General features: G+C 69.0%; 42 protein-coding genes. 25 read left to right on the top strand and 17 right to left on the bottom strand.

Annotated elements, in window-relative coordinates:
* Window positions 1–448: 448 nt before the first annotated feature.
* Window positions 449–2,410: a S9 family peptidase gene (locus ACFWMR_RS03180; protein WP_378376580.1), complete on the bottom strand. Its 1,962-nt coding sequence runs from the start codon at window positions 2,408–2,410 to the stop codon at window positions 449–451.
* A 30-nt stretch (window positions 2,411–2,440) separates the two neighbouring features.
* Window positions 2,441–3,415 carry a TerC family protein gene (locus ACFWMR_RS03175; protein ID WP_378376578.1) on the bottom strand — a complete coding sequence of 325 codons (975 nt, stop codon included), beginning with the start codon at window positions 3,413–3,415 and terminating at the stop codon, window positions 2,441–2,443.
* Window positions 3,416–3,733: 318 nt separating this feature from the next.
* Here ACFWMR_RS03175 and ACFWMR_RS03170 point away from each other — a divergent pair, with 318 nt between their 5' ends.
* From ACFWMR_RS03170 to ACFWMR_RS03150, 5 genes are all read left to right on the top strand, one after another.
* On the top strand, window positions 3,734–6,640 hold the full coding sequence (locus ACFWMR_RS03170) for an alpha/beta fold hydrolase (protein ID WP_378376576.1): 2,907 nt from the start codon (window positions 3,734–3,736) through the stop codon (window positions 6,638–6,640).
* On the top strand, window positions 6,633–7,592 hold the full coding sequence (locus tag ACFWMR_RS03165) for an ABC transporter permease (RefSeq protein WP_052014488.1): 960 nt from the start codon (window positions 6,633–6,635) through the stop codon (window positions 7,590–7,592). Before ACFWMR_RS03170 ends, ACFWMR_RS03165 begins: the two co-directional genes overlap by 8 nt.
* A 257-nt stretch (window positions 7,593–7,849) precedes the next feature.
* Entirely contained in the window at window positions 7,850–8,272 is a 423-nt protein-coding gene (locus tag ACFWMR_RS03160) for a hypothetical protein (RefSeq protein WP_093933464.1), read from the top strand.
* A 43-nt stretch (window positions 8,273–8,315) separates the two neighbouring features.
* Window positions 8,316–9,086, top strand: a complete 771-nt coding sequence (locus tag ACFWMR_RS03155; protein ID WP_378376574.1) for an enoyl-CoA hydratase/isomerase family protein — start codon at window positions 8,316–8,318, stop codon at window positions 9,084–9,086.
* Between the two features lie 103 nt (window positions 9,087–9,189).
* Window positions 9,190–10,599 carry a S28 family serine protease gene (locus tag ACFWMR_RS03150; protein ID WP_378376572.1) on the top strand — a complete coding sequence of 470 codons (1,410 nt, stop codon included), beginning with the start codon at window positions 9,190–9,192 and terminating at the stop codon, window positions 10,597–10,599.
* Between the two features lie 73 nt (window positions 10,600–10,672).
* Here the strand turns inward: ACFWMR_RS03150 and uvrB are convergent, their stop codons facing one another.
* Together uvrB and ACFWMR_RS03140 are read right to left on the bottom strand one after the other, a co-directional pair.
* Entirely contained in the window at window positions 10,673–12,829 is a 2,157-nt protein-coding gene (gene uvrB, locus ACFWMR_RS03145) for an excinuclease ABC subunit UvrB (protein WP_093933461.1), read from the bottom strand.
* 54 nt (window positions 12,830–12,883) lie between these two features.
* Window positions 12,884–14,176 carry a DUF5685 family protein gene (locus tag ACFWMR_RS03140; RefSeq protein WP_378376570.1) on the bottom strand — a complete coding sequence of 431 codons (1,293 nt, stop codon included), beginning with the start codon at window positions 14,174–14,176 and terminating at the stop codon, window positions 12,884–12,886.
* A gap of 142 nt (window positions 14,177–14,318) precedes the next feature.
* On the opposite strand from ACFWMR_RS03140, the gene ACFWMR_RS03135 reads away from it, so the two are divergent.
* The 3 genes from ACFWMR_RS03135 (at window position 14,319) to ACFWMR_RS03125 (ending at window position 18,116) form a co-directional block, all read left to right on the top strand.
* A complete protein-coding gene (locus ACFWMR_RS03135) occupies window positions 14,319–14,834 on the top strand; it encodes a DUF402 domain-containing protein (RefSeq protein WP_378376569.1) in 516 nt (171 codons plus the stop codon).
* Window positions 14,835–14,973: 139 nt separating this feature from the next.
* Window positions 14,974–16,506 (top strand): ArnT family glycosyltransferase, encoded by a 1,533-nt coding sequence (locus ACFWMR_RS03130; RefSeq protein WP_378376567.1) that lies wholly within the window; start codon window positions 14,974–14,976, stop codon window positions 16,504–16,506.
* 89 nt (window positions 16,507–16,595) lie between these two features.
* A complete protein-coding gene (locus ACFWMR_RS03125; protein ID WP_378376565.1) occupies window positions 16,596–18,116 on the top strand; it encodes an ArnT family glycosyltransferase in 1,521 nt (506 codons plus the stop codon).
* 3 nt (window positions 18,117–18,119) lie between these two features.
* On the opposite strand, the gene coaE is transcribed toward ACFWMR_RS03125, so the two are convergent.
* Complete coding sequence (gene coaE / locus ACFWMR_RS03120; protein ID WP_378376563.1) at window positions 18,120–19,304, bottom strand: dephospho-CoA kinase; 1,185 nt, start codon at window positions 19,302–19,304, stop codon at window positions 18,120–18,122.
* A gap of 197 nt (window positions 19,305–19,501) precedes the next feature.
* Between coaE and ACFWMR_RS03115 the strand changes: the two genes are divergently transcribed.
* The gene (locus tag ACFWMR_RS03115; protein ID WP_093933457.1) at window positions 19,502–19,726 is read left to right on the top strand and encodes a hypothetical protein; all 225 of its coding nucleotides are present in this window, start codon (window positions 19,502–19,504) and stop codon (window positions 19,724–19,726) included.
* A gap of 150 nt (window positions 19,727–19,876) precedes the next feature.
* Here ACFWMR_RS03115 and rpsA read toward each other — a convergent pair whose 3' ends face one another.
* The gene (gene rpsA, locus ACFWMR_RS03110; protein WP_093933456.1) at window positions 19,877–21,376 is read right to left on the bottom strand and encodes a 30S ribosomal protein S1; all 1,500 of its coding nucleotides are present in this window, start codon (window positions 21,374–21,376) and stop codon (window positions 19,877–19,879) included.
* Between the two features lie 304 nt (window positions 21,377–21,680).
* Between rpsA and ACFWMR_RS03105 the strand changes: the two genes are divergently transcribed.
* From ACFWMR_RS03105 to ACFWMR_RS03080, 6 genes are all read left to right on the top strand, one after another.
* Window positions 21,681–22,532 carry a class I SAM-dependent methyltransferase gene (locus ACFWMR_RS03105; RefSeq protein WP_093933455.1) on the top strand — a complete coding sequence of 284 codons (852 nt, stop codon included), beginning with the start codon at window positions 21,681–21,683 and terminating at the stop codon, window positions 22,530–22,532.
* A complete protein-coding gene (locus ACFWMR_RS03100) occupies window positions 22,529–23,431 on the top strand; it encodes a GNAT family N-acetyltransferase (RefSeq protein ID WP_378276067.1) in 903 nt (300 codons plus the stop codon). The genes ACFWMR_RS03105 and ACFWMR_RS03100 overlap by 4 nt, the downstream gene beginning before the upstream one ends.
* Window positions 23,432–23,463: 32 nt before the next feature.
* Entirely contained in the window at window positions 23,464–24,393 is a 930-nt protein-coding gene (locus tag ACFWMR_RS03095) for a GNAT family N-acetyltransferase (RefSeq protein ID WP_093933453.1), read from the top strand.
* Window positions 24,394–24,549: 156 nt separating this feature from the next.
* On the top strand, window positions 24,550–25,257 hold the full coding sequence (locus ACFWMR_RS03090; RefSeq protein ID WP_378376561.1) for an ATP-binding cassette domain-containing protein: 708 nt from the start codon (window positions 24,550–24,552) through the stop codon (window positions 25,255–25,257).
* A complete protein-coding gene (locus ACFWMR_RS03085) occupies window positions 25,254–27,149 on the top strand; it encodes a YhgE/Pip family protein (RefSeq protein WP_378376559.1) in 1,896 nt (631 codons plus the stop codon). The genes ACFWMR_RS03090 and ACFWMR_RS03085 overlap by 4 nt, the downstream gene beginning before the upstream one ends.
* The gene (locus ACFWMR_RS03080; RefSeq protein WP_005159342.1) at window positions 27,146–27,724 is read left to right on the top strand and encodes a TetR/AcrR family transcriptional regulator; all 579 of its coding nucleotides are present in this window, start codon (window positions 27,146–27,148) and stop codon (window positions 27,722–27,724) included. The genes ACFWMR_RS03085 and ACFWMR_RS03080 overlap by 4 nt, the downstream gene beginning before the upstream one ends.
* 121 nt (window positions 27,725–27,845) lie before the next feature.
* Here ACFWMR_RS03080 and ACFWMR_RS03075 read toward each other — a convergent pair whose 3' ends face one another.
* From ACFWMR_RS03075 to polA, 7 genes are all read right to left on the bottom strand, one after another.
* Entirely contained in the window at window positions 27,846–28,172 is a 327-nt protein-coding gene (locus ACFWMR_RS03075; protein WP_093933521.1) for a CU044_2847 family protein, read from the bottom strand.
* A 10-nt stretch (window positions 28,173–28,182) separates the two neighbouring features.
* A complete protein-coding gene (locus ACFWMR_RS03070) occupies window positions 28,183–29,472 on the bottom strand; it encodes an ABC transporter substrate-binding protein (protein ID WP_378376558.1) in 1,290 nt (429 codons plus the stop codon).
* Window positions 29,469–30,557, bottom strand: a complete 1,089-nt coding sequence (locus ACFWMR_RS03065; protein WP_378376557.1) for a hypothetical protein — start codon at window positions 30,555–30,557, stop codon at window positions 29,469–29,471. Before ACFWMR_RS03065 ends, ACFWMR_RS03070 begins: the two co-directional genes overlap by 4 nt.
* Complete coding sequence (locus tag ACFWMR_RS03060) at window positions 30,554–31,963, bottom strand: VWA domain-containing protein (RefSeq protein WP_378376556.1); 1,410 nt, start codon at window positions 31,961–31,963, stop codon at window positions 30,554–30,556. Before ACFWMR_RS03060 ends, ACFWMR_RS03065 begins: the two co-directional genes overlap by 4 nt.
* Window positions 31,964–31,973: 10 nt before the next feature.
* The gene (locus tag ACFWMR_RS03055) at window positions 31,974–34,178 is read right to left on the bottom strand and encodes a tetratricopeptide repeat protein (RefSeq protein ID WP_378376554.1); all 2,205 of its coding nucleotides are present in this window, start codon (window positions 34,176–34,178) and stop codon (window positions 31,974–31,976) included.
* Entirely contained in the window at window positions 34,175–35,779 is a 1,605-nt protein-coding gene (locus ACFWMR_RS03050; protein WP_378376552.1) for a trypsin-like peptidase domain-containing protein, read from the bottom strand. The genes ACFWMR_RS03055 and ACFWMR_RS03050 overlap by 4 nt, the downstream gene beginning before the upstream one ends.
* 76 nt (window positions 35,780–35,855) lie before the next feature.
* Window positions 35,856–38,600: a DNA polymerase I gene (polA, locus tag ACFWMR_RS03045; RefSeq protein ID WP_378376550.1), complete on the bottom strand. Its 2,745-nt coding sequence runs from the start codon at window positions 38,598–38,600 to the stop codon at window positions 35,856–35,858.
* Between the two features lie 219 nt (window positions 38,601–38,819).
* On the opposite strand from polA, the gene ACFWMR_RS03040 reads away from it, so the two are divergent.
* Both ACFWMR_RS03040 and ACFWMR_RS03035 read left to right on the top strand, forming a co-directional pair.
* Window positions 38,820–39,248 (top strand): PaaI family thioesterase, encoded by a 429-nt coding sequence (locus tag ACFWMR_RS03040; protein ID WP_093933444.1) that lies wholly within the window; start codon window positions 38,820–38,822, stop codon window positions 39,246–39,248.
* A 172-nt stretch (window positions 39,249–39,420) separates the two neighbouring features.
* Window positions 39,421–40,389 (top strand): LysR family transcriptional regulator, encoded by a 969-nt coding sequence (locus tag ACFWMR_RS03035; RefSeq protein ID WP_093933443.1) that lies wholly within the window; start codon window positions 39,421–39,423, stop codon window positions 40,387–40,389.
* Here ACFWMR_RS03035 and ACFWMR_RS03030 read toward each other — a convergent pair.
* Window positions 40,355–41,176: an alpha/beta fold hydrolase gene (locus ACFWMR_RS03030; RefSeq protein ID WP_378276650.1), complete on the bottom strand. Its 822-nt coding sequence runs from the start codon at window positions 41,174–41,176 to the stop codon at window positions 40,355–40,357. The two genes, ACFWMR_RS03035 and ACFWMR_RS03030, sit on opposite strands and share 35 nt — an antisense overlap.
* 470 nt (window positions 41,177–41,646) lie before the next feature.
* Here ACFWMR_RS03030 and ACFWMR_RS03025 point away from each other — a divergent pair, with 470 nt between their 5' ends.
* The 5 genes from ACFWMR_RS03025 (at window position 41,647) to ACFWMR_RS03005 (ending at window position 46,488) form a co-directional block, all read left to right on the top strand.
* Window positions 41,647–42,798: a branched-chain amino acid ABC transporter substrate-binding protein gene (locus ACFWMR_RS03025; protein ID WP_093933441.1), complete on the top strand. Its 1,152-nt coding sequence runs from the start codon at window positions 41,647–41,649 to the stop codon at window positions 42,796–42,798.
* Window positions 42,799–42,907: 109 nt separating this feature from the next.
* Window positions 42,908–43,879 (top strand): branched-chain amino acid ABC transporter permease, encoded by a 972-nt coding sequence (locus tag ACFWMR_RS03020; RefSeq protein WP_093933440.1) that lies wholly within the window; start codon window positions 42,908–42,910, stop codon window positions 43,877–43,879.
* Window positions 43,876–45,015: a branched-chain amino acid ABC transporter permease gene (locus ACFWMR_RS03015; protein WP_093933439.1), complete on the top strand. Its 1,140-nt coding sequence runs from the start codon at window positions 43,876–43,878 to the stop codon at window positions 45,013–45,015. The genes ACFWMR_RS03020 and ACFWMR_RS03015 overlap by 4 nt, the downstream gene beginning before the upstream one ends.
* The gene (locus ACFWMR_RS03010) at window positions 45,012–45,785 is read left to right on the top strand and encodes an ABC transporter ATP-binding protein (RefSeq protein ID WP_093933438.1); all 774 of its coding nucleotides are present in this window, start codon (window positions 45,012–45,014) and stop codon (window positions 45,783–45,785) included. Before ACFWMR_RS03015 ends, ACFWMR_RS03010 begins: the two co-directional genes overlap by 4 nt.
* Window positions 45,775–46,488 carry an ABC transporter ATP-binding protein gene (locus ACFWMR_RS03005; RefSeq protein WP_093933437.1) on the top strand — a complete coding sequence of 238 codons (714 nt, stop codon included), beginning with the start codon at window positions 45,775–45,777 and terminating at the stop codon, window positions 46,486–46,488. The genes ACFWMR_RS03010 and ACFWMR_RS03005 overlap by 11 nt, the downstream gene beginning before the upstream one ends.
* A gap of 416 nt (window positions 46,489–46,904) precedes the next feature.
* Here the strand turns inward: ACFWMR_RS03005 and ACFWMR_RS03000 are convergent, their stop codons facing one another.
* Window positions 46,905–47,438 carry a hypothetical protein gene (locus ACFWMR_RS03000; RefSeq protein WP_378273869.1) on the bottom strand — a complete coding sequence of 178 codons (534 nt, stop codon included), beginning with the start codon at window positions 47,436–47,438 and terminating at the stop codon, window positions 46,905–46,907.
* A complete protein-coding gene (locus ACFWMR_RS02995) occupies window positions 47,435–48,028 on the bottom strand; it encodes an ATP-binding protein (protein WP_378376547.1) in 594 nt (197 codons plus the stop codon). Before ACFWMR_RS02995 ends, ACFWMR_RS03000 begins: the two co-directional genes overlap by 4 nt.
* A 64-nt stretch (window positions 48,029–48,092) precedes the next feature.
* Between ACFWMR_RS02995 and ACFWMR_RS02990 the strand changes: the two genes are divergently transcribed.
* Entirely contained in the window at window positions 48,093–48,872 is a 780-nt protein-coding gene (locus tag ACFWMR_RS02990) for a LysR family transcriptional regulator (protein WP_378376545.1), read from the top strand.
* A 140-nt stretch (window positions 48,873–49,012) separates the two neighbouring features.
* Entirely contained in the window at window positions 49,013–49,315 is a 303-nt protein-coding gene (locus ACFWMR_RS02985) for a DUF6506 family protein (RefSeq protein WP_378273872.1), read from the top strand.
* Here ACFWMR_RS02985 and ACFWMR_RS02980 read toward each other — a convergent pair.
* Window positions 49,312–49,791, bottom strand: coding sequence for a MarR family winged helix-turn-helix transcriptional regulator (locus ACFWMR_RS02980; RefSeq protein WP_378376543.1), 480 nt, complete (start codon window positions 49,789–49,791; stop codon window positions 49,312–49,314). The genes ACFWMR_RS02985 and ACFWMR_RS02980 overlap by 4 nt on opposite strands.
* An 83-nt stretch (window positions 49,792–49,874) precedes the next feature.
* Between ACFWMR_RS02980 and ACFWMR_RS02975 the strand changes: the two genes are divergently transcribed.
* The gene (locus ACFWMR_RS02975) at window positions 49,875–50,516 is read left to right on the top strand and encodes an FMN-dependent NADH-azoreductase (RefSeq protein ID WP_093933431.1); all 642 of its coding nucleotides are present in this window, start codon (window positions 49,875–49,877) and stop codon (window positions 50,514–50,516) included.
* Window positions 50,517–50,627 lie beyond the last annotated feature (111 nt).

Below are 50,627 nucleotides of genomic sequence, written 5' to 3'. Positions count from 1 at the left end.
GGTGTTGGGCGTCCTCTTCCCGCTGGTGGGGGTTGTTGTGGTCGTGGTGGTGTGGCCACTTGCGTTACAACCCCTTCTGCCCCCCCCACGACCCCTTCGCAAAGTCACACAAAGCACCCAAAACGGGCGTATCGGCTGGAAAAACCGTCTCTTGTGGACGGTCAAGGTCGCGCGGACCAGCTCAGGCCGTGCCCCCAAGGCCCCGCTCGGCAGGAGACTCGATCACGTAAAACTTGACTCGCCTCTCGATAATCGTCCCCACCTCTCACGAGGCTCAAGGATTCGGTCCATGAAGGGCTCATTGCCTACCCTGAAGGTAGTGCAGGAGGCCTTCACTACCTTCGTGATCGCCCCAGGAACACCAGCAGTCACAACCGACCCCTACCCCGGTACCGCATCGGTCCGAGTGGTCGTGAGTGGAGAGACAGGTTCTCACCCTTCGCGAGGGTCAGAGGTGACGGCCCCACCACTCGAGCACAGCGTCGAACCGCTGCACCCGGTGCCGCGGCTGCCCCGAACGCGTGAGTTCGTGCCCCTCGCCGGGGAACAGCAGGAACTCCGCGGCGACGCCGTTCCGCCGCAGTGCCACGTACATCCGCTGCGCCTGCTCCAGCGGGCATCGCCAGTCCTGCTCGGAATGCGCGACCATGAACGGGATGTCGATCTTCCCCGCGTAGGTCAGCGGGCTGCGCTTACGCTGCTCTTCGGGGTCCTCACCGACGTACCCGTCGGCGAAGAACCAGCCGATGTCGGAACTGCCGACGAAGGAGTCCCAGGCGTTGACCGCGCGCTCGCTCCACGCGGCGCGGAACCGGCCGCCGTGGTGCGCGGCGAGCCAGCTGGTCATGAAGCCGCCGTACGAGCCGCCCATCACGCCGACGCGATCACCGTCCAAATCGGACTGTTTCAGCGCTTCGTCCAGCAGTGCCAGCAGATCGTCCGCGTCCACCGTGCCCAGGCCGTGGACGATGCTCCGGCCGTGACTCTCGCCGTAGCCGGCGGAACCGCGCGGATTCCCCAGGATGACGGCGTAGCCCGCGTCGGCGAGCACCTGCGCCTCGTCGAAGACCTTCCATTCGTAGGGCGCGAACGGTCCGCCGTGGATCATCAGGACCACCGGATGCGGTCCCTCGCCCTCGGGCCGGACGATCCAGCCGTGCGCCGGATAGCCGTCGGGCGCGGTCGCGTCCAGCTCCTCCAGCGGCCGGATCCCGGTGTCCCGCAACGCCTTCGAGTAATCGGTGAGCACGCGGGATTCGCCACCCGACAGGAGGACGACGTCACCGGAGCTCTCGGGCGTCCCGATCACCGCGGCGATCCGCGTGCCGTCGACGACGAACGACTTCACCGCGGCGCGTTCGCCCGCCAGGTACCGCAACGACTTCAGCTCGGACAGTTCGCCCTCGAGCGGGACGGCGCGCAACTCGGCGGCGCCGCGGGTGCGGACCACGACGAGCGCTTCGTCGCCGAGGACGACCGGGGGTCCGGCGGCGTTGTCGCAGTCCACCGTTTCGACGTCGGTCAGCCGCCGCGCGGACGAGGGCTCGTCCCCGGCAGGCCACGGCGCGTGCCAGAGCCCGGTGTTGCGGGCGATCTCCTCCGCGCCGGGGAATTCGGTGCCGTAGAACAGGATCGATCCGTCCGGGGCGGAGACCGGTTTGGCCGCGGTGCCCTGGGTCCGGACCAGCAGCCGGGGTTCGCCGCCCCCGGCGGGTACGGCGTAGACGTCCGAGCGGACGGTGTCCTCGACGGCCCAGCCACGGGGCGCGACGATCAGGACGGACTCACCGTCGACCGTCCACGACGGATGCTCGACGTCGGCCCGATCGTCGGTCAGCGGCGCGAGGTCCGCGGGCGCGGCCTCGTCCAGCGCGGCGACGGCGTCCACTACGAACAGCCGCTGCGGACGGTCGTTGAGGAAGCCGGTGTCGTCGACCCGGTAGAAGAGATTCGTGATGTGCCGCGGAGCTTCTTCGCCCGGCTCCGGGGTTTCGCCGTCCGCGTTCTCCGTGCCGTAGCGGCCCTGCTCGGGCACGCGCGCGACGAAGGCGATCCGGCGGGAATCCGGCGCCCAGACCGGGACGCCCGCGCCGAGGGGCAGGTCGGTGATCCGCTTCGCGTCACCCCCGGCCGCGGCGATCACGTGCACCTGCGGCTTGGCCTGGCGACCGGCGCCCTCCCCCGCCCGGAGGAAGGCGACCCACCGGCCGTCCGGGGAGATGGCGGGGGCGGAGTCCTTGGTCCCGTGGGTCCAAGGGCCTTCCCCGCCACCGCCGAGGTCGACCTCGCGCAGGCCACCGCGGTGGCTGTTCGTCTTCAGATCGGGCCTGCTCACCGCGGTGAGCAGCAGGTCGCCGCGCAGCGCGGGGGTGCCGGGGACCGTCAGGGCTTCGATGTCAACGGGACGCACGGCCCCGACGGTACCCGATCCTTAGCAGTTCTAACTACTGATTGAAGACTCCTGCTCGGCGGCTTCGACCTTCTTCGCTTTCGCGAGGCTGGCCAGCGTCGTCACGGTCAGGACCACGACGATGACACCCAGGGACACCCAGTTGTTGATGTCCAGCCAGTCCGGCACGGCGCCGTACTCGTGCAGCGCGTGCAGGAACAGCTTGGCGCCGATGAAGGCGAGGATCACCGCGAGGCCGTAGGACAGGTACACCAGCTTGGTGACCAGGCCACCGAGCAGGAAGTACAGCTGCCGCAGGCCCATCAGCGCGAAAGCGTTGGCGGTGAAGACCAGGAAGGCCTCCTGCGTGATACCGAAGATGGCCGGGATCGAGTCGACGGCGAACAGCAGGTCCGCGCTGCCGATCGCGACGATCACCAGGAACATCGGGGTGATCCAGCGCTTGCCGTCCTTCTTCACGAAGGACTTGTGCCCGTGCCACTCGTTGGTGACCGGGAAGAGTTTGCGCACCCAGCGGGTGAGGGCGTTCTCCTCGTATTCCTCTTCTTCGTCCTTGTTGCGGATCATGCTGATCGCGGTCCAGATGAGGACGGCGCCGAAGAGGAAGAAGACCCAGACGAACTGCGCGATCAGCGCGGCGCCCACGGCGATGAACACGCTGCGCATGGCCAGCGCGAGCAGGATGCCGATCAGCAGCACGCGGTGCTGGTGGATCGCGGGCACCTTGAACGACGTCATGATGATCATGAAGATGAACAGGTTGTCGACGCTCAGCGAGTACTCGGTGATGTACCCGGTGAAGAACTCGACACCCGGGTCGTGTCCCCCGAAGACCCAGACGCCGATGCCGAACGCGATGGCCACGGCGACGTAGAAGATGACCCACCGGGCGGCCTCGCCGGTGGTGACCTCATGCGGCTTGCGATCGACGATGACCAGGTCGAGCGCGATCAACGCGAGCAGACCGCCGATGGTGGCGATCCATAGCCACAGGGGAACAGACATGTAACCAACCCTCCGGATAGTGCACAGCAGCAACTAACCGGAGGTCTCTTCCGCCGGTGCGAAACCGGCCGACGGTGCCGGGGGCCCGCGAAGACCACCGTGCTGACGACACCGCCGCGAAGGAATACTCCCCTCACAGCTGGTCCAGTTTGACCTGTCTGTACGCATGACGCCAGTTAAGGTTGCCCTTGTCACCAAGATGGTCGCGTAACTCCCGTCACACTGACCTCTTTCCGCTCCTTGAGTACCCGTTCTGATGGCGTGACAACCCCACCCTTGTGTGGTCTGTGTGTGCTGGGAAGGCGACTCTCAGGTTCGGTGAAATACGGTCATTCCGTGCCCCGAATCCCGCTCCCTCGCACGCGAGGCGCGAAGCTCACCGCGCTCGCCGCGGTCGTGGTGGTCCTGGCCGCCGCGGCCGTCGTGTGGACGAACAGCGAACCAGCCCCGTCCGCGGTCAAAACCCAGGAAGCGACCCTCGACCTGCCCGAATCCCCGGGCTCGCCCGAGGTCGTCAAGATCGACACGACCACGTACCTCCCCGAGCGGACCCCCGCTCCCGCCATGCTGCTCGCCCACGGTTTCGGCGGTGACAAGAACAGTGTCGCCACCGAGGCCCGCGAGCTCGCCGAGAAGGGTTTCGTCGTACTCGCCTGGTCCGCGCGCGGCTTCGGCCGCAGCACCGGGAAGATCGCGCTGAACGACCCCGACCGCGAAGTCGCCGACGCCCGGAAGCTGATCGACAACCTGGCTTCACGGCCCGAGGTCCTCGGCGAGAACGGAGACCCGAAGGTGGCCGTGTCCGGCGCTTCGTACGGCGGCGCGCTGTCGCTGCTGCTCGCCGGGACCGACAAACGGGTCGACGCGATCGCGCCGGTGATCACCTACAACGACCTCGCGCAGGGACTCGTCCCGAACGCCGCCTCGGCCGCGCCGCCGACGGCGACCACTCCCGCCGCCGGCGCGTACACCGCCGACGGTGTCTTCAAGAGGTCGTGGGCGGGCATCTTCTTCTCCGCCGGTTCCGGCGCGGCGCAGAGCGGTTCCCCCGCCAACGACGCTCCCGAAGCCGGTGACGAGACGAGCGAATCCGGTGCGTCGCAGGGCGCGGGCGCGGCGGGTGCCGCGGCGCAGTCCCTGCCGCTCGGCGGTCCGAACGGGCAGCGGCCGCCGTCCGGCCCGGCCGACCCTTGTGGACGGTTCACCGCCGACGTCTGCCAGGCCTACACCGAACTCGCCACCACCGGAAAGGCGAGCCAGAAGACCGTCGACCTGCTCCGCCGCGTCTCCCCCGCGTCCGTGACGGACAAGATCACCGTGCCGACCCTGCTGGTGCAGGGCGAAAGCGACACGCTGTTCGGATTGGACCAGTCCGACGCGACCGCCCGGCAGATCGCCGCGGCGGGCGGCAAGGTCCGCACGGTCTGGTACACCGGCGGCCACGACGGCGGGAAGCCCGGGCAGAAGCTGCGGGCGCAGATCGCCGACTTCCTCAAGTTCTCCCTCACCGGCCAGGGCACCGATCCCGGCACCGGTTTCAGCTACGACATCCAGGGCACCCTGCGGGCCAACGGCGCCCCTTCGGTCCGGACCGTCACCGCTCCGGCGTACCCGGGAGCCACCGGGGACGCCACCGAACGGCGGCGGTTCACGCTCGAAGGCCCGGCCCAGCCGATCGTCCGGCCCGCGGGCGGCAACCCCGCCGCGGTGAGCGGGATCCCCGGCCTGAACGGGGCGGTGGCGGGTTCGTCCCGGCTGTCCGGACTGTTCAGTGTGGACCCGCCCGGCCAGGCCGCGCAGTTCGCGACGCGACCGCTCGACGCGCAGACGATCGTGGCCGGTTCGTCCACGGTCCGCCTGCGGATCTCGGCGGGGCCCGGGGCCGCCCCGCAGAAGGAAGCCGTCCTCTTCGCGAAGCTCTACGACGTCAACTCGGAAGGTGTCCGCACGCTTCCGGCCAACGCCGTCGCGCCCTTCCGGGTTTCCGGTCTGCCCGCCGACGGCGGCCCGGTCGAGGTGACGGTGACCCTGCCGGGCATCGTGCGGCCTTTGGAAGCCGGGCACACGCTCCGGCTGGTCGTCGGCACGACGGACCAGGCTTTCGCGACGCCGGTCGAACCCGCGGTGTTCCGCGTCGAACTGGCGGACGGCGGACAGCTCGGCGTCCCGGTCGTCCACGGCACTTCGGTCGGCGCGGGCGCGCCCACCGCGCAGCTGCTCGGGATCGCCGGAACCCTGCTCGCGGGTATCGCGATCACGGTGATCGCCGCGTTCCGCCGCCGCCGCGCGCACGACGTCGACGAGAGCCTGGCGAAGACGCCGCTGGTGATCGAAGGACTGCGCAAGGCCTACGCGGGCGGTTTCGTCGCGGTGAAGGACCTGTCGTTCCGGGTCGAACCCGGTCAGGTGCTCGGCCTGCTCGGGCCGAACGGCGCCGGCAAGACGACGACCCTGCGCATGCTGATGGGGCTCATCACCCCGACGGCGGGAACCATCCGCGTGTTCGGCCACCTGATCGCGCCCGGCGCGCCGGTGCTGTCCCGGATCGGGTCCTTTGTGGAGGGTTCGGGTTTCCTGCCGCACTTGTCCGGCAAGGAAAACCTGGAACTGTACTGGGCGAGCACGGGCCGTCCGGCGGACAGGGCGCACTTCGCCGAGGCACTGGAGATCGCCGGTCTCGGTGACGCGGTGAACCGGCGGGTGCGTACCTACAGCCAGGGCATGCGGCAGCGGCTCGCGATCGCGCAGGCGATGCTCGGCCTGCCGGAGCTCATGGTGCTCGACGAGCCGACCAACGGGCTCGACCCGCCACAGATCCACCAGATGCGCGAGGTGCTCCAGCGGTACGCCGCGACCGGACGCACCGTGGTGGTGTCGAGCCACCTGCTGGCCGAGGTCGAGCAGACCTGTACGCACGTGGTCGTGATGCACCGCGGCATGCTGGTCGCCTCGGGCGAGGTCGGCGAACTGGCCGCGTCCAGCGGCGAGGCGACGTTCCGGGTCGACAAGCCCGCCGAAGCGGCCGAAGCGCTGCGGAAGGTCGGCGGCGTCTCCGGCGTCGACGTCGACGGGGAACTGGTCCACGCGGATCTCGACGGTCTCGCCCGCGCCGAGGCGGTCGCCGCCCTCGTGCGGGCCGGGGTCGCGGTCGAGCAGGCCGGGCCGCGGCGCCGTCTGGAAGACGCGTTCCTGCAGCTGGTCGGAGAGGACTCGAAGGGTGAGTAAGACCAATGGTTCCGGCCCGGCGACCCGGGCGGATCACGGCGTGCACACCGATCCGGCGGCACTGCTGGAGCTGACCGAGGTCGCGTCGCACGAACGGACCGAGGTCGGTCCCGACGGGGCGGTGGCGGGCTACCGCGCCGACCGGACGCTGCGGCTCGGCGTCGAACTGAAGCGGCAGCTCAAACGACGGCGGACCCAGCTCATGCTGGGGTTCGTCGCGCTGCTGCCGTTCGTCCTGGTGATCGCCTTCGAGATCGGGCAGGCCAACCCGAACCGCCGCAGCGGCGGGTTCGTCGACCTCGCCACCGCGAGCGCGCCGAACTTCGTGGTGCTCGCGCTGTTCGTGTCCGGCACGTTCCTGCTCCCGATGATCGTGGCGCTGTTCTACGGCGACACGATCGCGAGCGAGGCGTCCTGGTCGAGCCTGAAGTACCTGCTCGCGATGCCGGTCCCCCGGCACCGGGTGCTGCGGCAGAAGGCGATCGTCTCCGGGATCCTGTCCGCGGCCGCGCTGATCCTGTTGCCGCTGGTGTCGCTGGTGGTGGGCGTCATCTGGTACGGCGCGGGAGACGCCATCAGCCCGACCGGGGACGCGGTGTCGTTCAGCGACAGCCTCGTCGCCATGGGTCTGGCGACGATCTACATCATCCTCCAATTGGCGTGGGTGGCCGGTCTGGCGATGCTGCTCTCGGTCGCCACCGACGCCCCGCTGGGCGCCGTCGGCGGCGCGGTCATCGTCGCGATCGTTTCGCAGATCCTCGACCAGATCACCGCGCTGGAAGGGCTTCGGGACTATCTGCCGACGCATTTCGCGTTCTCGTGGATGGATCTCATCTCGACCGACATCGACTGGACGAACATGGCCAACGGGATGTTGTCGGCGGCGTTGTACGGCACGGTGTTCTTCCTCCTGGCAGGCCGCCGGTTCGCGACGAAGGACATCACCAGCTGAGAGCGTTTTCGCGCCGGAAATCACCGGGGTCCACCGGGAAGACGAAATATTCTTCCCTGGTGGGCCCCGGTTTTCACTGGCCGTGGCGACCTTCACCCATTAGCGGCGGTAATCGGTGTTTCATGCGCATGAGACCATTGATTTTTCCGATCATCGACTCATTGGGTGAAAAGTTCGCATTCATCTTCGGCACTCCCTGAGAAATCCTTATCTTCAGGGGAAAGGTGCCGAAGCGAGCAGAAAGCGGGGACGTGACCATGACCCAGTCACTGGAGATCCCGGTTCAGGAATTCTCCCTTGCTTGGACGATGACCGCGGACAAGGGCGGCCGGGTGGGATTCGCCGCCTCCGGTCAGGTGACGTTGCTCGACAACAAGCGGTTCTACAAGATCGACGGGGTCCTCTACATCTCCGAGGGCAGCGCCTACTGCCGCGACATCGGCAACCCGCACCTTTTCGTCCGCCGCAACGGCGTCGAGGAGAGCGGCAGGCAGTGGGGCTGGGAGACCATCTGCAACCGCAAGTCCTGCAGCAGGCTGTGCGCGATGGACGCGTACTTCGTCCGCACCGGCTACTGGGCGCCCGCCGACAAGGCCATCCAGCTGAGCATCGGGGCCGAGTCCGGCTGGAACCGCAAGCGGTCCTTCAGCCCGACGATCACCGTGCGTCTCGACGATTAGCGGTCCACTGTAGATCTCCACCGGCTCGGGTACGGTCGGGCTCATGGCCACCTCCTCGATCCGCGTGGACGACGAAGGCGGGATCGCCGTCGTCACCCTGCAGCACGGCAAAGCGAACACCCTCGACACGGAGTTCTGCCAGGAGCTGATCCTCAGGCTCGAAGACGTCCAGCTGGGCGGCTATCGCGGTGTCGTGCTGACCGGTACCGGCGGCATCTTCTCGGCGGGCGTCGACCTGCGGCGGGTGCACGACGGCGGCGCGGGCTACATCGAGGACTTCCTGCCCGCGCTGTCGGACGCGTTCCTGTCGGTGTTCGGCTTCCCCGGCCCGGTGGTCGCGGCCGTCAACGGTCACGCGATCGCCGGCGGGGCGGTCCTGGCCGCCGCCTGCGACCGCCGCGTCCTCGCCGACGGCCCGAGCCGGATGGGGATCACCGAACTGCTCGTCGGGGTGCCGTTCCCGTTGGCGGCGCTGGAGATCCTGCGTTCCGGGTTCGGCGCCGACATCCTCGCCGAACTCGCGTTCCTCGGCGAGACCCACCTGCCTGGAGACGCGCTCCGGCTCGGCCTGGTGAACGACGTGACCGAGCCCGAAAACGTCGTGGGGCGGGCGGTGGAGGTGGCGAGGAAGCTCGCCGAGATCCCCGCCGCCGCGTACGCACACACGAAGGCGCAACTGCACCGGCCGTTCCACGAGCGGATCGCCGAACACCGCACCGGCGACGACGCTCACGTCCTCGAACTGTGGAGCTCTTCCGAGGCGCTCGCCGCCATCAAGGCCTACGTCGACAGGGTGCTCCGCGGCGCGAAGTGACGGTGTCCCGATCATCGGGACACCGTCCGGATAGGCGATTGCCCACCGGAGGGGACTCTGTGAGTATCCGACCGCTCAACAGGTCCCGATGGGGAGGGCATGGATGCGGAAGCTCACGGCCGCTTGGTCGGTTCTGGCGATCACCGTTCTCGCACTGGCCGGGTTGACCCCGGCCGCGCAGGCGGCACCCGAAGACATCAAGGAAGCGCTGGGCCGGGTCCCCGGCCTGACCGTCGTCTCGGAGAACCCGGCGCCGACCGGGTACCGGTTCTTCAAACTCACCTACACCCAGCCCGTCGACCACCGCAGGCCGGGCGCCGGCACCTTCCAGCAGCGATTCACCTTGCTGCACAAGGAATTCCGCTCGCCGACCGTGGTGTACACGAGCGGGTACAACGTGTCGGAAGCGGCCAACCGCTCGGAGCCGACGCAGATCGTCGACGGCAACCAGCTGTCGATGGAGTACCGCTTCTTCACCCCCTCGCGGCCGGAGCACCCGGACTGGGGCAAGCAGCTGACGATCTGGCAGGCCGCCGCCGACCAGCACCGCGCGGTGGAGGCGTTCAAACGGCTCTACCCGGGCAAGTGGCTCGCGACCGGCGGCAGCAAGGGCGGCATGACGGCGACCTACTTCCGTAGGTTCTTCCCGAACGACGTCGACGCGACGATCCCCTACGTCGCGCCCAACGACGTCATCAATTCGCGCGACCGGTACAACCGGTTCCTGGCGAACGTGGGCAACGACCCGGCGTGTCGTTCGGCGCTCAAGGCGATCCAGCGTGACGTGCTGACCCGGCGCTCGGAGTTCGCGGCGCTGGCCGCCGCCGACGCGGCCAAGAACGGCTACACGTTCAAGACCGTCGGCTCGGCCGACGTGTCGCTGGAGATCTCGGTGATCGACTCGTACTTCGCCTTCTGGCAGTACCAGCGGCAGTCGGACTGCGCGACGATCCCGAAGGCCGGTGCCCCGGCGGCCCAGGTCTACGCCTGGTTCGAACGGGTCGAGAGCCTCAACACCTACTCGGATCAGAACCTCGAGATCTACGTCCCCTACTACTTCCAGGCGGCGTACCAGCTCGGCGCCCCCGAGTCCTACGAAGACTATCTCCGGGATGTGCTGCGCTACCCGGGTCGCAACGTGTCGCGGACGTTCGTGCCGCGGTCGGTCGACATCCCCCGGTTCGACCACCTGGCCATGCCGGACATCGACTTCTGGGTGAAGTCGCAGGGTAAGCGGCTGATGTTCGTCTACGGCGGAAACGACCCGTGGGGTGCCGAGCCGTTCCAGCTCGGCTTCGGCACGAAGGACTCCTACACCTACACGGTGCCGGGCGGGAACCACGGCGCCCGGATCTCGCAGCTTCCCGCGGCCCAGGCCGCCGAAGCGACGAACACCGTGCGGCGCTGGGCCGGTCTGCCTCCGGTCTCACCCGGCGTCAGCACGCGTTCGGTGCCCGCCGGGTTCCCGGACTTCGACGCGGACCTGAGCCTCCTGCACCGCCCGCGCCTCTGACCCCTCACGCGTTTCGTCCTCTGGTTGCGGTACTTGCACACGCAAGGATCGCAACCAGAGGACGAAACGCGGGCTACTTGATGCCGGCCGCGTCCATCCCGCGCAGCTCCTTCTTCAGGTCCGAGACCTCGTCCCGCAGGCGGGCGGCGAGCTCGAACTGAAGGTCGCGGGCGGCCTGCATCATCTGGTCTGTCATCTGCTGGATGAGGTCGGCCAGTTCGGCGCGCGGCATACCGGCGACGTCCTTGTCGGCGAGCATCCCGGAGCTGCGCACGCGGTCGCCCTGCTCGGGCTTCTTGCCGCGGGAGGCGTTCCGGCCCGAACCGCCGACGGCGACGGACTCCGTGTCCTCCGCCTCGCTGTAGACGCGGTCCAGGATATCGGCGATCTTCTTCCGCAGCGGCTGCGGGTCGACACCCCGCTCCTCGTTGTAGGCGACCTGCTTGGCGCGACGGCGATCGGTCTCATCGATGGCGTGCTGCATCGAGTCGGTGATCTTGTCCGCGTACATGTGCACCTCGCCCGACACGTTTCGCGCCGCGCGGCCGATCGTCTGGATCAGCGAGGTACCGCTGCGGAGGAAGCCTTCCTTGTCCGCGTCGAGGATCGCGACCAGCGAGACCTCGGGCAGGTCGAGCCCCTCACGGAGCAGGTTGATGCCGACCAGTACGTCGAAATCGCCCGCGCGCAGCTGCCGCAGCAGCTCGACGCGGCGCAGCGTGTCCACCTCGGAGTGCAGGTACCGCACCCGGATGCCCAGCTCCAGCAGATAGTCGGTGAGGTCCTCGGCCATCTTCTTGGTGAGCGTGGTGACCAGGACGCGCTCGTCCTTCTCGGCCCTGTCGCGGATCTCGTGCACCAGGTCGTCGATCTGGCCCTCGGTGGGCTTCACGACCACCTTCGGGTCGACCAGGCCGGTGGGCCGGATGACCTGCTCGACGAACTCGCCGCCGGCCTGTCCCATCTCGTACGGCCCCGGCGTCGCGGACAGATACACCGTCTGCCCGATCCGATCGCTGAACTCCTCCCAGGTCAGCGGCCGGTTGTCGACCGCGCTGGGCAGCCGGAACCCGAAGTCGACCAGGTTCCGCTTCCGTGACATGTCGCCCTCGAACATGCCGCCGATCTGCGGGACCGTCTGGTGCGACTCGTCGATGACCAGCAGGAAGTCGTCCGGGAAGTAGTCGATCAGGGTGGCGGGCGCGGATCCGGCGGCGCGGCCGTCGATGTGCCGCGAGTAGTTCTCGATGCCGGAGCAGAACCCGACCTGGCGCATCATCTCGATGTCGTACGCGGTCCGCATCCGCAGCCGCTGCGCTTCGAGCAGCTTGCCCTGCTTCTCCAGCTCGGCCAGCCGCTGCTCCAGCTCGGCCTCGATACTGTGGATGGCCTTCTCCATCCGCTCCGGGCCCGCGACGTAGTGCGTGGCCGGGAAGATGCGGACCTCGTCGACCTCTTTCACGATGTCGCCGGTGAGCGGGTGCAGGTAGTACAGCTTCTCGATCTCGTCGCCGAAGAACTCGACGCGGATCGCGAGCTCCTCGTACGCCGGGATGATCTCGACCGTGTCGCCGCGGGCGCGGAAGGTGCCGCGCGCGAAGGCGATGTCGTTGCGGGTGTACTGCACGTCCACCAGCGCGCGGAGGAAGACGTCACGGTCGAGCTGCTCGCCGACCTTCAGCTTCGTCGACCTGTCGAGGTACGACTGCGGCGTGCCCAGACCGTAGATGCACGAGACACTCGCGACCACGATGACGTCACGCCGGGACAGCAGGTTCATCGTCGCGGAGTGCCGCAGCCGCTCGACGTCGTCGTTGATCGACGAGTCCTTCTCGATGTAGGTGTCCGTCTGCGCGATGTACGCCTCAGGCTGGTAGTAGTCGTAGTAGCTGACGAAGTATTCGACCGCGTTGTGCGGGAACAGCTCCTTCAGCTCGTTCGCCAGCTGCGCGGCGAGGGTCTTGTTCGGCGCCATGACCAGCGTCGGCCGCTGGACGCGCTCGATCAGCCAGGCCGTCGTCGCCGACTTGCCGGTACCCGTGGCACCGAGCAGCACGACGTCCTTCTCGCCCGCGTTGACCCGGCGTTCGAGCTCGTCGATGGCCGCCGGCTGGTCACCGGCGGGCTTGTACTCGCTGACCACCTCGAACCGGCCGCCGGTCCGGGGGATGTCCGTGACGGGGCGGAAGTCGGACTGGGCGAGCACGGGGTGTTCGGATGCGAAAGCCACGGGAACCAGAGTAGGCGCTGGGTCCGACAGTTTCCGGTTCGCCTGGTCGACGCCCTACGAACAGTCACAGCAGGAACAACAGTCGCAGCAGTCGCAGCCACTGCAGTCGCCGTTGATACAGGCGTCGTGCGGCTTCCCGCTCCACGGGCCGGGGAACGGGTCACGGCAGCAGAACTGGCAGGAGCAGCACATGTAGGTGGCCACGGCGCAGCCGAAGAAGAAACCCCGCGGCCGAGGCGGCACCCGGAACTTCGGCGTCCAGCAGGCCCCGCCCTGGCCGTCGACCGGACCGCCACCGCCGTGCTTCCCCTTCTTGGGCGGCTCCTGGGGCGGGCCTCCGCCACCGGGAGCGCCCGGCGGCGGAGGCGGCGGCTGGTGACCGCCCTGCGGGTACTGCTGTGGTTGCTGGGGCTGGTGGGGATGCTGTTGCGGCCGCGGGCCGGGGCCGATCCAGCCCGGCGGCGGCTGCTGCGGACCGTGGCCGTGCCCGATGAGCTCGTGTCCGAACGAGCGTCGCACCGCCTGCCGGAGTTCGTGCACCAGCAGCGCGTGGACGAGCTTGGGCTGATCGAACCGCACCTCGCGAAGGGCGAGCTCGACGCCGAGCACGGCGTCGTCGCACAGCCGCCGGGCCTCGGCGAGCCCGGTGCCAGTGGCCGTCAGCGGGTTCCAGGCGCCGGCCGCCTCGTCCTCGGCGAGGTCCTCGACGGCGTCGAGGAGGTGCGCGGCCCTGCCGAACAGGCGTCCGGCCTCGGCCAGCGGCGCGGCGTTCTCCGGGCGGCCCGCCAGCGTGGCGGTGTACGCGAACGCGGCCGACGTCGCCAGCTCGGCGGGTTCGGTGGCGAGCACCGCCGAATCACCGAGGCGGACGGCGCGTTCGATCTCGCCCTGCCGGTCGACGGCCTCGGTCAGGACCGCCGTGTCGAACCCGATCCGGTTGCCCGTGCGGCTCCCCTGATCCGCCCAGCGCGTCGCGACCCGCTTCGCGGCGAGAGAGACGGAGCGCCGCGCGAAGGCGCCGTCGCGGTCCTCGACGTGGTCGGTGATCTTCGCCGAAGCCAACACCAGGGAGACCGCTGCCGCGAGCTGGGCTCCGCCGCCCTTCGCCACCGACGTTCCCTTCATCGCCCTAAGTGGGCACGGGCCTGCGTCGCGACGTCCCTCCGCACGCGGCGACTGGGCTTCGACGAGCGCCGAGATGATCAACCCGTCGTAGTTCGTCACCATTCGGGCGAGATGTCCGTGTTCGTCCCGCAACGCCAGGCAAAGACCGCACAGATGGGCGAGCCAATCCGCGTGCAATCCTGCGGAAAGCCGGTGGCGGCACGGCCTGATGATCCCGAACATACGTCGACTCCCACTGACCCCTCTGGCGGAACCAGCGCACCCTATCCGGCCGGAGGTCCCCGCTTCCCCGGAATCACGAAACCGTGATCGTCCACCCGGTTGGGCGGTGTTCGCGGACGCCGTGGCCTTCCAAGATGGGCGCATGACCGCGCTGCACCCGCCCAAGGTCGAGTACTTCGACCCGGCCGCGAAGACCAACACGGACCCCAAGGGCGTCGTGAGGGACGTCGAGGAATACCGCGAAGAACCCTTCGGCCTCTACATGGCGCGGCCGGCCCCGGGACGGAAACAGTTCCGCTACCTCGAGTCCTGGCTGCTGCCGGATCTCGGCCTGCGGATCACCGACTTCTGGTTCAACCCCGGCCACGAACGCGATCAGGACTTCTACCTCGACGTCGTCGAGGTCCACCGTGAAGGCGGTGTCTGGGTCGCCACCGACCTCTACCTCGACCTCGTCCTGCGGGACAAGAAATCGGTCCAGGTGATCGACACCGACGAACTCCTCGGCGCGGTCACCTCCGGGCTGCTCTCCCTCGCCGACGGCGAACGCGCGCTCGGCGTCAGTCACGCGACCGTCGACGGGCTGGCCACCCACGGGCACGATCTGCGCGGCTGGCTGTCCACAAAGGACATCACGCTCGCCTGGAGACGACATTGAGCCGTCCGCATCAACCGATCGGTTGATGCGGCCTTATCCCTTGGACGAACGGTTACTGACCGGATGATGGATTCCCGGAAAGACGTCCTCACGGGACTCTCGATCACGAGCGAAACCGATCGAGAGGGGGGCGGAATCCATGGTCGTCGAGACCGGGGGACTCCGGGAAAGGATCGGCGAACGAGAACGCGCGGGGATCGCGCCGTTCGCCAGGAAACCGGTGCTGGCCATCGCCGGGGCGATGGGGGCGGTGCTCGCGGCGACGGCGGGCCGCTACGGCTATTTCGGCGACGAACTGTACTTCCTGGCAGCCGGCCGTCATCTGGACTGGGGGTATGCCGACCAGCCGCCACTGTTGCCGCTGCTGGCACGCCTGATGGCCGCGTTCGGCGCCGATTCGCCGTTCGTCCTGCGGATCCCGGCGATGCTCGCGATGGTCGCCGGGGTCGTGCTGACCGCGTTGATCGCTAGGGAACTGGGCGGTGGCCGCCGGGCGCAGACGATCGCGGCGGCGACCTTCGCGGTGTCGGTCCAGATGCTCGGCAGCGGGCACTACCTGGCGACCAGCACCCTCGACCCGTTCCTGTGGACGCTGCTGATCTGGCTGCTCGTCCGGTGGACGCGGACCCGCGTGGACGGACTCCTGCTCTGGAGCGGTGTGGTGACCGGCTTCGCGCTGAACACGAAGTTCCTCATCGGGGCGTTCTGGGTAGTCGCGCTGGCCGCCGCGGCCGTCTTCGGCCCTCGCGACCTGGTCCGCCGTCCGGCGCTCTGGCTCGGCGCGCTGATCGCCGCCGCGATGGTCACGCCCACGCTCGTCTGGCAGGCGGCGAACGGCTGGCCGCAGCTGACCATGGGCGCGGCGATCTCCCGGGAGGTCTCGGAAGGCTGGGGCGGACGGGCCACGTTCGTCCCGACACTGGTGATGAGCGCGGGGGTCCCGGTGGGGATGATCCTCGTCTGCTACGGCCTGTGGCGGCTGCTGCGGTCCGAACGCCTGCGGCCGCACCGGTTCCTGGGGTGGACAGCGCTCGGCGTACTCGTCCTGTTCCTGCTGGCGAACGGGCGCTACTACTACGCGGCGGGGATGTTCGCCCCGCTGTTCGCCGCCGCCGCGGTGGAGATCGAAGCGGGACAGGCGTCGAAGTACTGGCGCTGGATCGCGACCTGGCCGGTGTACCTCGTGGCCGCGGTGATCGCGATCCCGCAGACGCTCCCGGTCCTCCCGCGCGACGAGCTGGCGAACGCCCCCGAGTGGGCGCGGCCGGGCCTGGCTCACGAGGAGATCGGCTGGCGGGAGATCACCGAATCGGTGGCCCAGGCGTATCGCGCCGTTCCGGACCCGGCCCGCACCGGCGTCATCGCGGCGAAGTACTGGCAGGCCGCCGCCATCGACCACTATGGACCGGAACTGGGCCTTCCGTCACCGTCGAGCCCCAACCGCGGCTACGCGACGTTGCCGAGGCCGCCGGAATCGGCCCGGGACATCCTGTTCGTCGGGAACGATCCGTCGATGCTTGTGCCGTACTTCACGCAGGTGCGCGAGGCCGGCGCGCTCGACAACCGGGCCGGAGTCCCGAATTCGAGTCAGGGCATGAAGATCTGGCTGGCCACCGGCCGGACCGGGAGCTGGGACACGGTGTGGCCGGAACTCACGGACTGGGGCTTCTGAACCTCACCGGTCCTCTCACGACCGACGCGCCACGCCGGTGGCACGTAAGGTGCGAGAGGACCGGCACCCGAGGGATCTGTGAGGACTGGATGGAAGCCGCCAGCGCGGCCGAAACACCGACCGCGTCCGGTGTGGCGTTCGCCCGGCTCCCGGTGGCGCTGCTCGCCGCCGCGGCCGCGGCGGCGCTGCTGGCGACGGCGTGGCGGTACGGCTACTTCGGCGACGAACTGTACTTCCTCTCCGCCGGGAAGCGGCTGGCCTGGGGATACGCGGACCAGCCACCGGTACTCCCGTTCCTGGCGCTGCTGATGGACTCCCTCGCGCCGGGCAATGTCTTCGTGTTCCGTCTCCCCGCCGTCCTCGCGACGGCCGCCGGTGTCGTGTTCACCGGGCTCATCGCCTACGAGATGGGCGGAGACCGCCGCGCGCAGACCCGCGCCGCCGCCGCGTACGCGATCTGCGGGCAGTTCCTCGGCAGCGGGCACTACCTGGCCACCTCGACGATCGACCCGGCCCTGTGGGCGCTCATCGCCTGGCTGCTCGTGCGGTGGATGCGGACCCGGGACGACAACCTGTTGCTGTGGCTGGGCGCCGCCACCGCCGTCGCGCTGAACGTCAAGCTCCTCGTCGCGACTTTCTGGGTCGCCGCCGGGGTCGCGATCCTCGTCTTCGGCCCCCGGGATCTCTTGCGCAGGCCCAAACTCTGGATCGGTGCGGCCATCTCCGCGCTCTCGCTCGTGCCCACCCTCTGGTGGCAGGCCGCGAACGGCTGGCCGCAGCTGGAGATGGGCGACGTCATCGCGCACGAGACCACCGGCGGCTGGAGCGGCCGCGCCGGGTTCCTGCCCGCCCTGCTGACCGGCGCCGGTCTCGGCATCGGCGTCGTCGGTGTCCTTTATGGACTCTGGGTCCTGATGTTCTCGGCGAAGCTGCGGGAGTTCCGGTTCCTCGGCTGGGCGACCGTCGGCGTGATCGCGCTGTTCATCCTGTCCAACGGCCGGTACTACTACGCGGCGGGGATGTTCGGCGTCCTGTGGGCGGGCGCGGCTGTCCACTTCGGACAGTCGAAGCCTTCATCGTGGTTCCGCTGGATCCCGACCTGGCCGGTGTTCGTGCTTTCCGCGCTGTACACCCTCCCCTACGCGCTGCCGGTGTGGCCCGTCGCCTGGATCGCCGAGGGCCGGGACGTCCCGCGCCCGGCGTACGCGCTGGAGGAGATCGGCTGGCCGGACCTCGCCCGTTCGGTCGCGGACGCCTATCACCGGCTCCCGCCGGAGCAGCGGGCACGCACCACGCTCGTGACCGCCGGGTACTGGCAGGCCGGAGCGCTGGACCGGTACGGCGCCGACTACGGACTTCCCGCCGCGTACAGCCCCAGCCGGGGCTTCTGGTACTTCGGCCATCCGCCCGAGACCGCGGACAGCGTGCTGTTCGTCGGGCCCGATCCGGCACGGCTGCTGCACTCGTTCACCGACGCCCGGATCGTTTCCCGGGTCGACAACGACCTCGGCGTCCGCAACGTGAGCCGTGAGATGCCGATCTGGCTCGTCACCGGCCGCACGGAATCCTGGGCGTCCTCGTGGCCGGGATTGCGGGAATTCCGGGTGTAGGCCCTACGGGGTCCAGCCCGTCGACGCGGCCCACGCGTCGGCCCGCCCGAAGGCCGCGTCGACCCAGACCTGCTTTTCGTCGGTGTACCGCTCGACGGTCCCGTCGCCGGCGTGCTTCGCGGCCATGGCGTTCTTGACCGCCGCGTAGGCGTCGCGTTCGTCCGGGTTCTGCCGCAGCCACTCCGGGAACAGCAGCGCGAGCCGCCAGGCAGGCGTTTCCTGGGACCGGACGTGCAGGTTGACCGGGCGGCGCGGGTCGCCGCCGAAGTGGAACCGCTTGGGCCAGGTGCCCTCTTCACCGTGCGCGTCGTCGAACCACTCACCCTCCGCGCGCGGGAACCCGGCGTCGGAGAGCACGTCGGCCAGCTCGTCGGCCTTGTCCGTGGTGGACACCGTCAGCTGGAGGTCGAGGATGTCCTTGGCGGGCAGCCCCGGCACGGAGGTGGAACCGATGTGGTCGACGCGCACGGCGTTGTCACCCACCACCACACGGATCCGGGCGAGCGCCCGCTCCGCCTGCACCGGCCACGTCGGGTCGTACTCCGCGATCTTCGGCGACATCGGCGCCCGCGGCTTGCGGAGCCGCACGTTCGCTTCGAACGGGGTCAGCCTGTCCGCCCACAACGCGTCGACGTCGGCGAGCACGATGTCGGGTGCCCCGCTGTTGTCGAACCAGACGTCGGCCACCGCCCGGCGCTGATCAGTCGTGGCCTGCGCCTTGATCCTGGCGCGCGCGTCGGACTCGGCCATCCCCCGCGCCTCGACCAGACGGCGGACCCGGACCTCTTCCGGCGCGTCGACCATGACGACGAGGTGGTACATCGGCGCGAGGCCGCCTTCGACCAGCAGCGGGATGTCGTGGACGACGATCGCGTCCGGCGCCGCGGCCGCCATCAGCTCGGCCGTCCGGGCGCCGACCCTCGGATGGACGATCGAGTTCAGCCGCTTGCGGGAATCTTCGTCCGCGAACGCCTTCGCGGCCAGCGCGGCGCGATCGAGCGAGCCGTCGGCCGCGAGGATGTCTTCCCCGAACGCCTCGACCAGCCCGGCGAGCCCCGGTGTCCCCGGCTCGACGACCTCCCTGGCGATCTTGTCGGAGTCGATGAGGACGGCGCCGTGCTCGGAAAGCCGGTTCGCCACCGTCGATTTTCCGGCGCCGATCCCGCCGGTCAGGCCCACACGCAGCATGTCGATCAGCCTAGTGGCGCAATCCAAGGTGACCGCGCAGGGTCATCGAATGGGCACATCCGGCACAGAAGGATGCAAAAGGCAAGATCATCGTGACGCGCGACTCAACCATTTCGAGTGACACGCCGGGCGGTTACCCGGCTTCGGCGGCTCGATTGCGTACCGTGCGCGGCGAAGGTAGCCCACACGGAGGAAAGATGGCAGACGGCAAGCACGTCGGAAGGCACCGGCTCGGATCGCCGGGCCTGGTGCACTGTGTCCTCCATCGTCCCGTGGCCGAGGCCCTCGCCGAATACCGGCGCACGTGGCTGAGCGCACTCCTGGTCCCCGCCAAGCACAGCTTCGCCGGACTCCGCCGCAAGGCCCGCGCGGCCGCCCTCGAACGCATCTGGGTGCCGGCCGTCCGGCCCGCCACTTCCTGACCCTCTTCGCCAACCCCCGCGTTCAGTCCTCTGGATGCGGTAGTTCGCATGCGCAACTACCGCATCCAGAGGACTGAATGCGAAAGACAGCGGCCCCGGTCCGAGGTGGACCGGGGCCGCTGTCTGTCAGCTACTGGCTGAGCGCCTGGATCACGCGCCGCCCGACAGCTTCTCGCGGAGAGCCGCGAGCTGCTCGTCGCTGGCGAGCGTGCCGCCGCTCTTGGCCTCGGCCGGAGCGGAGGTGTAGCTCTGCTCGCCCGAGTCGCCGGAGGTGACGCCGGTCGCGGCGTCGGCCGCGGCTTCCGCGTCGGCCTCGGCGGCCTTGACGACCTGCTTCATGTGAGCCTCGTAGCGGGTGTGAGCCTCGGCGTACTGACGCTCCCACTCCTCACGCTGCTTGTCGAAGCCTTCCTGCCACTCCTGGGTGTCCGGGTCGAAGCCCTCGGGGTAGATGTAGTTCCCCTCGGTGTCGTACTCGGCGGCCATGCCGTACTGAGTGGGGTCGAACTCGGTCTCCGGCGTGACGCCCTCGTTCGCCTGCTTCAGCGACAGCGAGATGCGACGACGCTCGAGGTCGATGTCGATGACCTTGACCATCACGTCGCCGTTGACCTGGACGACCTGCTCCGGGATCTCCACGTGGCGCTCGGCCAGCTCGGAGATGTGCACCAGGCCCTCGATGCCCTCCTCGACGCGCACGAACGCGCCGAACGGGACGAGCTTGGTGACCTTGCCCGGCACGATCTGGCCGATCGCGTGGGTGCGGGCGAACTGACGCCACGGGTCTTCCTGGGTCGCCTTCAGCGACAGCGAGACGCGCTCGCGGTCCATGTCGACGTCCAGAACCTCGACCGTGACCTCCTGGCCGACCTCGACGACCTCGGACGGGTGGTCGATGTGCTTCCAGGACAGCTCGGAGACGTGCACCAGGCCGTCGACGCCACCCAGGTCCACGAAGGCACCGAAGTTGACGATGGACGACACGACGCCCTTGCGGACCTGGCCCTTGGCGAGCGCGTTGAGGAACTCGCTGCGCACCTCGGACTGGGTCTGCTCCAGGTAGGCGCGGCGGGACAGGACCACGTTGTTGCGGTTCTTGTCCAGCTCGATGATCTTCGCCTCGAGCTCGCGGCCGACGTACGGCTGCAGGTCGCGCACGCGGCGCATCTCGACCAGCGACGCGGGCAGGAAGCCCCGCAGGCCGATGTCCAGGATGAGGCCGCCCTTGACGACCTCGATGACGGTGCCCTTGACGGGCTCGTCCTTCTCCTTGAGCTCCTCGATCGTGCCCCAGGCGCGCTCGTACTGCGCACGCTTCTTGGACAGGATCAGACGGCCTTCCTTGTCCTCCTTCTGGAGAACCAGGGCTTCGACCTCATCGCCGACGGTGACAACCTCAGCCGGGTCGACATCGTGCTTGATGGAGAGCTCACGCGAGGGGATGACACCCTCGGTCTTGTAGCCGATGTCGAGCAGGACCTCGTCACGGTCGACCTTGACGATGGTTCCCTCAACGATGTCGCCGTCGTTGAAGTACTTGATCGTCTTGTCGATCGCAGCGAGGAAGTCTTCCTCCGACCCGATGTCGTTGATAGCGACTTGCTGGGGCCCGGTGGGGGCGGTCGGGGCGGTGGCGGTGTCGGTCGTCATTAGGCGGGTTGCTCCGGTGGATGGGAAGTAGTGGGTTTGCGGTTAGGGCACCATGGGCTCTTCCGGCATGAGGCGACCACATTTGCAAACGTCCACAGGGAACGACCGCGAGCATCACCGCATCCGGTGCGCGACCCCCTGACCCGGACGCTGAGCGAACCGGGGGAAAGAGTAGCGCGAACCCACTGCGCTAACAGATATCCTACGCGGCCCCCTGTACACGGCACAATCAGGGTGCCTACCGCGATCACGGCGGGCGGATAAACTCTCCTCCACAGCCCTGACCTGGGGAAAGGATACCGGTTTGAGTCAGCAGTCCGTCACCGAGCCCGAACGGCACGCCGAGGCCGAGGAGCGGCTCGGCACCGCGGGGGTCGCCTACCGGGCGGTCTCCGCGCCGGAGGCGACGGCCGCGAACCTGGCGTGGTGGGACGCCGACGCCGACGACTACCAAGCGACCCATGGCGGCTTCCTCGGCGACGCGGACTTCGTCTGGTGCCCGGAGGGCGTCCGCGAGGCCGACGTCGCGCTTCTGGGTGAAGTCGGTGGCAAGCGGATCCTCGAAGTCGGGTGTGGACAGGCGGCCTGTTCGCGCTGGCTCGCCGCGCAGGGCGCCGAGGCGGTGGCGACCGATCTGTCGGCGGGGATGCTGCGGCACGCGCGGGAGGGCAACGAGCGCACCGGCACCCCCGTGCCGCTCGTGCAGGCGACGGCGGAATCGCTCCCGTTCGCCGACGCGAGCTTCGACGCGGCGTGCTCGGCCTTCGGCGCGGTCCCGTTCGTGGCGTCGGTGGACGTCGTGTTCGCCGAGGTGCACCGGGTGCTCCGGCCGGGCGCCCGCTGGGTGTTCTCGGTGACGCATCCGATGCGCTGGATCTTCCCCGACGACCCCGGGCCGCAGGGCCTCACCGTCACCCAGCCGTATTTCGATCGCACGCCGTACGTCGAGGTCGACGAAGAGGGTGTCGCGACCTACGTCGAGTACCACCGCACCGTCGGCGACTACGTCCGCGCGCTCGCCGACGCCGGTTTCACGCTGACGGACCTCATCGAGCCGGCCTGGCCGGAAGGTCACTCCCGCACCTGGGGGCAGTGGAGCCCCTTGCGCGGCAAGCTCTTCCCGGGCACCGCGATCTTCTGCACCCAGCGGGGATGAGTTCGGCGGCGGGGGTGCAACGGGCACGGTTCGCCGCGCTCGATCCGTTGCTTCCACCGCCGCCCCCGCTCCCGCCTGGCGAGCCCGTCGAAGCGGGCGGCGCCGCCGGGACGATCGCGCACGTGCGGTTCGCGGCGGGTTCCTGGCAACGACTGTGGAGCCCGGCGCACCTCCAGATCCTTTCCGCGTTCCTCCCGCACGACGCCGGCGCGGGGATGAGCGCGCTGCTGTCGGCCTGGCGCGAGCGGATCGCGCTCGCCGACGCCGAACCCGATTCGTCGTGCACGGTCACCTGGCCCAGCCGCGACGTCGTGGTCGCGCGGGCCCTGCTCGACCACGGGCTCGCGCCGCAACTGGCGCTGGCCGTCCGGGCGCCCGCCGCGGGCGAGGCGTACTCCGTGCCCGGCGTGACCGTCCGGGAGTCCTCCGGCGGTGATCTGGAGGAGATCGTCGCCCTGCGCTTCGAAGAACTTCGCTACACGTCGTTCGTCGGTCACGGCGTCGTCCGGCCCGGGGCCGAAGCCCTGCTCGCGGAAGAGGTCCGGCGCGGCTTGCAGTTCGGCGGCCGCGTCTGGATCGCCGAAGAGGAAGGCGTCACCGTGGGGATGGTGACCAGCGGAAAACGCTCGCCGCTCCCCGGTGACGCGCTCGCCGGACGGCTGCCGCCGGGCGAGTGGGGCTATGTCGGCACGCTCGCGGTCACCGCGGCCGCCCGGGGACGCGGGATCGGGCGCGCGCTGACCGCCGCCGCGCACGACGAGCTGTTCTCGCCGTCGCTGCGCGGTACCTTCGTCTCGTACAATCCGGCCAATCCGCTTTCCCCGGTCTTCTGGCACCGGCAGGGTTATCGTCCTCTGTGGACGACGTGGGCGGCCAGCCCCGCCGCGGCCCTGCGGTAGCGGTGACGGGCGCGGCCGACCCTGGGGACAGAATGGAAATCGAGAAGACGTTGTTCGACGCGCACCGCGCACGGTTCGCGACGATCGACAGGCTGCTGCCCGAAGCGGCGCCGCCCCCGGTCGTCGGCGAGCGCGTGGACGCCGCGACCGCGTCGGGCGTCCAGGTCACCGGCGTGGTCCAGCGACAATTACACGGTCCGGACGACGTGCCCCTGCTCTGGTCGGCCGCCGACGTGCGCCAGCTGTTCCCGTACATCGGGACCACCGGCACCGAGGGTATGGACGTGTTGCTGCGCGCGTGGCGGACGTGGATGGACGCCGAATCACCCGGTGAGGATTCGTCCTGCGTGGTGAACTGGCCGAGCCGGGACGCCGAGGCGATCCGCGCCTTCCTCGACCACGGACTGGTGCCGATGTCGGCGCTCGCCGTGCGCACCGGACGCCACCACGACGAACCGGCCGCCGACGGCGTATGCGTCCGCCGGGCCCGGCGGGACGATTTCGACGACGTGCTCGCGATGGCCGTCTCGACCCACGACTACATCGGCCAGGTCGCCACCAGGCATCGCCCGAACGCCGCCGAACTGCTGGCCCCGGCGCTGGAGCGCGCCCTCGACAAGGACGCACCGCTGCTGTGGCTGGCCGAACGGGACGCCCGCGTCGCCGCGTTCGCGCACGCCGCCTGGATCACCTCGTCACCGGGGTCGGCCGAGGCCGAACTGCTCCCCCACGGCCGCTGGGGCTACGTCAACAACGTCGTCACCGTGCCGGGCCTGCGCGGGAGCGGACTCGGCCGGACCCTGATGTCCGTGGTGCACAAGGAGTTCTCCGCGGACGGCGCGGACGGCACGTATCTCTACTATAACCCGACCAACCCGCTCTCTTCGGTGTTCTGGCACCGGCAGGGCTATCGTCCACTGTGGACGTCCTGGGAGGTCCACCCGGCTTCCGCCCTGCGTTAGCCGAAATGCGCAGTCAGCCGTCCGGTTTGCGGAGGTTTCGTCACTCTTGCGTGTGACGTGGGCCCCCCACGGTTGTGCACCTCCCAGGTCAGGGCTAACTTTTGAACTGACCAGTCAGTTTAAAAGTTCCACGAGTCGCCGACCTGGGAGTTCTTCGTGCGGGTTCAAGCCGACAGGGTGTCCGTGACCGGACCCCACGGCACGTTGCTGTCGCCTACTTCGCTCACCGTTTCGGGTGGTGAGCTGGCGATCGTGCACGGCGAGCCAGGGGTCGGCGTCACGGCCTTCGGGCTGGCGCTGGCCGGCAGATTGAAGCCCGCCACCGGGACGGTGACCGTCGAGGGCGGTGACCCGCGGAAGGTCATCGCCGTCGTCGACTCCCCCGGCGTGAGCGAACCGGACGGCGCGTTGACGCTGCAGGTCGTCGTCGGGGAGGAACTCGAACTGGCGAAACGCCCGGCGAACAAGGCCGCGGTGACGAGCTGGCTGGCCGAGCACGACGCCGCCGCCTTCGCCACCACCCGCTTCGAGAACCTCGAACCGGTGACGCGCACCAGGCTGCTGACCGCGCTCGCCGCGAGCCGCAAGGGAGTCGGCGTCCTCGTGCTCGACACCCCGGACAGGCACACCAGCGACGTCGACAGCTGGGCGCGGCTCGCCCGCGAGTTCGCCGAGCGCGGCCTCGCCGTCATCGTGCTGACCGCCACCACCCCGGTTTCGGCCCTGCCGGAGAAGCCCGCCCTGTGCGGCGCTCTCGACCAGCCCGATCCCGTGCGCTGCGCACCCGTCGAAACCCCGGCGGAGACGACGCTGGAAGCGACCGTGGCGGACGACACCGAGAAGACTTCAGGAGACCAGGAATGAACCCCGTCCGGATCGCCGCCAACGAGCTGCGCCGGCTGAGCAGCGGCACCCTGCCGAAGCTCGCCATGGTCGCGCTCGTCCTGGTGCCGCTGCTCTACGCGTCCTTCTACCTCTACGCGAACTACGACCCGTACTCGCGCCTGGACAAGCTGCCCGCCGCCGTCTTCACCTCCGACGCCGGCGCGAAGGACTCGGCGGGCGCGGAACGCAACGTCGGCCGCGAGGTCACCGACGAACTGGTCAAGTCCGGCACGTTCCAGTGGCACGAGGTGTCGCAGGAGGAAGCCCTCAAGGGCGTCCGCAACGACAATTACTCGTTCGCCATCGGCATCCCGCGCGACTTCTCCACCGCGCTGCTGTCCTCGGGCAACCTCCAGCCCCAGCAGGCGACGATCACGCTGACCACCAACGACGCCAACAACTATCTGTCGGGAACCATCGCGAAACAGGTGGCCGAACAGGTCCGCAAGACGATCGCGGAGAAGGTCGGCAGCGAGGCGGCGGACAAGTTCCTGGTCGGTTTCTCCACGATCTACGGCAAGATCCAGGAGGCCGCGAACGGCGCCTCGCAGCTCGCCGACGGCGCGGGCAAGCTCAAGACGGGCCAGCAGCAGCTGGCCGACGGCGCCAACCAGCTCGCCTCCGGCAGCTCCCAGCTCGCGACCGGGCTCGGCACCCTGAAATCCAGTACCGCCCAGCTCCCCGCCCAGACGCAGAAACTCGCCGACGGCGCCGGTCAGGTCGCCGACGGGAACCAGAAGGTCTCCGACGCGGCTTCGCTCGCCGCGACGGCGTCCGGCGACATCCAGGGCAAACTCGACGGCTACCGCACCCAGCTCGCGCAGGATCTGCGCGCCGCCGAGGTCCCCGAGGCGAAGGTGCAGGAGATCCTGAGCCGCCTCGACACCCTCCGCTCCCCTGTCGACCAGGCGAACACGAAGATCCAGGGCGCGAACAGCCAGCTCGTCCAGCTCGCGTCCGGCGCCCGGCAGGTGTCCGACGGCGCGCACCAGCTGGCCTCGGCCACCCCGCAGCTCACCAGCGGGATCGCGCAGGCCGCCGACGCGTCGACGCAGATCCGTGACGGCGCCTCGAAGCTGAACGACGGCGAGAAGTCCGCCGTCACCGGCACGACCGAGCTCGCCGACGGCGCGGTGAAACTGCGTGACGGGCTCGCCGCCGGGCTCAAGGAGATCCCGAACCCGGACGATCCCACCCGCGCGGCGACGGCCAACACCATCGCCGACCCGGTCGCGGTCAACTCCTCCGGCGTCGCCTCGGCCGGGACCTACGGCGCGGGTCTGGCCCCGTTCTTCATCTCCCTCGCCACCTGGATCGGCGCGTTCGTGCTGTTCCTGTTGCTGCGCCCGCTCTCCACCCGGGCGCTGACCGCCGGCGCGTCGCCGTTCAAGGTCGCGCTCGGCGGCTGGCTCTCCTCGGCGCTGCTGGGGATCGCGCAGGTGATCGTGCTGTTCGGCGCGGTGACCTGGCTGGTCGGGATCGACGTCGCGCATCCGCTCGGCGCGATCGGGTTCGCGGTCCTGGTGTCGCTCACCTTCACCGCCGTGGTGCACGCGCTCAACTCGTTCTTCGGCGCCGTCGGGAAGTTCCTCGGCCTGGTCCTGCTGGTGCTGCAGCTGGTGAGCGCGGGCGGCACGTTCCCCTGGCAGACGATCCCGGACGCGCTGTACCCGCTGCACATCGTGCTGCCGATGGGTTACGCCATCGACGGGTTCCGGCACCTGCTCTACAGTGGCGCCTCGATGGAGATCCTCGGTGACATCGGCGTCCTGGTGGCGTATCTGGTCGGCGGCATCCTGGTCTCGACCCTGGCGGCACGGAAACGGCGCACCTGGACGGTTTCCGCGCTGAAACCCGAGCTCGCGTTGTGAGTCCCCGGGGTGAGGCGACGAAGCAGAAGTTGTTCGAGGCGACCCTGCGGCTGTCCGCCAGCCGCGGCCTCGTCGGGCTGACGGTCGACGACATCGCGGCCGAGGCGAAAGTCGCCAAAGGCACCGTCTACTACAACTTCGGCAGCAAGGACGGTCTTGTCGACGCACTGCTGCGCTACGGCGTCGGCGTGCTCGCGGACCGGCTGCGCGCGGCCACCGGCGACGGCGATCCGATGGACGTCATCTCCGCGCAGGTGGACGGCGCGCTGGAGTTCATCGCCGAATACCCCGGTTTCTCGCAGATCCTGGTGAGCGAGATGTGGCGCACGCCCGGAACGTGGCACGAGACGCTGACGTTGCTGCGCGAGGAGATCATCTCGATCGTGCGCGAACAGCTGCACCGGCTGGACGCCGCCGGACGGCTGCCCGACGGCGTCCAGATCCCGACGGCGGCGGCCGGGTTGTTCGGCACGATGCTGGTGGTCGCCCTCGACTGGCAGGTGTTCCAGCCGAAGCGGACCCGGGCCGACGTGCGGGAATCGGTGATGGTGCTGGTCCGGGGGCTCGGCCGCTGACACGGATCTCGCGTGATCAAGGCCGGAACTCGCGTGATCGAGGCCGTAACTCGCGTGCTTGAAGGCGGAACACAAGGTGCGGCGCGAGTTACGGCTCCAAGCACGCGAGTTACGGCTCTGATCACGCGTCTTCGGTCTCCCGGACCCACTTCAGCTTGACCTCGAAGTTCCCTTCCAGCCCCGTTTTCGCGATCACCGCGCCCGCCTGGGCGGTCAGTTTGACGCCGAACTTGAGCTCGACCTCGTCCGGTCCCTTGGCCATCGACCGGAAGGTGTCGAGCGCCGCCGCGGCCGCGTCCCGCACGTTCGCCAGCGCCGCTTCGAAGGATCCTTTGGTGTCCTCGATCAGGTCGTCCCGCCGGGAGACGCGGGAGGTGCCGGGGACGGGGTCGATCTCGACGATCACCGAACCGCCGCCTTCGAGCGGGAACCGCGCCAGGTCGTTCACCGGATCTCCTTCACTGTCCACATGGGATTTTCAGCCACTCGCCCTGCTGAATGCTCTTCTGCACGTCGTCGAGCTGTTTCAGCAGGATGTCCAGCCGGTCACGGTTGCTCAGATACTCCAGGACGGCACGGTGGAACGCGCCGGTCATCGTCGCGGGCATCAGGTCGGAGGCGTCGAAACACAGGGCCGAGGCCGAGGTGATCGTCTCCGCGACCCGACGGCTCACCTGGTCCGGATAGACGTCGAGGCCGAGCTTCCGATTGGCGGAAAACGCGTTGGCGCGGGGAATCGACGGCCAGATCCGCTGCGCCTTCTCCGAGGCCAGGTACTCGATCAGCTTCCGCGCCCGGGGCGTGTTCCTGAACATGCCCGCCAGGTCGGCGGCGACCTCGGAGACGTCGCGGCCGGGGAAGGAGAGGAAGTCGAAATCGGTGCCGGGCTCGGGGAACGACCCGTCGGGCCGCTTGAAGTTCTGGTAGCGGCTCATGATGAACGACGCCTGATGTTCGAGCGCACAGCCCGGCGGGTCGGTGAACATCCGCTTGCCCGCGTCGCCGAAGTCGGTCAGCAGCGCGGCCGCGGTACCACCGCGGATCGAGGCGGGTTCAAGGACGGAACCCCAGTCCAGCCAAGCCTGTTTCACCTCCGGCGAGGTCCACGCCAGCCCGCCGGACGCCCACTGCCGGTACTTCTCGGGCCCCGCCGAATGCAGCAGGATGTCCTCGATCCAGTCGGTGCCCGGCCAGCCCGAGGTGGGCGGGGCGCCCATCCCGACGCACCAGGGCGTGCCGCCCGCGGCGGTCAGCCCGGCGGACAACGCGCGGAGACCTTCGAACGTCGTCGGGCGGATCCCGGTCAGCCGGGCCGGGTCGTACCAGATCAGGCTCTTGAGATCGGCCTTCACCGCGAGCGCGTACAGCTTCTCGGTGCCGATCTTCTGCAGGCTGACCCACTGCGGGCTGAAGGACCGGTTCACGGCGGCGGAGAGGTCGTCGTCGAGCGGCAGCAGGTCACCCGACTTCTGGTACTTCGCCAGCACACCCGCGTTCGGGAGGACGGCCACGTCCGGCGGCGTGCCGCGCTGGACGTCCGAGGCGAGCACCTGGTCGACGGCCCGGGTGCCCTGATAGAGGTAGCCGATCCCGGTGTCGGCCTTGAACGCCTCCAGCACCTGCCGGAACGCCGTCTCCTCCTCCCCGCTCCAGGACGCGAGGACGACGACCGGCCCGTCCTGCGCCGACACCGAGCAACCGCCCGCGATCAGAGACAGCGCCATCACCATGGCCGGCAGGCGTTTCACCGGCGGTACCGGTATTCGTCGATCCGGGCGTGCAGTCCGAGCAGGATCAGTCCGCCCGCGAGCAGGGTGCCCGCCGGGATCAGGAACTCCCGTCCGCCGGACTCCGCCGCGTCGGAGGCGTCGGCCGCCACCGCCTTCGCGCCCGCTGTGACCACCCGCGTGTTGTCCGTCTCCACCGTGGTGGTCCGCCGGGCCCGCTCCCGGAATTCGTCGGCCGTGAAACCGCATCCCCGCTCCTCGTCGCAGTACTCGGTCAGCAGATCGGCGAGCTGTCGCTGACCGGCGTCGTCGGCCGCCCGGATCTGCGCGCCCCGCGCCGCGGCCACGCCGTCGAGCCGCTCGCCGACCGAGTCCAGCCGGTCACGGCTGATCAAGGTGAGCACCAGGGCGGCCCCGATGGCGGCGACGAGCACGGTCGCCGTGAGCAGCGGAACGTTGGCCACGCGGCGGAAGCGTTTCTTCAGGAACAGCTGGGTGAGCACCAGCAGCACCAGGAGGGCCAGCACCGGCAGGAGCCACAGCGGGAGCAGCGCGAGGCTCATCCCGGTGGACGACACCTGCCGGTCCAGCGCGTCACGTTGCCTGCCCTGCAACGTTTCCAGTTCCTCCAGGACCCCGCCGGGGGCGTGCAGCAGCCGTGAAGCGTGCCAGAGGTCGACAGCGCCCAGCACGGCGGCGTCCGGCTGACGGAAGTGCACATCGGCTTGCCCGATGGAGCCCGAGTAGGCCGCGACCTGGCTTTCCACCACTTGCAGCGCGTTGCCGCCGTCCTCCCCCGCCTGATTGAACTCCGCGACCCGCGCGAGGCTCTGGCTGGCCAGCGCCAGCTGATTCGCGTACTCCTGCCCCGGGCCGGCCAGTTTCGCCTCGCCGGAGGCGAAACTGGCGACCGCGGCGGCGTCGGCGGCCACCAGCGCGGCCCGGGCCGCGGTCACTTCGAGCACCGCCTGCGAAGTCCGGTCGCGGACGGTCTCCGCCGTGTCATGGACATTGTGGAACGCCCACAGCGAGACCACCAGGACCGCGAGGGTGAGCGCCAGCAGCGCGGCGCGGAGCCGGACCAGCCGCACCCGGGTCGGCGTCACGGAACCGCCTCCCCGAACGGTTCCCCGCAGCCGACGCAGAAGTTCGCCCCGGCGGGGGAAAGCGCGGGACAGTGGGCGCAGGCGAGGGGTGGCGCTCCGGGCATCGGCCGATCTTCCTGCGGGAGAGCGATTTCCGAAACCCTCGACGGGATGACGACGTGCAAAGCGTGACTGCGGGTCGCGTCCGGGCGCAGGCGCACGGTCCCCTTCTCCGCGTCGACGATCTCCACGACCCCCGAGAGACGGCCGAGCGTCTCGTCGTCACCCGCGGCGGTAGCCAAGGCGACCGCCCGGCCCCAGTACCGTTCGGCCCCGGCCTGGTCCCCGGCCGCGTAGGCGTCGCCGCCGGCGGTCAACGCCTCACCGAGATCGGCCTGGGCGGCGTACTTCGACACCATCGGGTGCACCAGCGTCGGTGGGATCGGGTCGTGCGTCCACCGTCCCGCGATGGGCAGCGCGCCCTCCTCGGCCGAGGCCCCGGGAACGGGTACGAGCTCCGTCCACGCGAGCTGACGGTCCTGTCCGTGGCTGGGTTCGAGGCCGGGATCGAGATCCAGGATCAGCTGATAGTCCCGCGTCTCGTCGCTCGCGAACGAGCCGAGTGAGAGCTCCAGCTCGCGGACGGCGACCTCCCGGCACCGGTCGGTGAGGACGTACTCGTCCGGGAACACCTGCTTGATCGAGCGCAGCCTGCTGAACGGCATGGTGCCGACGCGCAGCCGGACCTCGGGCAGCACCTTCGTCATCGCGCTTTCCACGAGCCGCCGGAAATCCTCGGTGAGCTGATCGTCGTCGACGACGGAGTCGACGTTCCCGCGCAGCACCCGGCCGATCTGGGTGAGTTCGGCGGGTTCCCAGCCGTCGCCGATCCCCCGGGCGTCGCAGACGAACCGGCCTTCGCAGCTGCTCAGCACGGTCATCAAGGCGGCCCTGGTCTGCGAATCGTTGCGGCCGTCGGTGAGGAGGATCGCGTGCCGGACGGCGTCGGGTTCGTGGTCGAAGAGGTCGCGGGCCTTGGTGAGCCAGGCGCCCATCGCGGTCCCGCCGACCGCCGCGAGCCGCTCGACCGCGGCGCGGGCCTCCGCGCGGGTCCGTTCCGAGGCGGCGACCAGACCGTCCTCGGCCGGATAGATCACCTTCGCGTGCTCGGTGCCCTGGATGACGGCGAAGCGCACGCCGTCGGGAAGGACGTCGATGGCGGCCGAGGCGGCGCGCCGGGCCTCGCCGATCTTGGTGCTGGGGAAGCGCATCGAGCTGGAACAGTCGATCATCAGGACCTCGGCGGCCGTCCTGGCGGCGGCCGCACCGCCGCGCGAGACGACCCGGACGATCGCGGTCATCGTCCGGCCGCCCTCGGCCAGGAACTTGTTCTGGTGCACCTCGAGTCCCAGACTCGGCCGCGTCATCGATCCCCCTTCACACAAACGTCACCGGTCTCACCGAATTCGCGAGATCGATCAGGACGTCGTGCGGTCCCGGCGCGGGCGCGTGATGGGCGAGCCGCCGGTACGACTTGTCCAGCACCGTGCGGGCGCCCGTCTCGTCCGCGCGCAGGATCTCGCCGTCGGTGATCCCGTCCTGCCCGAGGAGCACCCCGGCGAGCCCGGTCTCGCGCACCGCCGTCACCAGTCTGTCGAGGGCGTCTCCGTCGAGGTCCAAGGCGGTCAGCCGGACCACGGCGTCGTCGAGTTCGGCCGAGGCCGGGAGATCACCGGTCCCGGGCATCGGCGCGGACAGCACCCGCACCCCGGCGATCCGCGCGGCCTCGTCGTAACGCGAGAATTCCGGGACCTGGTCGAGGATCGCGACGGCGGCGGCGCGGTCGCCACGCAGCAACCGGACCCGCGCGAGCCCGAACGCCGCGCTGACCTGGGACCTGTCGCGCACCCACAGAGCGTCGTAGTACCGCTCGGCGGCGGCCGCTCCGTTGAGATGCTCCTCGCACAGGCCCAGCGCGAGTTTCGGCGGTTCCTCACCGGGGATGTCCCGGTACACGGCGGTGAACTTCTCCTTGGCCGCGGCGAAATCACCCGCTCCGAGCGCGAGCAGGCCCCGATGCCACGCCACCCGCCAGTCGTGAGCGGCACGGTCGCCGAGGAGCCGTTCGGCCTCCGCCACCGCCAACGCGCCTTCGACGGTCGCCCCGAGTTCCAGCCGCGCCCGGCACCGCCGGAACTCGACCTCGACCGAACCGGACACCCTGTCGAGCTTCTTCAGCAACCGGGCCGCGTCGGGAGCGCGGACGGCGCGGAGGAAGTTCGCCTGCGGATCCTCCGGATCCTCACGCGGCAACGGCAGGCCGACGGCGATCTCCGCGGCGGCCGGGCGCGCTCCGAGCGAGACCGGAGTCCCTCGTGTCCAGTGCTCCAGCGGCGGCGCCTGGCCGAGCCCCGCGTCGAGCAGGACCGCTCCTTCGGTGAACAGCGTCGATCCGGAGGGCCGGGACTGCTTGTCCCGCAAGGAAAGGATCTCGTCGAGCACGCCGTCGAGCTGGACCAGCATCTCGCGCGCGCTCGCGAATCGCTGGTCGAACCCGGCGGTCGCGCGGTCGAGGACACGGAGGAAGGACTCGATGCCGAACCGGACGCCACGCGCGTCGGTGGTGACCGACCAGCCGTCGCTGGCCTGGAAGAGTTCCCGCAACGTCACGCCGACGGTGTGGATGTCGGACCGGACGGTGAGCCCGTGTTTCGCGCGTTCCCGCGGGGACACCTGGTAGTGCTCGGTTCCGACGAGCGGGCTTTCGTCGTCGGCGATCTTGCGGATGGCGCCGAAATCGATGAGTTTGATCCGCTTCTCGCCGCGGATCACGTTGTCCGGCTTCATGTCGCAGTACAGCAGGCCCTCGCCGTGCAGGTAGTCGAGCGCGGTCAGGATCTCGCGCCCGTACGCGACGACGTGCTCGACCAGCAGCCGTCCTTCGCTGGAGTCCAGCCCGGCCCGGCCGCGGTTCTTGATCTCCCGCAGGGAAAGCCCGTCGACGAACTCCATGACGATGTACCGGAATTCCTCGTGCTCGACCACGTCGAAGATCCGGACGACGTTCGGATGCTCCAGCGCGGTGAGCACCTGGCTTTCGGTCTCCGCGATCCGCACGGCGGCGGTGTTGTTCGTGTTGATCAGGCCCTTGAGCGCGACGTGGCGGCCGCCGAGTCCGGAATCCGTCGCCAGGTAGACGAATCCGAGTCCGCCGCGGGCGACGCAGCCGAGTACGTGATAGCGGCCGTCGACCACGTCACCGGCCGCGAGCTTGGGCGTGAACGAGAACGGTGTCCGGCAGACGGGGCAGAATCCTTCGGCGGGCGCGGACCCGCCCCCGACCGAACGGCCGACCGGGGTGGCGCAGCCGTGCTTGCCGCAGAACCGTTCCTCCTCCGGGACGTACGGCTCGGTCAGCAGGCGGCCGGCGACGCCGGGGAGCTCGACGGCAGGCAGCGGGACCCGGTCGTCCGCGATCTGCTGGGACCGGGTGACCACCGTGCCGGTGACCCTGGTCGGCTCGTCCGGGCCGGGGATCACCAGCGTCGGTTCTTCCGGGGTTCCGGGCGGCAGCCCGCAGATCTCGCAGAAGCCGGTCTTGCCGAGCGCGCCGGGGCAGCCGTTCCGTCCGCAGGCCGTCATCCGTCGATCCGTTTCCGTACGGTTTCCGCGTACCGCTCGACGGCGGCCGTCGCGGCCGCGAGGTCGCACGGTCCTTCGAAGAGCATCCGCCAGGCGGGCGCGTAGGCGGCATCCAGTTCGACGTCTTCGACGAGGCCGCTGTTACGGGCCATCTCCCCGTAGGCGTCGAGCCGGGCACGCAGTTCCGCGCGCCGGGCGAGGTTCTCGTCGAGGAGACGGCGCAGGTCCCGGGCACGCTCGACGGTTTTCGCCACGGCTCGTTCGCAGACCGGAAGCTGCCTTTTCACCCATTCGGTTTCGCCGTCCCGCTCCGCCGAACGCACCTGCGTCAAGGCTCCTCGCAACCGCCGCGCCCGGGAATGGACGTGCGGAGCCCCGGAAAAGCGGGGCGCGTCGCCCAGATTGTCCTTCTCCAGCCGGTCGAGTTCGGCCAGCCGGGTTTCCAGCAGGGCGAAACGGCCCTCGACGTCGTCCGCTCCGGCGGGCAGGACATCGGTGTTCGACCGGACCACACTGACCCCCGGCGAGGTCTCCTCGCGGAAGGCCAGCGCGAGCCGCAGCCCGAGTTCTTGCGCGCGCTGGGCCAGCGGCACGAGTACCTCGCCGACGAGCTCGTCGGGTTCGGCCGACTCGTCGACCCCGTAGACGACGACGGTGCGGCCTGACCCGTGACGGCCCGCGGGCGAGTCCGCGGCGACGTCGAGCCGGTCGGAGATGCGACGGCGGACCGCGTCGGCGGTCTTGCCGACCGCGTCGACGGCCAGCACGACACTGCCCACCGGCGGGACCGTCGGCCCGGACACGCTCCGGCCCGCGCCGTGTTCGCGGTCGCCGAGGACGACCGCGCGGCGCAACGAGGCGGCGACGGCCGAATCGTCCTCGCCCATGATGATCACCCGGACGTCCGACCGGCCGTGCCCGCCGAGCCAGCGCGCGAAATCGCGGGCGAAGAGCACGTCGATCGCGGGTGGTTCCGGACGCTGGACGAAACTCGGGTCGATCGCCGGGCTGCCCTGAGCCCAGCGGCGCAGTTCCGGCAGGTAGCCGAGCATGGTCTCGACCGGGATCATCCAGGACACCCGGGCCGCCTCGGTCGCGTACCGGGTCGCGACCATGCCGACGACGTGACCGGTCTCGTCGGCGATCACCGCGGAACCGCTGAAGCCGTGGGTGATCGGCTCGGCGTCGGGGCTCCGGTGCAGCTGGACGCGCTCCAGACCGTGCCCGCCGTCCCCGACGACGGTCGCCAGCGACCACATTCCGTCCGAGCCGCAGGGAAAGCCGTACGCGCGCACATGCCGGCCGTCTTCGAGGGCCGTCCGGTGGAGCGGCGCACCGGTGATCTGTTCTTCGGGATCACGCAACCGGAGCAGCGCGACGTCCCCGCCGTCGTCACCGATGGGCGCGGCCCGCGCGACGATTTTCGCGATTCCGGATTCGACACCGGGAAGGGCCACGAAATCCACCGCGATTTCGTCGTGGCCTTCGATCACGTGAGCGCAGGTGAGGAGGTGTTCGCCGTCGAGCATGGTCCCGGCGCCCAGGATCCGCCCACGGTGATCGCGCAGCCGCACCCGCCAGCGTCTGCGCTCGGAAGTCACCCGAAAGACCCTACCCATCGTGAGTGGCAATGACGGTTCTCACCGGCATTACCACTCACGAGGCCTAATACGAGCTCTAATGTGCGGCGTCGTTCCAGGACCGGCCGTAGCCGACCGAGACCTCCAGCGGCACGGCGAGCTCGTACGCCGAGCCCATTCCCTGACGCACCAACGCTTCCAGCTGCTCGCGCTCGCCTTCGGCGACCTCGAGGACGAGTTCGTCGTGGACCTGGAGCAGCACGCGGCTCTTCAGCTTCGCTTCGGTCAGCGCCTTGTGCACGTTGAGCATGGCGACCTTGATGATGTCCGCCGCGCTGCCCTGGATGGGGGCGTTGAGCGCCATCCGCTCGGCCATTTCACGGCGCTGGCGATTGTCGCTGTTGAGGTCCGGCAGGTAGCGGCGGCGGCCGAAGATCGTTTCGGTGTAACCGACCTTCGCCGCGTCGCCCACGACCGAATGGAGGTAATCGCGCACGCCGCCGAAGCGGGAGAAGTACGCCTCCATCTGCTCCTTGGCCTCTTCGGTCGAGATCCGCAGCTGCTGCGAAAGCCCGTACGCCGAAAGGCCGTACGCCAGGCCGTACGACATCGCCTTGACCCGGAACCGCAGTTCCGGCGTGATCTCCTCCGGCGGCAGCGAGAACGCGCGGGACGCCACGAACGTGTGAAGATCCTCGCCGCTGTTGAAGGCCTGGATCAGCCCTTCGTCCTGCGAGAGGTGCGCCATGATCCGCATTTCGATCTGGCTGTAGTCCGCCGTCATCAGCTCGGCGTACCCGTCGCCGACGACGAACGCGTCGCGGATGCGGCGGCCTTCCTCGGTGCGGATGGGGATGTTCTGGAGGTTCGGGTCGATCGAGGACAGCCGTCCGGTGGCGGCGATCGTCTGCAGCAGCGTGGTGTGGATGCGGCCGTCGTCGGCGACCGCCTTGATCAGGCCCTCGACCGTGGTGCGCAGCCTGGTCGCGTCCCGGTGCTCCAGCAGGTGCTGCAGGAACGGGTGCTCGGTCTTCTCGAACAGGCTCTGCAACGCCTCGGCGTCGGTGGTGTAGCCGGTCTTGGTGCGCTTGGTCTTCGGCATGCCGAGCTCGTCGAACAGGATCACCTGGAGCTGCTTCGGCGAACCGAGGTTGACCTGCTTGCCGATGACCGCGTACGCCTCGTCCGCGGCCTGGGTGACCCGGCCGAGGTAATGCGCTTCCAGATCCGTCAGATGCTCGATGTCGACCGCGATGCCCGCCGCTTCGAGTCCGGTGATCACCTGCAACAGCGGCAGTTCCAGCTCGACGAGCAGCTGCGCGCCGCCGAGTTCTTCGAGCTCCTTGGTCAGCGCGCCGGCCAGCTCGGCGACCGCGCGGGCCTTGACCAGCTCGGCCTGGATCTCCTTCTGCTCCAGGTCCTCGGCGCCGCCACCGTCGAGCAGCGAAAGCTGCCCGTCCCCGGTGTCGGCCTCAGACCGCAGCTCGCGGTGCAGGTACCGCAGGGCCAGGTCGTCGAGCTCGAACGTGCGCTGGCCCGGGCGGACCAGGTACGCCGCGAGCGCGGTGTCCATGACGAGGCCGGCGAACGTCCAGCCCCGCGCCTGGACGGCGTGCAAGGCGACCTTGAGCTCGTGACCGATCTTCTGGATCTTCGCGTCGGCGAGCCAGGCCGTGAGCGCCTTGTCGTCCTCGGCGTCCATCGTCGTGACGTCGACATACGCGCCTTCGCCGTCCGCCGCCGCGAAGGTGATGGCCTTCAGGTCGGAGCGCACCGAAGCCCCGGTGGTGCGGAACGCCAGACCGACCGGCGCGTCCTGGCCGGTGTGCGCGGACAGCCATTCCGTGAGGGCGCCCGGAGCGAGCTTCGCGCCGCTGACCTCGAAACCCTCCTCGGCCTCGGGCTCCGCGCTCTGCAAGGTGGCGAACAGCCGGTCACGCAGGACCCGGAACTCCAGCTCGTCGAACAGCGCGTGGACGGCCTCGCGATCCCAGGGGCGCAGCTCCAGGCCTGTCGGGCCGAGCTCCAGCTCGACGTCGCGGATCAGCTCGGTGAGCTGACGGTTCAGCATGACCGCGCCGAGGTGCTCGCGCAGCGCGTCGCCGACCTTGCCCTTGACCTCGTCGACCCGGTCGATCAGCTCGTTGAACGACCCGAACTGCCTGATCCACTTCGCGGCCGTCTTCTCGCCGACGCCCGGGATGCTGGGCAGGTTGTCCGAGGGGTCGCCACGCAGGGCGGCGAAGTCCGGGTACTGCGACGGGGTGAGGCCGTACTTCTCCTCGACCGCCTCGGGGGTGAAGCGGGTCATCTCCGACACGCCGCGCTTCGGGTACAGCACGGTGACCTGCTCTGTCACCAGCTGGAGCGCGTCACGGTCGCCCGTACAGATGAGGACGTCGAAGCCTTCGGCGGTCGCCTGTGTCGTGAGCGTGGCGATGATGTCGTCGGCTTCGTAGTTCTCCTTGGTCAGCGCCGGGATGCCGAGGACCTTGAGCACGTCCTCGACCAGGCCGACCTGGCCCTTGAACTCGTCCGGGGTGGCGCTGCGGTTGGCCTTGTACTCCGCGTAGGTCTCCGAGCGGAACGTCTTGCGGGAGAGGTCGAACGCCACCGCGAGGTGGGTCGGCGCCTCGTCGCGCAGCAGGTTGATGAGCATCGAGGTGAACCCGAAGACCGCGTTCGTCGTCTGCCCGGTCTTCGTCTTGAAGTTCTCCGCGGGCAGCGCGAAGAACGCGCGATACGCCATCGAATGGCCGTCGATCAGCAGCAGCTTGGGCCGCTCGGCCTGTGCGGTGGCGGGTGTGGCGTTGGCAACGGTCGTGTTCTCACTCGGGCTCACGGGAGCGAGTCTAGGGTGAGGGTCTGACAGTCCTACCTGTCGTGTCGGTTGCGGCATGTCGGCGGAGCTGCCCGGCACCCTCGGCGCAGGAACCCGCCTGGCCAAAGGCCCCGCGATCGGGGCGGCAGGGCGCCTGTCGGCAGGACGTGAGAAAAACTCGGAACGTGCGCCCTGGCGACGCGATCGCGGTCGCGGGTTCACGATGTTAAGGAGCTCTGCGTGACCGAACAAGCCCTCGAATCCTTCGCCGGGATCGACCCGGCCTACGCCGGACAGCAGCTCAACGACAAGCTCGGGCTCGAGATCAGCGAATTCGGCCCCGAACGCGTCGTGGGCAGCATCCCGGTCGAGGGGAACCTCCAGCCCTACGGTCTCCTCCACGGCGGGGCGAACGCCGTCGTCGCCGAGGCGCTCGGCTCGATGGTCTGCGCGCTCAACGCCGGCACCGACAAGGCGACGATGGGCCTCGAACTCTCGTGCACCCACCATCGGGCGGTCCGGTCCGGGCGGGTGACCGGTGTCGCGACTCCGGTGCACGTCGGGCGCGGGACCGTCACCGCCGAGATCGTGCTGACCGACGACCAGGGCCGCCGCTCGTGCACGGCGCGGCTGACGTGCGTGGTGCGGGAGCGGCCGCCGGGCGCCTGATCGGTCCGGCCCCTCCGGAGTGTCATGAAAGGGTCGTTCAGGACGTTTTTCGTCCTGAACGACCCATTAATTACCAAGGCGACACCCCCGCTCACCGGGGGGCGCAACTAAAATAAGGGCCCCTTCCTTGCGCCTAGGTACATGAAGGGGGCCTTCACGTACCTTGAGCGGCGTGGATCTCGACACGGCTCAGGTGCGGGCGTTCGTCGCGACCGCCGACCACGGCCATTTCGGTCGCGCGGCAGAATCCCTCTACCTGACGCAACAAGCGCTGTCGAAGCGGATCCGCAAGCTCGAGGACGCCTTGTCGGTCCAGCTCTTCCGCCGCACCAACCGGTCCGTCGAGCTGACCCCCGACGGCGACCGCTTCCTCCCGCACGCGCGCGAGCTGATCCGCGCGGCGGACGCCGCCGTCGCCGCGATGGGACTTCAGGACCGGCCACCCCGCCTCGACGTCATCGACCCGCGCCTCGCCCCCATGTACATGCTGCGCCGCGTCGCACAGCGGGATCCGGACCTCGCCGTAGAACGCGTCGCAGGTCGGGGGCTCGTCAACGCCCTGGACCCGCTGGTCCGCGGCGAGATCGACCTCGCGTTCGGCCGCGTCGCGGATCTCGGCCGTGAAGTGCCGCCAGAACTCGAACATCGCCTCGTCCGGCTCGAACCGCTGGTCGCCCTCCTCGCGCCGGAACATCCGCTGGCGGGCAGCGATGTCCTGAAATTGTCCGATCTCCGGGGTGACGGCATCTGGATTCCGCAATTGGGCGGCCCGGTCGAATGGCTTTCTTATTTGCAACGCCTATGCAAAGAATTCGCCGTCCCGATCGACGACTCCGGGGTCAGTTACGACCTCAGACACACCCTGGAACAGACCCGTTACGGGAAGCAGCGGGTCACCCTCGCCGGCGCCGACATGGACCTCGCTTCCGATCTCAACCTGCGGGTCCTGCCCTTCGAACCGTCGCCGCTGTTCCCGTGGTCGGTCGTGTGGCGGCGCGGCGAAGGCCCGGCCCTGCGGCGCCTGCTGGCGCTACTGGGCCGGACCGGCCACGAAGAAGGTTGGTGCGCCTACGATCCCGAACGATCCTGGCTGCCGGACGACGACCTCAGACAGCTAGGTGCCGGGCGAACCAGCGCGTGAGCTCGGCGTCGACCAGCTTCGCGTGTTCCGTCTGCGGAGCGGGTTCGAGGCCGGGCGCCTCGGCGAACTCGTGCGCCATCCCCGGGATCGTCACGAGCTCGGATCGCCCCTCCCCCAGCGCCTTGTGCAGCGCGGCCGCCGGTTCGGTGATCGAGACGTCGTCCTCCTCGCCGATGACGAGCAGCACCGGCGCGGTCAGTTCGTCGGCCCGCCGCACGTAGTCGTACTCGTCCGCGACCGCGCGGGACCGGTCAGACCAGTGATAGGTGACGTCGTAGACCCGCTCGTTCGCCGCGATCACCGGCGCCAGCTGGGTCACCGGGTTCACCAGCGCGGCCGCGGCCACCGGGATCTCGGCGCGGGTCAGCATCTGCAACGCGACGCCGCCGCCCTGCGAACCGCCGACCAGCCCGACCGGACCGTCCTCAATGGACAAGCGGGTGCGCAGCTCCGCCACCGCCGCCGGGAATTCGGCTTCGACCTGCCTGGTGAGCGGTTCGACGACGTTGAGCACGTTGTCCTCGCTCGCAAGGCGGAAGAAGCCCTCGAAACCGCCCTCAGGGAAACGTTTCCCGGTCAGCGGCAACCCGAGGTGCACTCGCCACGCGCGCAGTTCCCGCATCGGCAGCGCCGCCGCCATGGCCGCCTCGCTGAACGGCGCGCCCAGCAAGTGCCAGGTCAGCACCAGCGGCGCCGGGCGCTCCAGGTCCGACGGCGGCAAAGCCACGAACGGGACTCCCGCCGCCACGCCTTCGATCGCTTCGCCCATTTCGACGCTCATCGTCATGTTCTCCCAGGTCCTTCGCGGTTTTTCCGGCTCTGGGAACAGCTAACCGCGAGGCCGGGGCCGGGATCCAACAGCCGTTCGGGCCCCGATGACAACCATCGGTTGTCGTGCCACGAGAGAAGGGAGGGCACGCTTGACGCCCTTTGGGGCAGCATTGCTACGACGAACGGGCGCCCCCGAAGGAGGGGAAAGCCGCAAGATACGCGGCCGAAACATGATCATTACCCACGAGCATGATCGACGTGGTAGCGGTGAATCCCCAGCGTGACCAGCGAAGACCTGCCAACCGGCAACATTCGCCTTTTCGTGCAATTCGTTCTGGTTTCGACCGTCACGATGTGGACACAGAGTGATGGGCGTCTGTCCAGATCATGGCAGAGGGGGATATCTTCCTGCCCTAACCTAGCCCCTGTGTCGGGGGCAACGCCTACCGGCGGCTGGTTGGTCATGGGAGGTAGTCGGTGTCAGGAGTGCGTTTTGGACGGGTTTTCGCCGTCGCGGCGGCTGCGTCGCTGGCGCTGGCGGGCTGCGCGGGCGGCAGCACGTCCGGTGGCGGTGACAGCAGCACGCTGAAGATCGGGTTCATGGGTGACCTCACCGGTGAGAACTCCGGGATCGTCATCCCGCCCCGCAACGGCGCGAAGCTCGCTATCGACGAGTACAACAAGACGAACCCGGCGACCAAGCTGGAGCTCAAGGAATACGACAGCCAGGGCAAGCCCGAGCAGGCGACGTCGCTGATCGCGACCGCCGTCGGCCAGGACAAGATCACCGCGCTGATCGGCCCGGCGTTCTCCGGCGAGTCGAAGGCCATCGGCGGTCAGCTGGAGCAGAACAAGATCCCGAGCGTTTCGCCGTCGGCCACCAACGCGGGCCTCGCCGCGAACGGCTGGAAGTACTGGCACCGCGTCGTCGCGAGTGACGCCAGCCAGGGCCCGGCCATCGCCAACTTCCTCATCACGGCGAAGTCGCCCAAGAAGGCCTACGTCATCTCGGACGACCAGGAGTACAGCGTCGGCCTGGCTGACAACTTCGAGAAGACCTTGAAGGAAAAGAACGTCCCGACCGAGCGCGACAAGTTCGCCAAGGACGCGTCGGACTACTCCTCGACCGTGCAGAAGGTCAAGGCCGCGAACCCGGACATCATCCTCTTCGGCGGCTACTACGCCCAGGGTGGCCGTCTGCTCAAGCAGCTGCGTGACAGCCAGGTGACCGCCGTCTTCGCCACCGGCGACGGATCGCTCGACGCTCAGCTCGTCAGCGGCGCGGGTGCCGCGGCCGCCGAGAAGGCCGTCGTCGGCTGCCCCTGCAACATCCCGGACGCCGGCTCCACCGACGAGTTCAGCACCAAGTACAAGGCCGCGTACAACGTCGACCCGGCGATCTACTCGAGCGAGGGCTACGACGCCGCGACCGCCATCATCAACGCGGTCAAGGCGGGCAACACCACCGCCGAGAAGATCAACGAGGCCCTCAAGACGATCGACTTCAAGGGTGTCTCGAAGCAGGTCAAGTTCAAGGAGAACGGCGAACCGTCGACGGACGCGATCAACGTCTACCAGGTCACCGGTGGCGTCCTCAAGAACCTCGGCGTCTCGACCGAAGCCAAGCTCAACGGCTGACGGAGCAGGTAGGAACACCTAACGGAAGCGGGGGCGCTGTGCGGGCACAGCTCCCCCGCTTCCCGTAAATGTGGCGAAATATCGCCCCGTCCCGTAAGGCATCCACGTCATGCTTCAAGATCTGCAAGCCCAGTTCCTCGGTAGCACCATCGGCGGACTGGTCGCCGGAAGCATCTACGCCCTCATCGCCCTCGGCTACACAATGGTCTACGGCGTGCTCCGGCTCATCAACTTCGCGCATTCCGAGATCTTCATGATCGGGACGGTCACGTCCCTGTTCGTCCTCATCACCATCGCCGGCGGCACCGCCCCGATCACGCTCGGCGTGTTCGGGATGATCGCCGTGCTGCTGCTGATCATCATCGCTTCGGCCGCCGTTTCCGGTGGTGCGGCGGTCCTTCTGGAGCAAGTGGCCTACCGGCCGCTCCGCAAGAAGGGCGCGACCCGGCTGGCCGCGCTGATCTCCGCCATCGGCGCCTCCCTGTTCCTCCAGGAAGCGTTCGGACTGCACATCATCGAATGGATCACCGGCAAGTCCGGCCGTGTCCAGCAGAACGCGCCGCGGTTCATCCCGCACGAGGAGCTGTTCCACATCGGCAACGGCGTGGTCCGCACCGACCACGTGTTCGTCGTCGTCGGCGCCGTGATCATGATGATCGCCCTCGACCAGCTGGTCAGCCGCACCCGCATCGGCCGCGGTATCCGTGCCACGGCACAGGATCCCGAAGCCGCCGTGCTGATGGGCGTCAGCATCGACAAGATCGTGCGTCTCACCTTCCTGCTCGGTGGCGCCATGGCGGGTGTCGCCGCGGCGCTGTACGTCATGGAATACGAGAACACCGACTACCGCATCGGCTTCCTCCTCGGCATCAAGGCGTTCACCGCGGCCGTGCTGGGAGGTATCGGCAACCTGCGAGGGGCGCTGCTCGGTGGCATCGTGCTCGGTCTGGTGGAGAACTGGAGTTCGATCTTCTTCGGTTCACAATGGAAGGACGTCACCGCCTTCGTGGTACTGGTGCTGGTCCTGATGTTCCGTCCCACCGGCATCCTCGGTGAATCGCTGCAGCGGGCACGCGCATGAAGGGCAACGAAGAAGTGGCTGAAAAGTCCTCAGAGAACGGGAAGCCCGCGCGCGCCGGGTTCCACCCCATCGACGGTATGCGGGATTGGTGGGCCGACGCTCCGCATTGGCAGCGTTATGGCGTCTACATTCTCCTGATCGTGGGCGCGCTGATCCTGCCCGCACCCGCCATCGGTTCGTTCATGTCCCCGGATTCGGACTGGACGAGCGTCCTGATCTTCCCGGTCGGGATCTACATCCTGCTGGCGATCGGCCTGAACATCGTCGTCGGTCACGCGGGCATGCTCGACCTCGGTTTCGTCGCGTTCTTCGCGATCGGCGCCTACACCCTCGCCGTGATGGGCACCAAATACGGCTGGGATTTCTGGGGATGCCTCGTGCTCGGCATCTTCCTGGCGGCGATGTCGGGGGTCATCCTCGGCGCTCCGACGCTCCGGTTGCGCGGCGATTATCTGGCCATCGTGACACTCGGCTTCGGTGAAATCGTCCGGATCACCGCGACCAACACCGACTCCATCGGTGGCGCCCGCGGTATCACCAACGTCCCGCACCCGGACGCGATGTTCGGTGTCGAGTTCCTGCTCGACCCGGCGCCGTACTACTACCTGGTCCTGGCGGCGATCGTGATCGCGATCGTCTTCTCGGTGCGGCTGCACCGAAGCCGCGTCGGCCGGGCGTGGGCGGCGATCCGCGAGGACGAGGACGCCGCCGAACTGATGGGTGTCCCGACGTTCAAGTTCAAGCTGCTGGCGTTCGCCATCGGCGCCATGCTCGGCGGGATGGCCGGTGTGGTCTACGCCAGCAAGGCCGTCTTCATCGAGCCGAACAACTTCCCGTTCATCCTGTCCGCGACCATCCTCGCGGCCGTGGTGCTCGGTGGCGCGGGCAACCTGCCCGGTGTCATCCTCGGCGCGTTCCTCGTCGCCTGGCTCCCGGAGCGGTTCCGTATCGTGCAGGAGTACCGCATCCTGTTCTTCGGCGCCGTGCTGGTGCTGATGATGGCGCTGCGGCCGGAGGGCCTGCTGCCGTCCCGGCAGCGCAAGGCGGAACTACGTGAAGGAACGGGCGGGATGGGTGCCATGGGCGCCGAAGTCGCGGGTCCGGATTCCGAGGCTTCGGCGGAGGTGACGAAATGAGCGCACTGCTCGAATTCGACAGCGTGACCATGCGCTTCGGCGGCGTCACGGCCTTGAAGGGCGTCGACCTCGCCATCGACCAGGGTGAGATCTTCGCGCTGATCGGGCCGAACGGCGCGGGCAAGACCACCGTGTTCAACGTGATCACCGGCGTCTACCAGCCGACCGAGGGCGAGGTGCGCTTCGCGGGCACCAAGGTCAGCGGGATGAAGCGGTTCAAGATCAACCAGACCGGGATCGCCCGCACGTTCCAGAACATCCGGCTGTTCCACAACATGTCGGCGCTCGAGAACGTGATGGTCGGTGCGGACTCGCACCACAAGACCGGCGCGATCTCGGCGACGCTGGGCCTGCCCGTGCACCGCAGGGAAGAGAAGCGGGGCCGCGAGCTGGCGAGGGAACTGCTGGACTTCGTCGGCATCGGACGGGTCGAGCACAACACCGCGAAGAACCTCTCCTACGGCGACCAGCGCCGGCTGGAGATCGCGCGTGCGCTCGCGACCGACCCGAAGCTGCTGCTGCTCGACGAGCCCGCCGCCGGGATGAACCCGGCGGAGAAGAACTCGCTGCAGCAGCTGATCCGCAAGATCCGGGACGACGGCCGGACCGTGCTGCTCATCGAGCACGACATGGGCTTGGTCATGCAGATCGCCGACCGGCTGGCCGTGCTCGACTTCGGCCAGAAGATCGCAGAAGGGCTCCCCCACGAGGTGCAGAACAACCAGAAGGTGATCGAGGCTTACCTGGGGGTGGCGGAAGATGCTTCTTGAGGTTCAGGACATCAACGTCCACTACGGGAAGATCGCCGCGCTCAAGGGAATGACCATCGAGGTCGGCGAGGGCGAGATCGTTTCGCTCATCGGGGCCAACGGCGCCGGCAAGACCACGACGCTGAAGACGATCTCGGGCCTGCGTCCGCTGACCAGCGGCCGGATCCTCTTCGACGGCAAGGACATCTCGAAGACGCCCGGGCACAAGCGGGTCGAACTCGGGATCGGCCAGTCGCCGGAAGGCCGGGGCGTGTTCCCCGGTATGACGGTGCAGGAGAACCTCCTGATGGGTGCCTACACCCGGAAGGACGACCTGAAGGCCGACCTCGACGAGGTCTACGAGCTGTTCCCGCGGCTGAACGAACGCAAGACCCAGTTCGGCGGCACGATGTCCGGTGGCGAGCAGCAGATGATCGCCATCGGCCGCGCGCTGATGACCAAACCCAAGGTGCTGCTGCTCGACGAGCCGTCCATGGGCCTGGCGCCGATGCTGATCGCGCAGATCTTCGACATCATCCGCGAGATCAACAAACGCGGGACCACGGTCCTGCTGGTGGAGCAGAACGCGCAGCAGGCGCTGAAGCTCTCCGACCGCGCGTACGTGCTGGAGACCGGTGAAGTGGTCAAGAGCGCCCGCGGCGCCGAGTTGCTGGACGACCCGCAGGTGCGGGCCGCCTACCTCGGTGGCGACCTGGGCGTCTGACGCCTTTTGTCGGAAGGGCCCCGTCGCTTTCGCGGCGGGGCCCTTTCTTTTCGGTGCGATAAGGCGAGTATCGGTACAGGTGGTCGTGAGTGGCAAATGTCGTTAGGGCGGACCAGCATCTACCTATCTACGTCTGACCTGTGCGAGGGTGGCGGTTCAGCGTCTGCCGGGCTCGACGGTGCGGGAATTGGGACGTTGAACGTCCCAATTCCTTCACCGTGGGGTCGCCCGGCTTCGGACCTTGATCAACGGAGGATCCGGGACACTCAACGTCCCCGATCCTCCACACTCGACCGGTCACACCAGTGGCCAGGCAAAGACGAGTCCGTCAGAACCAGCCTTGCAACTCACGACCACCAGGGCCTCTCGTCCGCCTCGGCCAAGGTTGCGAAAGTGGCTTTCACAACGCCCTCTGCTCAGCCCAGCTTGATGTCGGTCCCGGTGAGGTTCTTCATGTCCGTCAGCGTCGGACCGCCGAAAGCCCGCAGCACCAAGGGTTTCGCCTCTTTCGGCAGGTCGAAGTAGAGGTCGAACTCGACCCGTACGCCTCGCCCGAGCTCGAACTTGTCGGGCTGCCGCTTGATGGTCATGGCCTGGTTGTCGACGGCGATCACGGCGCCGGAATCGGTGAGGAGTTGCTGGCGCCGGGTGTCGAAGACAATTCCGGACACGCCCTTCCCCGTCACCACCAGCCGGAGGCGGACGAACCGCCCCTTCGCTTCGAACTCGGTGTGGCTGCCGGTGAGACTGGGCAGTCCGGCGGCCAGTCCGATGACGGAGAACTCGGTCTCGCCGTTGAGCACCGGCGGCAGGTGCAGCGCGGTCTCGTCCGGCCGGACCTCCCGCGCGGGGAGGTCGTACACGGGTTTGGCGGGCGGCTGTGCCTGCTCGCCGGAGCAGCCGGCCAGCAGGAGGACCGCGGCCGCGGCCATTGTCAGGCACTTTCTCATCCGGCGATCTCCACGCTCAGGTATTGCCACCCGCCGACCTCCGGCAGCCGGACCGCGCCGACGTCCTCACCGGGCCGGAAACGCACCGTCGTGCCGGTGGTGCCGTCGTCCGCGATCGGCGTCAGATCGGTGACCGGGACGCCGCGTTCGTACCGCTGAGTCCAAGAGCCGTTGTGACGCCGGTTGGTGTGCACGAGCCAGTCGCTCAACGCCGCGACGACCGACATTCCGTGCCGCGGATGGCCGTCCGGCAACGTTTGCGCGTCAGGAAAGCCGAAGAAGCGCAGATCCTTGGTCGACATGACCGGTTTCTTCACGAACCCGCCGCTCCCGTCAGCACGGGTGGCGGTGCCCCGGCCGTTGTCCGCCACGGAGACCGAGCCATCGGGATGGACCGTGACGATGGCGTGCCCACCGCCGGCGCTTTCCGCCTCCTCGGCCGCGTAGGCGAGTACTTCGAGGACGAGATGACCGACCCCGCCGGGCGAGAATTCCCCCGGGTTCCGGCGAATGCGCGCCAGATGGTCGTGGTCCACGGAACCGGCCCAGTCGTGCGTGGTGTCGCCCCGTCGCGCGCTCGTGTCACTCACCCTGCCATTCTCCTACGGCTACTGTGCGATTGTGGAGTTACGACGTCTTCGATATCTGTGCGCCGTGGCGGAGGAAGGGCATCTCACCCGCGCCGCGGAGCGCCTCGGCATCCGGGCGTCGTCGCTCAGCCAGCAGATCATCGCGCTGGAACGGGAACTGGACGCGACGCTGTTCGTCCGTACCCAGGCGGGCATGACACCCACCGCCGCCGCGCTGGCGCTGCTCCCCCACGCCCGCCGGATGCTGGAGGAAGCCGAGCTGGGCGCACAAGCCGTGCGCGAGACCGTGGACAGGCCGCTCCGCGTCGGCGTGACACCGGGCGCGCCGCCGTCCGTGCTCCCCGCCCTGCACGCGGGAGCGGTGGAGATCGACGACCTCTCCGCCGCGCGGCAGCTCGAACTCCTGCGCCGGGGCGCGCTCGACGCCGGTCTTCTCGCCCTGCCGGAGGCGGTGGACGGCCTGCGGGTCGTCGTCGTGAGCGAGAGACCGCTGGGGGTGCTCGTCTCCGGCACCCATCCCCTGGCCCGGCTCGACGAGGCGGGCTGGGACGACCTCACCGGGCTGGACCTCCTTCTGTACAACCGGGAACTGGCGCCGGGCTATCACGACGCGCTGCTCGCGGCGGTCGGCTGGCGGCCGCCCCGGGTGCGCTCCGGGCCACCTCGGCGGACGCTGTTCGTCGCCGAATTGCGGCATGGCGGCGACGTCGTCGCCTTGCGCCCCCGGGAAGAACCGGCCGAAGGTCTGCGGTGGCTTCCGCTGCGGGAAGCGCCCGTCGTCCGGCACGCGCTCGTGTGGGATCCGGCGCACGCGTCTTCGGACCGGATCGCGGCGCTGCTATGACGGCGCCCACAACGGATTCGCGCGCCGCGGGCCCGGCCTCGCCTGTTCGGTGATCCCGAACGGCCGTTCGGATCCGCCTCGTGGACGACGATCCCGTTTCGCGATTACCTCACGGTGTTCGAGAACGAAGGAGAATCGTCATGCGACAGTGGGGTTTCGTGTACTTGGCCGACGGCTGCGATCCGGAGCGGGACGTGTCCCGTGTGGACACCGGGGCCTGCCTGACGGTGCTGGTCGGTGTCGGCGAGGTGGACCAGGTCGTGGCCGTGGCCGAACGGCTTGTGGCCGAAGGGGCGCAGCTGATCGAACTGTGCGGAGCTTTCGGTCCCGTGTGGACGGCGCGGGTGATCGACGCGGTGGGAGCCCGGGTTCCGGTCGGAAGCGTCATGTACGGCGGCGAGGCCACGAAGCAGCTTCACGACCTGTTCGGCCTCGGGGCCTAGCAGTCGTCGTCGTGGACGGCTTCGACACAGGCGCCGGGCTCGGCATGGCCCGCGGCCTGATACAGCAGGTTGTACAGCGTCTCGCGCTGATCGTTGTCGAGCGCGCCGAGTACCTGGTCCTCGACCGAGGCGAGCGCGAACTCGGCTTTGACGAGCTGTTTGAGGCCGACGTCGGTGAGTTCGACGATGTGCCGCCGCCGGTCCCGCGGTGACCGCTTGCGTTCGATCAGGTTCGCGGACTCGAGGTCGTTGAGCAGCCCGACGACGTTCGTGCTGTCCATCTCCAGCGTCTTCGCGAGGTCCTGCTGCGAGCAGCCGTCGAGGTCGCGCAGCACGGTGAGCGCGACGAGATGCCGGGGACGCAGGCCGAGCGGGGTCAGGACGGTCTCGCTGCGCAGCCGGATCCGGCGGGTGACGTGGTCGAGCAGCGCGCCGCAGCGATGCGGGGGCTGGTTCACGACCGGGAGTTCGGACACGCGTCAAGTGTACGTTCCCACATGATGACCGACACAGGATCAATGGTTTGCGTTACACAAACTATCTATGCGAGATTATAGGTATGACGCATCTGCTGCACATCGACTCGAGCATCACCGGCGAGCACTCGACCAGCCGCGGCCTCACCGCGCGGGCCGCCGCGGCCTGGCGCGCCGCGCATCCGGAAGGCACCGTCACCTACCGCGACCTGGGCGCCGAGCCGCTGCCGCATCTGGACGCGGCGACCCACTTCTCCAGGACCGTGCCGCCGGAACAGCACACGCCGGAGCAGGCCGCGGGCTGGCGGCTCATCAAGGAACTGGTCGACGAGGTCAAGGCTGCCGACACGGTCCTGCTGGGCCTGCCGCTCTACAACTTCGGCCCGCCGAGCACGGTCAAGTCCTGGGTCGACCACCTGATCGCGCCCGGGCTGTCGATCGACCCCGAGACCAACCAGGGTCTGCTGGGCGGCCGTGACTTCATCGTCCTGGCCTCGCGCGGCGGCGGTTACGGCGAAGGCACCCCGCGCGAAGGCTGGGACCACGCGCAATCGTGGATCCCTCACGGCGTTTCGCTGACCGGGCTCGAACCGCGGTTCGTCACCGCCGAGCTGACCATGGCGAAGGTCAACCCGGCGATGGCGGACCTGATCCCGCTCGCCGACGCCAGCCTGGCCGAGGCCGAGCGCGTCATCGACGCGCTGTGGACGCCCGTCGCGGCTTGAACGCGTGGGCAGTCAAGGGGGTCGTGAGTGGGTGGGGGGGGGGGTTTACGCGCACCCCCCCCCCCCACGCCAACCCCAAGCCCCCCCCCCACCAGAAGGCAAGGGAGGTTT

This window comes from Amycolatopsis thailandensis (genome assembly GCF_042723255.1).
GTDB lineage: Bacteria > Actinomycetota > Actinomycetes > Mycobacteriales > Pseudonocardiaceae > Amycolatopsis > Amycolatopsis thailandensis.
Note: the sequence above shows the minus strand (reverse complement) of the source record. Positions and strands in the feature narration are given on the sequence as shown.

Bases quoted from the DNA above. Each gene is read 5' to 3' on its own strand.
- ACFWMR_RS03015 (WP_093933439.1), top strand. From the start codon at position 43,876: ATGAAGGGCAACGAAGAAGTGGCTGAAAAGTCCTCAGAGAACGGGAAG.
- ACFWMR_RS03130 (WP_378376567.1), top strand. From the start codon at position 14,974: ATGGTCGTCGAGACCGGGGGACTCCGGGAAAGGATCGGCGAACGAGAA.
- rpsA (WP_093933456.1), bottom strand. From the start codon at position 21,376: ATGACGACCGACACCGCCACCGCCCCGACCGCCCCCACCGGGCCCCAG.
- ACFWMR_RS03020 (WP_093933440.1), top strand. From the start codon at position 42,908: ATGCTTCAAGATCTGCAAGCCCAGTTCCTCGGTAGCACCATCGGCGGA.
- ACFWMR_RS03140 (WP_378376570.1), bottom strand. From the start codon at position 14,176: ATGTTCGGGATCATCAGGCCGTGCCGCCACCGGCTTTCCGCAGGATTG.
- ACFWMR_RS03055 (WP_378376554.1), bottom strand. From the start codon at position 34,178: ATGACGGCCTGCGGACGGAACGGCTGCCCCGGCGCGCTCGGCAAGACC.
- coaE (WP_378376563.1), bottom strand. From the start codon at position 19,304: ATGCTGCGTGTGGGCCTGACCGGCGGGATCGGCGCCGGAAAATCGACG.
- ACFWMR_RS02975 (WP_093933431.1), top strand. From the start codon at position 49,875: ATGACGCATCTGCTGCACATCGACTCGAGCATCACCGGCGAGCACTCG.
- ACFWMR_RS03005 (WP_093933437.1), top strand. From the start codon at position 45,775: ATGCTTCTTGAGGTTCAGGACATCAACGTCCACTACGGGAAGATCGCC.
- ACFWMR_RS03085 (WP_378376559.1), top strand. From the start codon at position 25,254: ATGAACCCCGTCCGGATCGCCGCCAACGAGCTGCGCCGGCTGAGCAGC.
- ACFWMR_RS03175 (WP_378376578.1), bottom strand. From the start codon at position 3,415: ATGTCTGTTCCCCTGTGGCTATGGATCGCCACCATCGGCGGTCTGCTC.
- ACFWMR_RS03150 (WP_378376572.1), top strand. From the start codon at position 9,190: ATGCGGAAGCTCACGGCCGCTTGGTCGGTTCTGGCGATCACCGTTCTC.
- ACFWMR_RS03155 (WP_378376574.1), top strand. From the start codon at position 8,316: ATGGCCACCTCCTCGATCCGCGTGGACGACGAAGGCGGGATCGCCGTC.
- ACFWMR_RS03095 (WP_093933453.1), top strand. From the start codon at position 23,464: ATGGAAATCGAGAAGACGTTGTTCGACGCGCACCGCGCACGGTTCGCG.
- ACFWMR_RS03100 (WP_378276067.1), top strand. From the start codon at position 22,529: ATGAGTTCGGCGGCGGGGGTGCAACGGGCACGGTTCGCCGCGCTCGAT.
- ACFWMR_RS03030 (WP_378276650.1), bottom strand. From the start codon at position 41,176: ATGACGATGAGCGTCGAAATGGGCGAAGCGATCGAAGGCGTGGCGGCG.
- ACFWMR_RS03160 (WP_093933464.1), top strand. From the start codon at position 7,850: ATGACCCAGTCACTGGAGATCCCGGTTCAGGAATTCTCCCTTGCTTGG.
- ACFWMR_RS03000 (WP_378273869.1), bottom strand. From the start codon at position 47,438: ATGAGAAAGTGCCTGACAATGGCCGCGGCCGCGGTCCTCCTGCTGGCC.
- ACFWMR_RS03125 (WP_378376565.1), top strand. From the start codon at position 16,596: ATGGAAGCCGCCAGCGCGGCCGAAACACCGACCGCGTCCGGTGTGGCG.
- ACFWMR_RS03135 (WP_378376569.1), top strand. From the start codon at position 14,319: ATGACCGCGCTGCACCCGCCCAAGGTCGAGTACTTCGACCCGGCCGCG.
- ACFWMR_RS03060 (WP_378376556.1), bottom strand. From the start codon at position 31,963: ATGACGCGGCCGAGTCTGGGACTCGAGGTGCACCAGAACAAGTTCCTG.
- ACFWMR_RS03115 (WP_093933457.1), top strand. From the start codon at position 19,502: ATGGCAGACGGCAAGCACGTCGGAAGGCACCGGCTCGGATCGCCGGGC.
- ACFWMR_RS03010 (WP_093933438.1), top strand. From the start codon at position 45,012: ATGAGCGCACTGCTCGAATTCGACAGCGTGACCATGCGCTTCGGCGGC.
- ACFWMR_RS02985 (WP_378273872.1), top strand. From the start codon at position 49,013: ATGCGACAGTGGGGTTTCGTGTACTTGGCCGACGGCTGCGATCCGGAG.